Annotated in this window: 52 protein-coding genes and 1 other RNA gene; 37 read left to right on the top strand and 16 right to left on the bottom strand. The window is 61.6% G+C overall.

Annotation, left to right across the window (positions count from 1 at the left end; translation table 11 throughout):
- Positions 1-43: 43 nt before the first annotated feature.
- A complete protein-coding gene (rhlB, locus tag ACK1VC_RS23530) occupies positions 44-1,507 on the bottom strand; it encodes an ATP-dependent RNA helicase RhlB (RefSeq protein ID WP_016489001.1) in 1,464 nt (487 codons plus the stop codon).
- Positions 1,508-1,607: 100 nt separating this feature from the next.
- Positions 1,608-2,264 (bottom strand): alpha/beta hydrolase, encoded by a 657-nt coding sequence (locus ACK1VC_RS23525; RefSeq protein WP_016489000.1) that lies wholly within the window; start codon positions 2,262-2,264, stop codon positions 1,608-1,610.
- A 332-nt stretch (positions 2,265-2,596) separates the two neighbouring features.
- Here ACK1VC_RS23525 and ACK1VC_RS23520 point away from each other — a divergent pair, with 332 nt between their 5' ends.
- From ACK1VC_RS23520 to ACK1VC_RS23505, 4 genes are all read left to right on the top strand, one after another.
- Entirely contained in the window at positions 2,597-3,625 is a 1,029-nt protein-coding gene (locus tag ACK1VC_RS23520; protein ID WP_016488999.1) for an amino acid ABC transporter substrate-binding protein, read from the top strand.
- Positions 3,626-3,692: 67 nt separating this feature from the next.
- Positions 3,693-4,871 carry an amino acid ABC transporter permease gene (locus ACK1VC_RS23515; protein ID WP_016488998.1) on the top strand — a complete coding sequence of 393 codons (1,179 nt, stop codon included), beginning with the start codon at positions 3,693-3,695 and terminating at the stop codon, positions 4,869-4,871.
- A 10-nt stretch (positions 4,872-4,881) separates the two neighbouring features.
- Positions 4,882-5,979, top strand: coding sequence for an amino acid ABC transporter permease (locus ACK1VC_RS23510; protein ID WP_016488997.1), 1,098 nt, complete (start codon positions 4,882-4,884; stop codon positions 5,977-5,979).
- Between the two features lie 10 nt (positions 5,980-5,989).
- On the top strand, positions 5,990-6,754 hold the full coding sequence (locus ACK1VC_RS23505) for an amino acid ABC transporter ATP-binding protein (protein ID WP_016498022.1): 765 nt from the start codon (positions 5,990-5,992) through the stop codon (positions 6,752-6,754).
- Positions 6,755-6,883: 129 nt separating this feature from the next.
- Here ACK1VC_RS23505 and algW read toward each other — a convergent pair whose 3' ends face one another.
- Positions 6,884-8,044: a Do family serine endopeptidase AlgW gene (algW, locus tag ACK1VC_RS23500; protein WP_016488995.1), complete on the bottom strand. Its 1,161-nt coding sequence runs from the start codon at positions 8,042-8,044 to the stop codon at positions 6,884-6,886.
- A 168-nt stretch (positions 8,045-8,212) separates the two neighbouring features.
- Between algW and ACK1VC_RS23495 the strand changes: the two genes are divergently transcribed.
- The 3 genes from ACK1VC_RS23495 (at position 8,213) to cysN (ending at position 11,976) form a co-directional block, all read left to right on the top strand.
- Positions 8,213-8,971 (top strand): Nif3-like dinuclear metal center hexameric protein, encoded by a 759-nt coding sequence (locus ACK1VC_RS23495; RefSeq protein ID WP_016488994.1) that lies wholly within the window; start codon positions 8,213-8,215, stop codon positions 8,969-8,971.
- 169 nt (positions 8,972-9,140) lie between these two features.
- The gene (cysD, locus tag ACK1VC_RS23490) at positions 9,141-10,058 is read left to right on the top strand and encodes a sulfate adenylyltransferase subunit CysD (RefSeq protein ID WP_003251799.1); all 918 of its coding nucleotides are present in this window, start codon (positions 9,141-9,143) and stop codon (positions 10,056-10,058) included.
- Positions 10,059-10,074: 16 nt separating this feature from the next.
- Complete coding sequence (gene cysN, locus ACK1VC_RS23485; RefSeq protein ID WP_016488993.1) at positions 10,075-11,976, top strand: sulfate adenylyltransferase subunit CysN; 1,902 nt, start codon at positions 10,075-10,077, stop codon at positions 11,974-11,976.
- Positions 11,977-12,199: 223 nt separating this feature from the next.
- On the opposite strand, the gene ACK1VC_RS23480 is transcribed toward cysN, so the two are convergent.
- From ACK1VC_RS23480 to ACK1VC_RS23470, 3 genes are all read right to left on the bottom strand, one after another.
- Positions 12,200-12,469, bottom strand: a complete 270-nt coding sequence (locus tag ACK1VC_RS23480) for a bacteriocin immunity protein (protein WP_016488991.1) — start codon at positions 12,467-12,469, stop codon at positions 12,200-12,202.
- The gene (locus ACK1VC_RS23475) at positions 12,463-12,783 is read right to left on the bottom strand and encodes a hypothetical protein (protein WP_016488990.1); all 321 of its coding nucleotides are present in this window, start codon (positions 12,781-12,783) and stop codon (positions 12,463-12,465) included. Before ACK1VC_RS23475 ends, ACK1VC_RS23480 begins: the two co-directional genes overlap by 7 nt.
- Before the next feature lie 160 nt (positions 12,784-12,943).
- Positions 12,944-13,423, bottom strand: a complete 480-nt coding sequence (locus tag ACK1VC_RS23470) for an Lrp/AsnC family transcriptional regulator (RefSeq protein ID WP_016488989.1) — start codon at positions 13,421-13,423, stop codon at positions 12,944-12,946.
- Between the two features lie 127 nt (positions 13,424-13,550).
- Here ACK1VC_RS23470 and ACK1VC_RS23465 point away from each other — a divergent pair, with 127 nt between their 5' ends.
- Positions 13,551-14,744 (top strand): methionine gamma-lyase, encoded by a 1,194-nt coding sequence (locus tag ACK1VC_RS23465; protein WP_016488988.1) that lies wholly within the window; start codon positions 13,551-13,553, stop codon positions 14,742-14,744.
- Between the two features lie 93 nt (positions 14,745-14,837).
- Here ACK1VC_RS23465 and ACK1VC_RS23460 read toward each other — a convergent pair whose 3' ends face one another.
- Complete coding sequence (locus tag ACK1VC_RS23460) at positions 14,838-15,275, bottom strand: YhcB family protein (RefSeq protein ID WP_016488987.1); 438 nt, start codon at positions 15,273-15,275, stop codon at positions 14,838-14,840.
- A 135-nt stretch (positions 15,276-15,410) separates the two neighbouring features.
- Between ACK1VC_RS23460 and ACK1VC_RS23455 the strand changes: the two genes are divergently transcribed.
- From ACK1VC_RS23455 to zapE, 3 genes are all read left to right on the top strand, one after another.
- Positions 15,411-16,046: an alpha/beta hydrolase gene (locus tag ACK1VC_RS23455; protein ID WP_016488986.1), complete on the top strand. Its 636-nt coding sequence runs from the start codon at positions 15,411-15,413 to the stop codon at positions 16,044-16,046.
- Positions 16,047-16,071: 25 nt separating this feature from the next.
- Complete coding sequence (locus ACK1VC_RS23450) at positions 16,072-17,421, top strand: tryptophan--tRNA ligase (RefSeq protein ID WP_191086951.1); 1,350 nt, start codon at positions 16,072-16,074, stop codon at positions 17,419-17,421.
- 84 nt (positions 17,422-17,505) lie between these two features.
- A complete protein-coding gene (zapE, locus tag ACK1VC_RS23445) occupies positions 17,506-18,600 on the top strand; it encodes a cell division protein ZapE (RefSeq protein WP_016488984.1) in 1,095 nt (364 codons plus the stop codon).
- A 126-nt stretch (positions 18,601-18,726) separates the two neighbouring features.
- On the opposite strand, the gene ACK1VC_RS23440 is transcribed toward zapE, so the two are convergent.
- Positions 18,727-19,647 (bottom strand): GlxA family transcriptional regulator, encoded by a 921-nt coding sequence (locus tag ACK1VC_RS23440; RefSeq protein ID WP_172455912.1) that lies wholly within the window; start codon positions 19,645-19,647, stop codon positions 18,727-18,729.
- Positions 19,648-19,836: 189 nt separating this feature from the next.
- Complete coding sequence (locus ACK1VC_RS23435; protein ID WP_016488982.1) at positions 19,837-20,877, bottom strand: NADP(H)-dependent aldo-keto reductase; 1,041 nt, start codon at positions 20,875-20,877, stop codon at positions 19,837-19,839.
- A 258-nt stretch (positions 20,878-21,135) separates the two neighbouring features.
- Here ACK1VC_RS23435 and rplM point away from each other — a divergent pair, with 258 nt between their 5' ends.
- The 7 genes from rplM to ACK1VC_RS23400 all read left to right on the top strand — a co-directional run bounded on the left by rplM (position 21,136) and on the right by ACK1VC_RS23400 (position 25,997).
- Positions 21,136-21,564 carry a 50S ribosomal protein L13 gene (rplM, locus tag ACK1VC_RS23430; RefSeq protein WP_003260798.1) on the top strand — a complete coding sequence of 143 codons (429 nt, stop codon included), beginning with the start codon at positions 21,136-21,138 and terminating at the stop codon, positions 21,562-21,564.
- 14 nt (positions 21,565-21,578) lie between these two features.
- Complete coding sequence (rpsI, locus tag ACK1VC_RS23425; protein ID WP_003260797.1) at positions 21,579-21,971, top strand: 30S ribosomal protein S9; 393 nt, start codon at positions 21,579-21,581, stop codon at positions 21,969-21,971.
- Positions 21,972-22,233: 262 nt separating this feature from the next.
- Positions 22,234-22,827 (top strand): ubiquinol-cytochrome c reductase iron-sulfur subunit, encoded by a 594-nt coding sequence (gene petA, locus ACK1VC_RS23420; protein ID WP_016488981.1) that lies wholly within the window; start codon positions 22,234-22,236, stop codon positions 22,825-22,827.
- A complete protein-coding gene (locus ACK1VC_RS23415; protein ID WP_024717460.1) occupies positions 22,827-24,038 on the top strand; it encodes a cytochrome b in 1,212 nt (403 codons plus the stop codon). Before petA ends, ACK1VC_RS23415 begins: the two co-directional genes overlap by 1 nt.
- A complete protein-coding gene (locus ACK1VC_RS23410) occupies positions 24,038-24,817 on the top strand; it encodes a cytochrome c1 (protein WP_016488979.1) in 780 nt (259 codons plus the stop codon). Before ACK1VC_RS23415 ends, ACK1VC_RS23410 begins: the two co-directional genes overlap by 1 nt.
- Positions 24,818-24,934: 117 nt before the next feature.
- The gene (locus ACK1VC_RS23405) at positions 24,935-25,558 is read left to right on the top strand and encodes a glutathione S-transferase N-terminal domain-containing protein (protein WP_016488978.1); all 624 of its coding nucleotides are present in this window, start codon (positions 24,935-24,937) and stop codon (positions 25,556-25,558) included.
- Between the two features lie 10 nt (positions 25,559-25,568).
- On the top strand, positions 25,569-25,997 hold the full coding sequence (locus ACK1VC_RS23400; protein ID WP_016488977.1) for a ClpXP protease specificity-enhancing factor: 429 nt from the start codon (positions 25,569-25,571) through the stop codon (positions 25,995-25,997).
- A 51-nt stretch (positions 25,998-26,048) separates the two neighbouring features.
- Here the strand turns inward: ACK1VC_RS23400 and ACK1VC_RS23395 are convergent, their stop codons facing one another.
- The 5 genes from ACK1VC_RS23395 to ACK1VC_RS23375 form a co-directional block, all read right to left on the bottom strand.
- The gene (locus tag ACK1VC_RS23395; RefSeq protein ID WP_016488976.1) at positions 26,049-26,267 is read right to left on the bottom strand and encodes a YgdI/YgdR family lipoprotein; all 219 of its coding nucleotides are present in this window, start codon (positions 26,265-26,267) and stop codon (positions 26,049-26,051) included.
- 161 nt (positions 26,268-26,428) lie between these two features.
- On the bottom strand, positions 26,429-27,007 hold the full coding sequence (locus ACK1VC_RS23390) for a BON domain-containing protein (protein WP_016488975.1): 579 nt from the start codon (positions 27,005-27,007) through the stop codon (positions 26,429-26,431).
- Complete coding sequence (locus ACK1VC_RS23385; protein WP_012274070.1) at positions 27,004-27,597, bottom strand: phosphoheptose isomerase; 594 nt, start codon at positions 27,595-27,597, stop codon at positions 27,004-27,006. The genes ACK1VC_RS23390 and ACK1VC_RS23385 overlap by 4 nt, the downstream gene beginning before the upstream one ends.
- 86 nt (positions 27,598-27,683) lie before the next feature.
- Positions 27,684-28,055 carry a YraN family protein gene (locus ACK1VC_RS23380; RefSeq protein WP_016488974.1) on the bottom strand — a complete coding sequence of 124 codons (372 nt, stop codon included), beginning with the start codon at positions 28,053-28,055 and terminating at the stop codon, positions 27,684-27,686.
- On the bottom strand, positions 28,055-29,872 hold the full coding sequence (locus tag ACK1VC_RS23375) for a penicillin-binding protein activator (protein ID WP_016488973.1): 1,818 nt from the start codon (positions 29,870-29,872) through the stop codon (positions 28,055-28,057). Before ACK1VC_RS23375 ends, ACK1VC_RS23380 begins: the two co-directional genes overlap by 1 nt.
- 186 nt (positions 29,873-30,058) lie before the next feature.
- Between ACK1VC_RS23375 and rsmI the strand changes: the two genes are divergently transcribed.
- The 18 genes from rsmI to lpxC all read left to right on the top strand — a co-directional run bounded on the left by rsmI (position 30,059) and on the right by lpxC (position 49,499).
- On the top strand, positions 30,059-30,934 hold the full coding sequence (gene rsmI / locus ACK1VC_RS23370; protein ID WP_016488972.1) for a 16S rRNA (cytidine(1402)-2'-O)-methyltransferase: 876 nt from the start codon (positions 30,059-30,061) through the stop codon (positions 30,932-30,934).
- A 67-nt stretch (positions 30,935-31,001) separates the two neighbouring features.
- Positions 31,002-31,377, top strand: an RNA gene (gene rnpB, locus ACK1VC_RS23365) — RNase P RNA component class A.
- A 309-nt stretch (positions 31,378-31,686) separates the two neighbouring features.
- On the top strand, positions 31,687-32,142 hold the full coding sequence (mraZ, locus tag ACK1VC_RS23360) for a division/cell wall cluster transcriptional repressor MraZ (RefSeq protein ID WP_019439042.1): 456 nt from the start codon (positions 31,687-31,689) through the stop codon (positions 32,140-32,142).
- On the top strand, positions 32,139-33,086 hold the full coding sequence (gene rsmH, locus ACK1VC_RS23355) for a 16S rRNA (cytosine(1402)-N(4))-methyltransferase RsmH (RefSeq protein WP_016488970.1): 948 nt from the start codon (positions 32,139-32,141) through the stop codon (positions 33,084-33,086). Before mraZ ends, rsmH begins: the two co-directional genes overlap by 4 nt.
- Complete coding sequence (gene ftsL / locus ACK1VC_RS23350; RefSeq protein WP_016488969.1) at positions 33,083-33,376, top strand: cell division protein FtsL; 294 nt, start codon at positions 33,083-33,085, stop codon at positions 33,374-33,376. The genes rsmH and ftsL overlap by 4 nt, the downstream gene beginning before the upstream one ends.
- Entirely contained in the window at positions 33,376-35,115 is a 1,740-nt protein-coding gene (locus ACK1VC_RS23345; protein ID WP_161775544.1) for a peptidoglycan D,D-transpeptidase FtsI family protein, read from the top strand. Before ftsL ends, ACK1VC_RS23345 begins: the two co-directional genes overlap by 1 nt.
- A complete protein-coding gene (locus ACK1VC_RS23340; protein WP_411911048.1) occupies positions 35,112-36,602 on the top strand; it encodes a UDP-N-acetylmuramoyl-L-alanyl-D-glutamate--2,6-diaminopimelate ligase in 1,491 nt (496 codons plus the stop codon). The genes ACK1VC_RS23345 and ACK1VC_RS23340 overlap by 4 nt, the downstream gene beginning before the upstream one ends.
- Complete coding sequence (locus ACK1VC_RS23335) at positions 36,595-37,962, top strand: UDP-N-acetylmuramoyl-tripeptide--D-alanyl-D-alanine ligase (protein WP_191086949.1); 1,368 nt, start codon at positions 36,595-36,597, stop codon at positions 37,960-37,962. The genes ACK1VC_RS23340 and ACK1VC_RS23335 overlap by 8 nt, the downstream gene beginning before the upstream one ends.
- Positions 37,962-39,044 (top strand): phospho-N-acetylmuramoyl-pentapeptide-transferase, encoded by a 1,083-nt coding sequence (mraY, locus tag ACK1VC_RS23330; protein WP_016488965.1) that lies wholly within the window; start codon positions 37,962-37,964, stop codon positions 39,042-39,044. Before ACK1VC_RS23335 ends, mraY begins: the two co-directional genes overlap by 1 nt.
- Positions 39,045-39,050: 6 nt before the next feature.
- Entirely contained in the window at positions 39,051-40,397 is a 1,347-nt protein-coding gene (gene murD / locus ACK1VC_RS23325) for a UDP-N-acetylmuramoyl-L-alanine--D-glutamate ligase (protein WP_095116137.1), read from the top strand.
- Positions 40,394-41,608: a putative lipid II flippase FtsW gene (gene ftsW, locus ACK1VC_RS23320; RefSeq protein ID WP_016488963.1), complete on the top strand. Its 1,215-nt coding sequence runs from the start codon at positions 40,394-40,396 to the stop codon at positions 41,606-41,608. The genes murD and ftsW overlap by 4 nt, the downstream gene beginning before the upstream one ends.
- Complete coding sequence (murG, locus tag ACK1VC_RS23315) at positions 41,598-42,677, top strand: undecaprenyldiphospho-muramoylpentapeptide beta-N-acetylglucosaminyltransferase (RefSeq protein ID WP_016488962.1); 1,080 nt, start codon at positions 41,598-41,600, stop codon at positions 42,675-42,677. Before ftsW ends, murG begins: the two co-directional genes overlap by 11 nt.
- Positions 42,670-44,118: a UDP-N-acetylmuramate--L-alanine ligase gene (murC, locus tag ACK1VC_RS23310; protein ID WP_016488961.1), complete on the top strand. Its 1,449-nt coding sequence runs from the start codon at positions 42,670-42,672 to the stop codon at positions 44,116-44,118. The genes murG and murC overlap by 8 nt, the downstream gene beginning before the upstream one ends.
- On the top strand, positions 44,115-45,071 hold the full coding sequence (locus ACK1VC_RS23305; protein WP_016488960.1) for a D-alanine--D-alanine ligase: 957 nt from the start codon (positions 44,115-44,117) through the stop codon (positions 45,069-45,071). The genes murC and ACK1VC_RS23305 overlap by 4 nt, the downstream gene beginning before the upstream one ends.
- A gap of 5 nt (positions 45,072-45,076) precedes the next feature.
- Complete coding sequence (locus tag ACK1VC_RS23300; protein ID WP_012274056.1) at positions 45,077-45,946, top strand: cell division protein FtsQ/DivIB; 870 nt, start codon at positions 45,077-45,079, stop codon at positions 45,944-45,946.
- Positions 45,947-45,960: 14 nt separating this feature from the next.
- Positions 45,961-47,223 carry a cell division protein FtsA gene (ftsA, locus tag ACK1VC_RS23295; protein WP_016488959.1) on the top strand — a complete coding sequence of 421 codons (1,263 nt, stop codon included), beginning with the start codon at positions 45,961-45,963 and terminating at the stop codon, positions 47,221-47,223.
- Between the two features lie 55 nt (positions 47,224-47,278).
- On the top strand, positions 47,279-48,475 hold the full coding sequence (gene ftsZ, locus ACK1VC_RS23290; RefSeq protein ID WP_016488958.1) for a cell division protein FtsZ: 1,197 nt from the start codon (positions 47,279-47,281) through the stop codon (positions 48,473-48,475).
- 112 nt (positions 48,476-48,587) lie between these two features.
- The gene (gene lpxC / locus ACK1VC_RS23285) at positions 48,588-49,499 is read left to right on the top strand and encodes a UDP-3-O-acyl-N-acetylglucosamine deacetylase (RefSeq protein ID WP_016488957.1); all 912 of its coding nucleotides are present in this window, start codon (positions 48,588-48,590) and stop codon (positions 49,497-49,499) included.
- 80 nt (positions 49,500-49,579) lie between these two features.
- Here the strand turns inward: lpxC and ACK1VC_RS23280 are convergent, their stop codons facing one another.
- Both ACK1VC_RS23280 and ACK1VC_RS23275 read right to left on the bottom strand, forming a co-directional pair.
- Positions 49,580-50,536, bottom strand: coding sequence for a hypothetical protein (locus tag ACK1VC_RS23280; RefSeq protein WP_016488956.1), 957 nt, complete (start codon positions 50,534-50,536; stop codon positions 49,580-49,582).
- A 100-nt stretch (positions 50,537-50,636) separates the two neighbouring features.
- On the bottom strand, positions 50,637-51,104 hold the full coding sequence (locus ACK1VC_RS23275; protein ID WP_023048838.1) for a DUF721 domain-containing protein: 468 nt from the start codon (positions 51,102-51,104) through the stop codon (positions 50,637-50,639).
- Positions 51,105-51,435: 331 nt separating this feature from the next.
- On the opposite strand from ACK1VC_RS23275, the gene secA reads away from it, so the two are divergent.
- A partial coding sequence (gene secA, locus ACK1VC_RS23270) for a preprotein translocase subunit SecA (RefSeq protein ID WP_449118054.1) occupies positions 51,436-54,161 on the top strand: 2,726 nt, incomplete at its 3' end.

The following is a 54,161-nucleotide window of genomic DNA, read 5'->3' as shown; positions in this document are numbered from 1 at the left end:
AATCTGTGGGAGCGGGCTTGTCCCGCGAAGAGGCCGGCACAGGTCAGTGGTGTTTGCGCGGCACCGGCTTTAGCAGTTCATCGGGCGGCATTTCGCACTTGATCTTGCGCCCCAGCAGCTCTTCGATCGCCGGCAACTGGTACGAGTCATCCTCCCCGGCAAAACTGATCGACACGCCACTGGCCCCCGCGCGGCCGGTACGGCCAATGCGGTGCACGTAGTCGTCCGGGTCTTCTGGCAGGGTGAAGTTGATCACGTGGCTGATACCATCGATATGGATGCCACGCCCGGCCACGTCGGTGGCCACCAGCACCGTGATGCGCCCTTCGCGGAAGTTTTCCAGGGTGCGGATGCGCTTGTGCTGGGGCACATCGCCCGACAGCTGGGCGGCATTGATGCCGTCGCGCACCAGTTTTTCCTCGATGCGCCGCACTTCGTCCTTGCGGTTGGCAAACACCATCACCCGTTCCCAGTTGTTCTGGGTCACCAGGTTGTACAGCAGCTTGTATTTGTCGCTACCCGCCACTGCATACACGTGCTGCTCGACCGTTTCGCTGGCCACGTTTTCCGGCTCGATCTCGACGATGGCCGGGTTGGTGGTCCACTGCTTCGCCAGGTTCATCACGTCGTCGGTGAAGGTGGCGGAGAACAGCAGGGTCTGGCGCTCGCTTTTCGGTGGTGTCTGGCGAATGATCTGGCGCACTTGTGGGATGAAACCCATGTCGAGCATGCGGTCGGCTTCGTCCAGCACCATCACCTCGACCATGTCCAGGTGCACTTCGCCGCGCTGGTTGAAGTCCAGCAGGCGGCCCGGGGTGGCCACCAGGATGTCGCAGTGGCGTGCTTCAAGGGCTTTGAGCTGCTTGTCGAAGTCCATGCCGCCAACAAAGCTCATGACGTTCAGGCCGGTGTACTTGGTCAGCGCCACGGCGTCCTTGGCGATCTGCACCACCAGCTCGCGGGTAGGGGCGATGATCAGCGCGCGTGGCTCGCCCATGTAGCGTTCCTTGGGCGGTGGCGTCTGCTGCAGTTGGGAAATGATCGAGATCAGGAACGCCGCAGTCTTGCCGGTACCTGTCTGGGCCCGGCCAATGGCGTCCTGACCACGCAGGGTATACCCCAGCACCTGCGCCTGGATCGGCGTGCAGTACGGGAAGCCCAGGTCGTGGATGGCGTGCATCAGCTCGTTGGACAGCTTGAAGTCGTGGAAGCGGGTCTTGCCTTCCTGCGGCTCGACCACGAAGTCTTCCGGTTTCCACAGGCTGGCCTGTGGCTTGGGCTTGCGCTCGCGACGCGGTTTGTCCTTGGCCGCTTTGTTGGCAGGTGGCGTAGCAGCAGCGGGTTGTTCAGCCTTTGGGGCGGGGTTGGCATGCGCTACGGCCGGTTTTGCTGCGGGCCGGGCCTCGCTGGCGGGTGCGGGCGCAGGCGGTGCCACGCTGGCAGCAGGAGCAACGGCGTGTGGCGCGGCGTCTCCCTTGCCGAATATTTTCTTGAGTGCTTTGAGCACGATCGTCTCATCAACTGATTAAGGAATGTACGCCGGGCAGTGTAATGCAAGATCCGGGCGCGGCGTAGTGGAATACTCCCACAACTACAAGAGAGCCAGCCTATTGCAGCTGTTTGCTCAACCATTCGTAGATGTCGTTCAGTTCTTCGACCACCACTTCGTGTTCCATCGGGTATTCGTGCCAGCGGGCGGCGACGCCCCAGGTGTTCAGGTACTCGAAAGCGGTGCGGCCCATGGACGGGATCACCACCGGGTCATGCACGCCATGCAGGCACAGGGCCGGGGTGCGCTGCTGGCAGGCACTCAACTGGTGCTGGTCGTTGAAGGTGGGGGCATAGGTGGACAGGGCAATCACCCCACCCAGTGCTTCTTGCCACTTTATATAGGCAGTGTGCAGCACCACCGCGCCACCTTGGGAAAAACCGGCCAGGAAGATACGGGACAGGTTGATGCCTTTGGCCTGCTCGGCCTTGATCAGGGCAACCACTTGCTCGGCTGACGCTTCCAGCTGCGCTTCGTCAATGGCGCGGGCCGGGGTCATGGCCTTGATGTCATACCAGCTGGGCATGGCATAACCGCCATTTATGGTGACTGGCCGGGTCGGGGCCTGGGGCATGATGAACCGGGTGCTGAGCAGGCGCTCCTGCATGAATTCGGCTACCGGTAGGAAGTCGTAACGGTCGGCCCCCAAACCGTGCAACCAGATCACACAGGCATCAGCGGTTTTCTGTGGTTCGAGAATCAGCGGGTTGGTCATGACTGCTCCGAAAGTGTGCGGGTCTTGTTATGGCGTGCGTGAAAAGAAGGCGCTGGAAATGATTGTCGGAAAAAGAATGTCGCAACGATACAACTTTCCCCACTTGACGAGCGCTTAAACGCTACAGCCAGAGAATCTGGTACGCGCTTTGCAATTCAATCTGCGATGCAAAGGGCAGGCCGAAACGGTAACACCCTTTGCACGCGAAGGCTGTCACAGAACAGTCCATTGCGCCAAGTGACCCAATAACAAGCCAATACGGGTCGGATACGCCTCAAAAGGGTGCGGTGCAATTCCGGCTCGATACAACAAGAGCGATTTGGAGGTTGTGAATGAAGATGTTGAAAACCACCCTGGCAGTCCTGACCGCTGCCGCCGCACTGGGCGCCGTGAGCAATGCCCAGGCCGGCGCCACCCTCGATGCGGTCAAGAAGAAGGGCTTCGTCCAGTGTGGCGTGAGCGACGGTCTTCCGGGCTTCTCGGTACCTGATGCGCAAGGCAAGATCGTCGGTATCGACGCCGATGTCTGCCGCGCCGTGGCCGCTGCCGTGTTCGGCGACGCGACCAAGGTCAAGTTCAGCCAGCTCAACGCCAAGGAACGCTTCACCGCCCTGCAGTCGGGCGAGGTCGACGTGCTGTCGCGCAACACCACCTGGACCAGCTCGCGCGATGCCGGCATGGGCCTGGTGTTTGCCGGTGTCACCTACTACGACGGGGTTGGCTTCCTGGTCAACAAGAAGCTGGGTGTATCCAGCGCCAAAGAGCTCGATGGCGCAACCATCTGTATCCAGGCTGGTACCACCACCGAGTTGAACGTGTCGGACTTCTTCCGCGCCAATAACCTGAAGTACACCCCGATCACCTTCGACACCTCGGACGAAAGCGCCAAGTCGCTGGAGTCGGGCCGTTGCGACGTGCTGACCTCGGACAAGTCGCAGCTGTTTGCCCAGCGTTCCAAGCTGGCCGCGCCGACCGACTACGTGGTACTGCCGGAAACCATCTCCAAGGAGCCACTGGGCCCGGTGGTGCGTAAAGGCGACGAGGAGTGGTTCAGCATCGTCAAGTGGACCCTGTTCGCCATGCTCAACGCCGAAGAAGCAGGCATCACCTCGAAAAATGTCGAGGCCGAAGCCAAGGGCACCAAAAACCCTGACGTCGCCCGCCTGTTGGGTGCGGATGGTGAGTACGGCAAGGACCTCAAGCTGCCCAAAGACTGGGTAGTACAGATCGTCAAGCAAGTCGGCAACTACGGTGAAGTGTTCGAGAAGAACCTGGGCCAGAGCACCGACCTGAAGATCGACCGTGGCATGAACGCCCTGTGGAACAACGGCGGCATCCAGTACGCGCCACCCGTGCGCTGATGGTTGCACCCTGCGGCGGCATCCCGCCGCTGCAGGCTGTTCGAATCCCTACTGTCCGGGGCACTTCATGCAAAATCAAATCGGCGCACCCAAGGGCTTGTCCCTTAACGATCCGCGTGTGCGCGCGTGGCTGTTCCAGATCCTCACGATCGTCTTCGTGGTCGGCCTGGGCTGGTACCTGTTCCACAACACGCAAACCAACCTGCAACACCGGGGTATCACCTCGGGCTTCGACTTTCTTGACCGCAGTGCCGGCTTCGGCATCGCCCAGCACCTGATCCCCTATGTGGAATCCGACAGTTATGCGCGGGTGTTCGTCATCGGCCTGCTCAATACCCTGCTGGTCACCTTCATCGGCGTCATCCTGGCGACGGTTCTGGGCTTCATCATTGGGGTGGCTCGCCTGTCACCGAACTGGATGATCAACAAACTGGCGACCGTGTATGTGGAAACCTTCCGCAACATTCCGCCGCTGCTGCAGATCCTGTTCTGGTACTTCGCCGTGTTCCTGACCCTGCCGGGACCGCGCGGCAGCATCAACATCGACGATATGTTCTTTATCAGCAACCGTGGCCTGAACATGCCGGGCGCGTCCATGGCCGATGGCTTCTGGCCGTTCGTCGTTGCCTTGGGGGTGGCGATTGCCGCCACTGTCGTGATGGTGCGCCTGGCCAACAAGCGCTTCGACGAGACCGGCGTGCCGTTCCACAAGTTCTGGGTGGGGTTGGCGCTACTGCTCGTCATCCCGGGCCTGAGCGTGCTGTTGTTCGGCAGCCCGGTAAGCTGGGAGGTGCCGCAGCTCAAGGGCTTCAACTTCGTCGGTGGCTGGGTGCTGATCCCCGAACTGCTGGCGCTGACCTTGGCGCTGACTATCTACACGGCAGCTTTCATCGCTGAAATCGTGCGTTCTGGCATCCGTTCGGTCAGCCATGGCCAGACCGAGGCCGCGCGCTCGCTGGGCCTGCGCGAGGGCCCGACCCTGCGCAAGGTGATCATTCCCCAGGCACTGCGGGTGATCATTCCGCCGCTGACCAGCCAGTACCTGAACCTGGCGAAGAACTCGTCGCTGGCGGCCGGTATCGGCTACCCGGAGATGGTCTCGCTGTTCGCCGGCACCGTGCTCAATCAGACCGGCCAGGCTATCGAGGTGATCGCCATCACCATGAGTGTCTATCTCGCCATCAGCATCAGCATTTCGCTGCTGATGAACTGGTACAACAAGCGCATTGCGCTGATCGAGCGGTGAGGATACGCCCGTGAATGCCCATGTTTTCAAACCCGATATGCCGCCACCGGTGAAAACCGTCGGCGTGCTCGCATGGATGCGTGCCAATCTGTTCTCCAGCTGGCTCAACACGCTGTTGACCCTGTTCGCCATCTACCTGGTATGGCTGATCGTACCGCCGCTTGTTCAGTGGGCGTTGATCGACGCCAACTGGGTCGGCACCACACGCGCCGACTGCACCAAGGAGGGCGCCTGCTGGGTGTTCGTGCAGCAGCGCTTTGGCCAGTTCATGTACGGCTACTACCCGGCCGAGCTGCGCTGGCGGGTGGACCTGACGGTGTGGCTTGCCGTCATCGGCGCTGCGCCGCTGTTCATCAAGCGCTTCCCGCGCAAGGCCTTCTACGGCCTGGGCTTCCTGGTGCTGTACCCGGTACTGGCCTACACCCTGCTGCACGGTGGGTACCTGGGCCTGGAGAGCGTACCGACCAGCCAGTGGGGCGGGCTGATGCTGACCCTGGTGATCGCCACCGTGGGTATTGTCGGCGCCTTGCCACTGGGTATCCTGCTGGCCTTGGGCCGGCGTTCGAGGATGCCGGCCGTGAAGGTGGTGTGCGTGACCTTCATCGAGTTCTGGCGCGGCGTGCCATTGATCACCGTGCTGTTCATGTCGTCGGTGATGCTGCCGTTGTTCCTGCCCGAAGGCATGAGCTTCGACAAGCTGCTGCGGGCGATGATCGGCGTGATCCTGTTCCAGTCGGCGTATATCGCCGAGGTGGTGCGCGGTGGTTTGCAGGCCATCCCCAAGGGCCAGTACGAAGCTGCCGCCGCCATGGGCCTGGGCTATTGGCGTTCGATGGGCCTGGTGATTCTGCCGCAAGCGCTCAAGCTGGTGATTCCCGGCATCGTCAACACCTTCATTGCCCTGTTCAAGGACACCAGCCTGGTGATCATCATCGGCCTGTTCGACCTGCTGAACAGCGTCAAGCAAGCCGCCGCCGACCCGGCCTGGCTGGGCATGGCTACCGAGGGCTATGTGTTCGCCGCCCTGGTGTTCTGGATTTTCTGTTTCGGTATGTCCCGCTACTCCATGCACCTGGAGCGCAAGCTGGACACTGGCCACAAGCGTTAGGAGTTTCGAAATGAGTGAAGCGATCAAGCAGCCTGCCGGCCCCGAAGGGATCATCCAGATGCAGGGTGTGAACAAGTGGTACGGCCAGTTCCATGTGCTCAAGGACATCAACCTGAACGTGCGCCAGGGCGAGCGCATTGTGCTGTGCGGGCCATCCGGCTCGGGCAAGTCCACTACCATCCGTTGCCTCAACCGCCTGGAAGAGCACCAGCAGGGGCGCATCGTGGTCGATGGCGTCGAGCTGACCAACGACCTCAAGCAGATCGAGGCCATCCGCCGTGAAGTGGGCATGGTGTTCCAGCACTTCAACCTGTTCCCGCACCTGAGCATTCTGGAAAACTGCACCTTGGCGCCGATGTGGGTGCGCAAGATGCCGCGGCGCAAGGCCGAGGAAATTGCCATGCATTATTTGGAGCGCGTGCGTATTCCCGAGCAGGCGCACAAGTACCCGGGGCAGTTGTCGGGTGGCCAGCAGCAGCGTGTGGCGATTGCCCGTGCGCTGTGCATGAAGCCGAAGATCATGCTGTTCGACGAGCCGACCTCGGCGCTGGACCCTGAAATGGTCAAGGAAGTGCTCGATACCATGGTGGGCCTGGCCGAAGACGGCATGACCATGCTCTGCGTGACCCACGAGATGGGTTTTGCCCGCACCGTGGCGAACCGGGTGATCTTCATGGACAAGGGGGAGATTGTGGAGCAGGCGGCGCCGGATGACTTCTTCGACCGGCCGCGCAGTGACCGGACCCGGTTGTTCCTGAGCCAGATCCTGCATTGATGCTGTTTGGGCTGCGCGGCAGCCCTTCGCGGGCACGCGCGCTCCCACAGGCTTAGCGCTGGCTTTGGAGCCTGCGTAGTACCTGTGGGAGCGGGCGTGCCCGCGAAGGGCCGCAACGCGGCCCTGGGTTTATTTCTCTTCCTGGCTGGCAGCCGGCGCCGGCGGCGGCCGCAGCCCCACCTCGGCAACCAGCTTCAACTGCTGCCCATTGCGCATCACCTCGATGGTGATCTTCTCGTTGGGTTTGATCCGCGCCACTTGGTTCATCGACTTGCGGCCATCACCGGCCGGTTCGCCGTTGATGCTCAGGATCACGTCACCCAGTTGCAACCCGGCCTTGGCCGCTGGGCCTTCGCGGAAAATACCTGCAACCACGATACCCGGGCGGTCCTTCATGCCGAACGATTCGGCCAGCTCCTGGCTCAGCGGTTGCACCTCGATGCCCAGCCAGCCACGGATCACCTGGCCGTGCTCGACGATCGACTTCATTACCTCCAGTGCCAGTTTCACCGGGATGGCGAAGCCAATGCCTTGTGAACCGCCGGACTTGGAGAAAATCGCGGTGTTGATGCCAACCAGGTTGCCATTGGCATCGACCAGCGCGCCGCCCGAGTTGCCGGGGTTGATCGCTGCGTCGGTCTGGATGAAGTCTTCGTAGTTGTTCAGGCCCAGCTGGTTACGGCCGGTAGCGCTGATGATACCCATGGTCACGGTCTGGCCAACACCAAACGGGTTGCCGATGGCCAGCGACACGTCGCCGATGTGAATGGTGTCCGAACGGCCTATGGTGATCGCCGGCAGGTTCTTCAGGTCGATCTTCAGCACCGCCAGGTCGGTTTCCGGGTCGCTGCCGATCACGCGGGCCAGGGTTTCGCGGCCATCTTTCAGGGCCACGACGATCTGGTCGGCGCCGCTGGTGACATGGTTGTTGGTCAGCAGGTAGCCCTCGGGGCTCATGATCACCGCCGAGCCCAGGCTCGACTCCCAGCGGCGCTGCTTGGGCAGGTTATCGCCGAAGAAGCGGCGGAACTGCGGGTCCTCGAACAGCGGATGTGCGCTTTTGTTCACCACCTTGGTGGTGTACAGGTTGACCACTGCAGGGGCAGCCAGTGTCACGGCGTCGGCGTACGACACCGGGCCTTGCATGATCCGCGTGGTCTGCGGTGCCTGTTGCAGGTTGACGTCCTGACTGGGCAGGCCTACCCACTCCGGGAAGCGCTGGATGATCAGCATGGCGATCAGTACGCCGGTAAGCAGGGGCCAGCCAAAGTAACGCAAAGCCTTGAACATGAACGAATCCTGGAAAGAGCGAGGGCCAGTGGCCGCGCAGTGGGGCATGAGCGCGCGGGATCATACACCGGTTCCCCCAGTGCCGGCGACGGCCCATAATGGCCGGCATTATACGGGCGTTCCATTGGCGTTGCGCCCGAGAAAAGCGCAGTTTTCGAGGAGATTTTCATGGCCGTCGCTCTAAACACCCTGGTCGAGGAAGCCGAGCGTTACCTGGGCAGCGCGAAGATCCAGGATTATTGCCCCAATGGCCTGCAAGTAGAGGGCCGGCCGCAGGTCAGCCGTATCGTCAGTGGTGTTACCGCCAGCCAGGCGTTGCTGGATGCTGCGGTCGAGGCCCAGGCCGACCTGGTGCTGGTGCACCATGGTTACTTCTGGAAGGGTGAGAACCCGTGCATCACCGGTATCCGCCAGCGTCGTCTGAAAACCTTGCTGAACAACGACATCAGCCTGCTGGCGTTTCACCTGCCGCTGGATGTTCACCCGGAGGTGGGCAACAACGTGCAGCTGGCGCGGCAACTGGACATCACCGTCGAAGGGCCGCTGGACCCGGAGAACCCCAAGGTGGTCGGGTTGGTCGGCTCACTGGCCGAACCTGTGACTGCCCGCGATTTTGCCCGGCGGGTTCAGGAAGTGCTGGGGCGTGAGCCATTGCTGGTGGAGGGGGAGCAGATGATCCGCCGGGTCGGCTGGTGCACCGGTGGCGGGCAGGGTTACATCGACACGGCGATTGCCGCCGGGGTGGACCTGTACCTGACCGGCGAGGCGTCGGAGCAGACCTATCACAGTGCGCGCGAGAATGGCGTCAGTTTCATTGCTGCCGGGCACCATGCCACCGAGCGTTACGGGGTGCAGGCGCTGGGCGATTACCTGGCGCGGCGGTTTGCCGTGGAGCACCTGTTCATTGATTGCCCCAATCCCATTTGATATCAGCGTTGCCCGCGAAAGGGCCGGCCCTGGCAGCCCAAACCCGCAGTCATATCGTTAGACCTTTTCGATCTAGCCCGCCTCCTAAATAGAAGCAGCCGCTGTGATAAAGTGGCTCGCTCGAACACGGCCCGCAGGCCGTCCATAAGATCGTTTTTCGTGAGTAGCCATGGTCGACAAACTGACGCACTTGAAACAGCTGGAGGCGGAGAGCATCCACATTATCCGCGAGGTGGCCGCCGAGTTCGACAACCCGGTGATGCTGTACTCGATCGGCAAGGATTCCGCCGTGATGCTGCACCTGGCGCGCAAGGCCTTCTTCCCGGGCAAGCTGCCGTTCCCGGTGATGCACGTCGACACCCAGTGGAAATTCCAGGAGATGTACAGCTTCCGCGACAAGATGGTCGAGGAAATGGGCCTGGAACTGATCACCCACGTCAACCCTGAGGGTGTGGCGCAGGGCATCAACCCGTTCACCCATGGCAGCTCCAAGCACACCGACATCATGAAGACCCAGGGCCTGAAGCAGGCACTGGACAAGCATGGTTTCGACGCCGCCTTTGGTGGCGCGCGCCGCGACGAAGAGAAGTCGCGGGCCAAAGAGCGTGTGTATTCGTTCCGCGACAGCAAGCACCGCTGGGACCCGAAGAACCAGCGCCCCGAGCTGTGGAACGTGTACAACGGCAAGGTCAACAAGGGCGAGTCGATCCGCGTGTTCCCGCTGTCGAACTGGACCGAGCTGGACATCTGGCAGTACATCTACCTAGAAGGCATCCCGATCGTGCCGCTGTACTTCGCCGCCGAGCGTGAAGTCATCGAGAAGAACGGCACCCTGATCATGATCGACGACGAGCGTATCCTCGAGCACCTCTCCGAGGAAGAGAAAGCCCGTATCGTCAAGAAGAAGGTGCGTTTCCGTACCCTCGGTTGCTACCCGTTGACGGGGGCTGTCGAGTCGGAAGCCGAAACGCTGACCGACATCATTCAGGAAATGCTCCTGACGCGCACTTCCGAGCGCCAGGGCCGGGTCATCGACCACGATGGCGCCGGTTCCATGGAAGACAAGAAACGTCAGGGCTACTTCTAATTTTCAGGGTTACTCCATGTCGCACCAATCCGATTTGATCAGCGAAGACATCCTCGCTTATCTGGCTCAGCACGAGCGCAAAGAACTGCTGCGTTTCCTCACCTGTGGCAACGTGGATGACGGCAAGAGCACCCTGATAGGGCGCCTGCTGCACGACTCGAAGATGATCTACGAGGACCACCTCGAAGCCATCACCCGTGATTCGAAGAAAGTCGGCACTACCGGCGAAGAAGTCGACCTGGCACTGCTGGTCGACGGCCTGCAGGCCGAGCGCGAGCAGGGCATCACCATCGATGTCGCCTACCGCTACTTCTCCACCGCCAAACGCAAGTTCATCATCGCCGACACCCCTGGCCACGAGCAGTACACCCGCAACATGGCCACCGGTGCGTCCACCTGTGACCTGGCGATTATCCTGGTCGATGCCCGCTATGGCGTGCAGACCCAGACCCGCCGCCACAGCTACATTGCCTCGCTGCTGGGCATCAAGCACATCGTGGTCGCAGTCAACAAGATGGACCTGAAGGGCTTCGATGAAGGCGTCTTCGAGTCGATCAAGGCCGACTACCTGAAGTTTGCCGAAGCCATCAACCTGACCCCGAGCAGCCTGCACTTCGTACCAATGTCGGCGCTCAAGGGCGACAACGTGGTCAACCACAGCGAGCAATCGCCGTGGTACGCCGGCCCGACGCTGATGGAAATCCTCGAAACCGTCGAGGTTGCGGCCGACCGCAACTTCACCGACCTGCGCTTCCCGGTGCAGTACGTGAACCGCCCGAACCTGAACTTCCGCGGCTTCGCCGGCACCATCGCCAGTGGCGTGGTGCACAAGGGCGACGAAATCGTCGTGCTGCCGTCGGGCAAGAGCAGCCGCGTCAAGTCCATCGTCACCTACGAAGGTGAGCTGGAAAACGCCGGCCCAGGCCAAGCCGTGACCCTGACCATGGAAGACGAGATCGACATCTCCCGTGGCGACCTGCTGGTACATGCCGACAACGTGCCGCCAGTGACCGATCAGTTCGACGCCATGCTGGTGTGGATGGCCGAGGAGCCAATGCTCCCGGGCAAGAAGTACGACATCAAGCGCGCCACCAGCTATGTGCCGGGCTCGATTGCCAGCATCACCCACAAGGTCGATGTGAACACCCTGGAGCAGGGCGCTGCCAGCGCGCTGCAGCTGAACGAGATCGGCCGCGTGAAGGTAGCGCTGGACACCTCGATCGCCCTGGACGGCTACGACAGCAACCGCACCACCGGTGCGTTCATTGTCATCGACCGCCTGACCAACGGCACCGTCGGTGCCGGCATGATCATCGCGCCACCCGTTCTGCCACACGGCAGCACCGGCCAGCATGGCAAGCAGGCCCACGTGTCTACCGAAGAGCGCGCCCTGCGCTTCGGCCAGCAGCCAGCCACCGTGCTGTTCAGCGGCCTGTCCGGCGCTGGCAAGAGCACCCTGGCCTATGCCGTGGAGCGCAAGCTGTTCGACATGGGCCGTGCGGTGTACGTGCTGGACGGCCAGAACCTGCGCCACGACCTGAACAAGGGCCTGCCGCAAGACCGCGCCGGCCGCACCGAAAACTGGCGCCGCGCCGCCCATGTGGCGCGCCAGTTCAACGAAGCCGGCCTGCTGACCCTGGCTGCGTTCGTGGCCCCGGATGCCGAAGGCCGCGAACAGGCCAAGGCCCTGATCGGCAAAGACCGCCTGGTGACGGTGTACGTACAGGCTTCGCCGCTGGCTTGCCGCGAGCGTGACCCACAAGGCTTGTACGCGGCCGGTGGCGACAACATCCCGGGCGAAAGCTTCCCGTTCGATGTGCCGCTGGATGCCGACCTTGTGATCGACACCCAGGCCACCAGCGTGGATGAAGGTGTGAAACTGGTGCTGGACGTGCTGCGTCAGCGCGGCGCGATCTAAGCGCTGGCCTGCAAGAAAAAACCCGCTTCGGCGGGTTTTTTTATGCGCGTAATCCTTGGGTTGTGCGGAGCCTTTAAGGCCAACCGCTTTGTTGAGAATCTGAAAGTTTGCGCGATCACTGTAGGAGCGGCTTTAGCCGCGAACACCGGCAGAGCCGGTGCCATGTACCGCCGCTGGCAAAGGTTCTTCGCTAAGCCTCTGAGCTGCATCCAGACCTGGCAGGCTAGTTAATTTTAATTCTGAACACTGCAAGACCCTTTGACGCTCTCCATTCCAAGACGCGCGCCATGACCTGCTCGGCGCATCTTCCCCGATCTTCCTCGGGGTAATAGATAAGGTCAGCGCCATCAGGATGTTCAACCACTTCGATAAAGTGTTCCAGCAATCGATCCTGCCAAGCACGCGAGCCTGTCGCCTGAATCAACGCCTCAACAATCAGCCGGAACTCATCGTATGAATAGTCGGCCAGGCAGTGTTTCAGCCTGATCACCATGGCGTCTCCGATGACAGCGCGTATTGCATGGCGCTCATGATCCGCAGGTTTTCAGCGTCGTACATCAACCCACCCCACTCGGGCGGGTTCAGCTGGCCTATCTGATAAGAACGCAGACCCTTTACCGTCTCATGGAATGGCGCCCGAGGGGGCCAGCCTTTCTTGAGGCGGTTGAGTTGGGCGGGGATGAATTGCTGGCTGTAGACTGGGTCTTCTGCGATCGCCAGCCAGAAGGATTGGGAGAAATGGTCGAAGCTGTGGAATGTCCGACCTTCGAGTTTACGGATGATGAATTCTGGAAGAAGGCTGGCCATAGAGTCGTCCCTGAGTTGAAGGCAGGGAAAGTGTGCCCGGGGACGAGTTTTTTTTATGTCAGAGGTAGGGGGTATGGAAGTAGGCACGTTCCTGATGATTAGAAGGAGATTTCTTAGATGTGCTTTCCTACACCGGATTTTCCGTTTTCTCGGATTTGTCTTAAATATGTTTCTCTGACACTGGTATCACCCGTTTCTCCTTCACCGCCTTGTAGGAAAAACTCGAATAGATCTCCTTCACTCCCGGCAGCCGCTGCAGCACTTCCCGGGTGAATTCCCCGAACGACTCCAGGTCCCGCGCCAGGATCTCCAGCAAAAAGTCATAGCGCCCGGAGATGTTGTGGCAGGCGACGATTTCGGGAATCTCCATCAGCCGCTGCTCGAACGCCAGCGCCATGTCCTTGGTGTGCGAGTCCATCATGATGCTTACGAACGCGGTCACGCCAAACCCCAGCGACTTGGGCGAGAGGATGGCCTGGTAGCCGGTGATGTAGCCGTTGTCTTCCAGCAGTTTGACCCGACGCCAGCAGGGCGAGGTGGTCAACGCTACCTGGTCGGCGAGTTCGGCAACGGTCAGGCGGGCATTGTCCTGCAAAGCGGCGAGCAGGGCGCGGTCGGTGCGGTCGAGGCTTGAAGGCATGTTTTGCCCTCCTGGTCCGTTGATTGTTGTTTTTATTCCAGCAAGCACGCAAATGCGTGGGCTATTTTGGAAAAAATCGGGCAGCTCGGTGGCATAAGCTTATAACAAACCACAAGAGGCTGTTGCCATGCGCGACTCCCATAACAACACCGGTTTTTCCACGCGGGCCATTCACCATGGCTACGACCCGCTTTCCCACGGAGGCGCCCTGGTGCCGCCGGTGTACCAGACCGCTACCTATGCCTTCCCCACTGTTGAATACGGCGCTGCTTGCTTCGCCGGGGAAGAGGCAGGGCACTTCTACAGCCGCATCTCCAATCCCACCTTGGCCTTGCTTGAGCAACGCATGGCCTCGTTGGAGGGCGGTGAGGCGGGATTGGCGCTGGCGTCGGGTATGGGCGCCATTACCTCGACCATCTGGACCCTGTTGCGCCCCGGTGATGAACTGATCGTCGGGCGCACCCTGTATGGCTGTACCTTCGCGTTTCTGCACCATGGGATTGGCGAGTTCGGAGTCAAGATTCACCATGTCGACCTCAATGACGCCAAGGCCCTCAAAGCGGCGATCAACAGTAAAACGCGGATGATCTACTTCGAAACGCCGGCCAACCCCAATATGCAACTGGTCGACATCGCAGCGGTGGTCGAGGCTGTACATGGGAGAGACGTGCTTGTGGTAGTCGACAACACCTACTGCACGCCGTACCTGCAGCGGCCACTGGAGCTGGGGGCGGACCTGGTGGTGCATTCGGCGACCAAGTACCTCAGCGGCCATGGCGACATCACCGCCGGCCTGGTGGTGGGGCGCAAGGCGTTGGTCGACCGGATTCGCCTGGAAGGGCTCAAAGACATGACCGGGGCTGTGCTGTCACCGCATGACGCTGCGTTGTTGATGCGGGGTATAAAGACCTTGGCGCTGCGCATGGACCGGCATTGCGCCAATGCCCTGGAGGTGGCGAAGTTCCTGGCCCGGCAGCCCCAGGTGGAATTGATTCACTATCCGGGCTTGCCGTCGTTTGCCCAGTACGACCTGGCACGGCGGCAGATGCGTTTGCCGGGCGGGATGATTGCCTTTGAGCTCAAGGGCGGTATCGAGGCCGGGCGGCGCTTCATGAATGCCCTGCAGCTATTTGCGCGGGCGGTGAGCCTGGGGGATGCCGAGTCGCTGGCGCAACACCCGGCGAGCATGACGCACTCCAGTTACACGCCCCAGGAGCGCGCCCATCACGGGATATCGGAGGGGCTGGTGAGATTGTCGGTTGGGCTGGAGGATGTGGAGGATCTGCTGCTGGATATCGAGGAGGCGCTGGGGCATCTGTAGAAGCGGCCTTGTGCCGCGAAAAGGGCCCGCAGCGGCAAGAACACGGCATACACAAAAAAGGCCTCTTGCGAGGCCTTTTACAGGTTCAGTGGATCAACGCTTGAGCCCGTAGCTCTCGTCCAGCATGCCCGGCGAGTTCGGCGCTTTTGGCGCATAGTCGCGCGGCACTTCGGCGGTGTCTTTCGGTGGGGTCAGGCGGTCACGCGGGCCTTGCGGCGCTTCGGAATGCAGGGCAGCCAGCAGGCGCTGGCGAGTGACTTCATCAAGGGCCAGGCTGTTGGCGCCTTCAGCCAGGTGATCCTGTACGTCCTGGTAGCTCTGGGTCAGTTTCTTGACCAGCATGGCAGTGCTGTTGAAGTGGGTGACCACTTCGTTCTGGTAGCTGTCGAAGCGCTTCTGGATGTCATCCAGTTGGCGCTGGGTGTTGCTGGGTGCTGCGTTGGGCAGCAGGCGGGCAACAATGAAACCGACCGCCACGCCAATGACCAGGGCCAGGGTTGGCAACAACCAAACAAGGAGCGAGAGTTCCACGAGTCCTTCCTCTATAAACGGCTTTGCTTTACGTTAACGGCTCAGACCTGCGCTGTATACCGCGAGCGATCGCAAATCAGAACAGAATTTCACACCTAGACGAATCGACCCTTCCCGAGGTCACGGAGTAGTGCCTTGCTTGTCCGCGAAACCCCCTTGTTCATCGATGGCCCCGCCGGCCAGCTGGAAGCCTTGTACCTGGACGTGGCTGACGCCCGTGGCGCGGTGCTGATCTGCCACCCCAACCCGGTCCAGGGCGGCACCATGCTCAACAAGGTGGTCTCGACCCTGCAACGCACCGCCCGTGATGCCGGTTACGCGACCCTGCGTTTCAACTACCGTGGCGTCGGCCAGAGCGCCGGCAGCCATGACATGGGGGCCGGCGAAGTGGCCGATGCCGAGGCCGCGGCAGCCTGGCTGCGTAGCTCGCACCCAGAGTTGCCGCTGGTGTTGATGGGCTTTTCGTTCGGTGGTTTCGTTGCCACCAGCCTGGCCGGGCGACTTGAAACTGCAGGCGTCGAGTTGCAGCACCTGTTCATGATCGCCCCGGCGGTCATGCGCCTGACCGCCGAATTCCCGCTGCCGCAGCGCTGCCCGGTGACCGTGGTGCAGCCGGACGCCGACGAAGTCGTCGCACCGCAGCTGGTTTACGATTGGTCCGACAGCCTGACGCGCCCCCATGAGCTGCTGAAAGTGGCAGAATGCGGACACTTCTTCCATGGCAAGCTGACCGATCTGAAGGATCTGCTGCTGCCGCGCCTTTCGAACTGAGCCAAGCCTGAATAAGCGAACACCCATGACCACGCGCATTCTTACCGGTATCACTACCACCGGCACTCCGCACCTGGGCAACTACGCCGGCGCCATTCGCCCTGCGATCCGTGCCAGCCAGCAGCCCGGTGTCGACTCGTTCTACTTCCTGGCCGACTACCACGCCCTGATCAAATGCGATGACCCGCTGCGCATCCAGCGTTCACGCCTGGAAATCGCCGCCACCTGGCTGGCCGGTGGCCTTGACCCGGACAAAGTGACTTTCTATCGCCAGTCCGACATCCCGGAAATTCCCGAACTGACCTGGCTGCTGACCTGCGTTGCCGCCAAGGGCCTGCTCAACCGCGCGCATGCCTACAAGGCCTCGGTGGACAAGAACGTCGAAAATGGGGAGGACCCGGACGCCGGCGTGACCATGGGCCTGTTCAGCTACCCGGTGCTGATGGCCGCGGACATCCTCATGTTCAACGCCAACAAGGTGCCGGTCGGCCGTGACCAGATCCAGCACGTGGAAATGGCCCGCGACATCGGCCAACGCTTCAACCACCTGTTCGGCCAGGGCCAGGACTTCTTCGCCCTGCCAGAGGCGGTGATCGAGGAAACCGTGGCCACGCTGCCAGGCCTGGACGGGCGCAAGATGTCCAAGAGCTACGACAACACCATCCCGTTGTTCACCAGCGCCAAGGACATGAAAGACGCCATCTCGCGCATCGTGACTGACTCGCGCGCGCCGGGTGAAGCGAAAGACCCGGACAACTCGCACCTGTTCACCCTGTACCAGGCCTTCTCGACGCCGGAGCAATGCGCCGGGTTCCGCGAAGAGCTGTTGCAGGGCCTGGGCTGGGGTGATGCCAAGCAGCGCCTGTTCCAGTTGCTGGATGGCCAGCTGGCGGAAAAACGCGAGTACTACCACCAACTGATCGCACGCCCGGCGGACCTGGAAGACATCCTGCTGGCCGGTGCCGCCAAGGCCCGCAAGATTGCCACGCCGTTCCTCGAGCAACTGCGCGAAGCCGTTGGCCTGCGTTCGTTCCGCAGCAGCGTGCAGGCCACCACCGAGGTGAAGAAGAAGTCAGCCAAGAGCGCGCGCTTCGTCAGCTTCCGTGACGAAGACGGCAGCTTCCGTTTCCGCCTGTTGGCCGCTGACGGTGAGCAACTGCTGCTGTCGCGCAGCTTCGCTGACGGCAAGAGTGCTGGCGCCGTGAGCAAGCAGCTGCAGCAGGGTGGCGAGGCCGATGTACGGGTAGAAGGCTTGAGCTTCGGCCTGTGGCTCAATGGCGAGCAGGTCGCCGAAGGGCCGCAGTTCGACAGCGCCGAAGCCCGTGATGCGGCCATTCAAAGCCTGCGTGATGCCCTGGCACCACAGCAGGACTGAGGCATATTGACGCAAGTCTGATTGCCATTAAGCGGGCCTGTCGCTACAGTGACGGCCCGTTTTTTGTTGCCTCGCTAACGAATTATGACTCCCTTAGAACGCTATCAAGCAGATCTGAAACGTCCCGACTTCTTCCATGACGCGGCGCAGGAAACTGCGGTGCGTCACTTGCAGCGCCTGTACGACGACCTGGTACAAGCGCAGAACAACAAGCCGGGCATGTTCGGCAAACTGTTCGGCAAGAAGGAGCAGACCCCGGTCAAGGGCCTGTATTTCTGGGGTGGGGTAGGGCGAGGCAAGACCTACCTGGTCGATACCTTCTACGAAGCGCTGCCGTTCAAGCAGAAGATGCGTACGCACTTCCACCGCTTCATGAAGCGTGTGCACGAGGAAATGAAAACCCTCAAGGGCGAGAAGAACCCGCTGACCATCATCGCCAAGCGCTTCAGCGAAGAAGCCCGGGTGATCTGTTTCGACGAATTCTTCGTGTCGGACATTACCGATGCGATGATCCTCGGCACTCTGATGGAAGAGCTGTTCAAAAATGGTGTGTCGCTGGTGGCCACTTCCAACATCGTGCCAGACGGCCTTTACAAGGACGGCCTGCAGCGTGCGCGCTTCTTGCCGGCCATCGCCATGATCAAGCAGTACACCGACGTGGTGAACGTGGATAGCGGGGTCGACTACCGCCTGCGCCACCTGGAGCAGGCCGAACTGTTCCACTTCCCACTCAATGACGCGGCGCACCAGAGCATGCGCGCCAGCTTCAAGGCGCTCACCCCTGAGTGCACGCAGGCGATCGAGAACGACGTGCTGATGATCGAGAACCGTCCGATCAATGCCCTGCGCACCTGTGACGATGTCGCCTGGTTCGACTTCCGCGCCCTTTGCGATGGGCCGCGCAGCCAGAACGACTACATCGAACTGGGCAAGATCTTCCACGCCGTGCTGCTGAGCAATGTGGAGCAGATGGGTGTTGCCACCGACGACATCGCCCGCCGCTTCATCAACATGGTGGACGAATTCTACGACCGCAACGTCAAGCTGATCATCTCGGCCGAGGTGGAGCTGAAAGACCTGTACACCGGCGGGCGCCTGAGCTTCGAGTTCCAGCGTACCCTCAGCCGGTTGCTGGAGATGCAGTCGCACGAATTCCTGTCGCGCGCACACAAGCCGTAAGATTTTTGGGGCCGCTTTGCGGCCCATTCGCGACGCAAGGCCGCTGCCACATTGATCGGCGCACGCTGGGCATTTGTGGGAGCGGCCTTGTGCCGCGAATGGGCTGCAAAGCAGCCCCGCAAGGCCTCAAGCCTCTTGCATGAACTGCTGCCGATACTGGTTCGGCGACAGCTCGGTGTGCTGGCGGAACAGCCGCGCAAAGAAACTGGCATCGTCATAACCGACCTCGTAGCTGATGGTCTTGATGCTCTTGCGTGTGCTCGACAGTAACCCCTTGGCGGTCTCGATCCGCAGCCGTTGCAGGTAGTGCAGCGGCTTGTCACCCGTCGCGCCCTGGAAGCGGCGCATGAAATTGCGGATGCTCATGCCGTGGTTGCGGGCAACGTCCTCGAAGCGGAACTTGTCGGCGAAGTGCTCCTCCAGCCAATGCTGAATCTGCAGGATGATCAGGTCCTGGTGCAGCTTCTGCCCGCCAAAGCCCATGCGCCCCGGGGTGTAGTTGCGCTGCACTTCGTAAAGAATGTCGCGCGACACGGCGCGGGCCACGTTGGCACCGCAGAAGCGCTCGATCAGGTAGATGTACAGGTCGCAGGCCGACGTGGCCCCGCCGGCGCAATAGATATTGTCGGCGTCGGTCAGGTGCTTGTCCTGATTCAACCGGATCTTCGGGAAGCGCTCGGCAAAGCTGTTGAAGAAGCGCCAGTAGGTAGTCGCCTCCTTGCCATCGAGCAGGCCGGACTCGGCCAGCCAGAACACGCCACTGGCCTCGGCGCACAGCACCGCGCCGCGGGCATGCTGTTCACGCAGCCATGGGAGCACCTGTGGATAACGTTGCAGCAGGTTGTCGAAGTCGTCCCAGTAGGCCGGGAGAATGATGACGTCGGCGTCGTCCAGGCCACCGTCGACCGGAAGCTGCACATTGCTGAAGCTGTCCACCGGCTGGCCGTCGGGGCTCACCAGGCAGATCTCGAACATGGGCTGCAAGCCCAGGCCTAGCTGCTTGCTGTAACGCAGGCTGGCGAGGTGAAAGAAATCCTTGGCCTGCATCAAGGTCGAAGCAAACACCTTGTCAATGGCCAGGATGCTGACGCGCCGCAGCGACGCGGAGGGTTGGGTAAACATCATTGTCATTGTTCTTATAGGGTAGAGTGGTCAATCACCGGCTGGATCGTCTTATTTTTTGGCGATTGTGTCTACCCCGTGTAGCGGCGGGGCTGCAATGCAGCCCCTTTCAGCTCAAGGCGCCGGGTTCGGCTGCGCCTGGTGTATGGCTTCGATCGCTGCCAGCAACTCATCGCTCAGGCTCAGCTCAAGGCTCGCCAGGTTGCTGTCCAGCTGTTGCAGGCTGGTCGCGCCAATGATGTTGCTGGTCACGAACGGTTGCCGGGTGACGAACGCCAGGGCCATCTGCGCCGGGTCCAGGCCGTGCTCGCGGGCCAGCTGCACATAGCGGCTGCAGGCTGCGACGGTCTGCGGGTTGGAGTATCGGGCAAAGCGGCTGAACAGGGTCAGGCGCGCGTTGTCCGGCCGTGCGCCGTTCTCGTACTTGCCCGAGAGCATGCCGAAGGCCAGCGGCGAATAGGCCAGCAGGCCGCACTGCTCACGGATTGCCACCTCTGCCAGGCCCACCTCGAAGCTGCGGTTGAGCAGGTTGTACGGGTTCTGGATCGACACCGCCCGCGGCCAGCCCCGGCTATCGGCCAGTTGCAAGAATTTCATGGTGCCCCACGGCGTTTCGTTGGACAGGCCGATGTGACGGATCTTGCCCGCCCGTACCTGCTCGTCGAGTACCTCGAGGGTTTCTTCCAGCGGGGTGAAGTGGTCCTGTGGCAGGTGCTGGTAGCCCAGCTTGCCGAAGAAGTTGGTGCTGCGTTCCGGCCAGTGCAGCTGGTACAGGTCGATACGGTCGGTCTGCAGGCGCTTCAGGCTCTCCTCCAGCGCCGCCACGATGTGCTGGCGGTTGTGCTTGAGCTGGCCGTCGCGAATGTGGCTGATGCCGTTGCCGGGGCCTGCCACCTTGCTGGCCAGCACCCAGTCGTCGCGATCACCGTTGTCGCGGAACCAGTTGCCGATGATGCGCTCGGTAGCCGCGTAGGTTTCCGGGCGCGGCGGCACCGGATACATCTCGGCGGTGTCGATGAAGTTGATCCCGGCGGCCTTGGCCCGGGCAATCTGTTCGAAGGCTTCGGCCTGAACGTTCTGTTCGCCCCAGGTCATGGTGCCCAGGCACAGGGCGCTGACATTGAGGTCGGTACGGCCGAGCTGACGGTATTCCATCGGTTAGACACTCCTTGGCAATAGATGCCCATCAAAGCAGGTTGAAATTTTTCTCGCAATCTGGATAATTCAGCCCCTCTCCGCGTGGCGGAAGTGATGCACCATCACGCAGGAAGAACCCCGTCGAACATTGGCGTGCCCGACCCGAGCCCCAAAAAGCGTCTGTGTTCGGCTGCGCGCTTGCCCTTGGCAAGCTGTGCACTATCCAGTAAGATTCGCCGTCTATTTTTCGCTGGGCGGCCTCTGAGGCTTTAGAGAATGAAAACTTTTACTGCTAAACCGGAAACAGTAAAGCGCGAGTGGTTCGTAGTCGACGCCGCTGGCCAGACCCTGGGTCGTCTGGCTACCGAAATCGCTAGCCGTCTGCGTGGCAAACACAAACCAGAATACACCCCTCACGTTGACACCGGCGACTACATCGTCGTTATCAACGCCGAGCAGGTTCGTGTGACAGGTGCCAAGTCTTCCGACAAAATGTACTACTCCCACTCCGGCTTCCCGGGCGGTATCAAGGAAATCAACTTCGAGAAGTTGATTGCCAAGGCCCCTGAGCGTGTTATCGAAACCGCGGTCAAAGGCATGCTGCCTAAGAACCCGCTGGGTCGCGACATGTACCGCAAGCTGAAAGTGTACGCGGGTGCTGCTCACCCACACACTGCTCAGCAGCCTCAAGAACTGAAGATCTAACGGGATAGTTCATTATGTCGGCGACTCAAAATTACGGCACTGGCCGTCGCAAGACCGCAACCGCTCGCGTATTCCTGCGTCCGGGTACTGGTAACATTTCCATCAACAACCGTTCTCTGGACGTGTTCTTCGGTCGCGAAACCGCTCGCATGGTTGTTCGCCAGCCACTCGAGCTGACCGAAACCGTTGAGAAATTCGACATCTACGTCACCGTTTCCGGTGGTGGTGTCAGCGGTCAAGCCGGTGCGATCCGTCACGGTATCACCCGCGCTCTGATGGAATACGACGAAACCCTGCGTGGCGCTCTGCGTCGTGCTGGCTACGTCACCCGCGACGCTCGTGAAGTTGAGCGTAAGAAAGTGGGTCTGCGTAAAGCGCGTAAGCGTCCTCAGTACTCCAAGCGTTAATACCGCTTCGGCAGTCGAAAAAAGCCCGGTTCCTTGGAACCGGGCTTTTTTTTTGGCTTGAACTAACCTGTCAGCATGTCAGTGGCCGCTTGTCGCATAGACGCAGATCAAGCAAAGCGCGGGTTGTGGCCCTTGCTTGGGTAATCACCTTGTCAGTGTGTGGTTTTGTTTCTTACCATGGCTGCCAAATTTTAGTGCCATTGACACAACCTAAGTACGAGCCTGGTTCAACAGGCCAAGCAAGCTGATGGGAGAGGACTGAATGAGCAATGACGGCGTCAACGCAGGCCGGCGCCGCTTCCTCGTAGCCGCGACATCCGTGGTCGGGGCAGCGGGAGCAGTGGGGGCTGCGGTACCGTTCGTGGGGTCATGGTTTCCCAGTGCCAAGGCGAAAGCCGCGGGTGCACCGGTGAAGGTCAATATCGCCAAGGTCGAGGCCGGGCAGCAGATGGTGGCTGAGTGGCGTGGCCAGCCGGTGTTCATCGTGCGCCGAACGGAAGAAATCCTTGGCAACCTGAAAAAAATTACGGGTGACCTGTCTGATCCAGAGTCCAAGGCTTCGGTGCAGCCGACCTACGTCGACCCTGAGGTTCGCTCGATCAAGCCGGAAATCCTCATTCTCGTCGGCCTGTGCACGCACCTGGGCTGCTCGCCCACCTTCCGCCCGGAAGTTGCGCCTGCTGACCTTGGTCCGAAATGGGTGGGTGGCTATTTCTGCCCGTGCCACGGCTCCCACTACGACCTGGCCGGCCGTGTCTACAAGTCGCAGCCGGCACCTCTCAACCTGCCAGTGCCGCCGCACTCTTACGAGTCGGACGATATCATCGTCATCGGCGTCGACCAGGAGAACGCATGATGAGCAAGTTCATGGACTGGATTGATGCTCGCTTCCCCGCCACAAAAATGTGGGAAGACCACCTGAGCAAGTATTACGCGCCCAAGAACTTCAACTTCCTGTACTTCTTCGGCTCCCTGGCATTGCTGGTACTGGTCAACCAGATCGTCACCGGTGTGTGGCTGACCATGAGCTTCACGCCCTCGGCGGAAGAGGCGTTCGCTTCGGTCGAGTACATCATGCGTGACGTAGAATACGGCTGGATCCTGCGCTACCTGCACTCCACCGGTGCGTCGGCGTTCTTCATCGTGGTCTACCTGCACATGTTCCGCGGCCTGCTCTACGGCTCCTACCAGAAGCCACGCGAGCTGGTCTGGCTGTTTGGCATGCTGATCTACCTTGCGCTGATGGCGGAAGCCTTCATGGGTTACCTGCTGCCGTGGGGCCAGATGTCGTACTGGGGTGCCCAGGTAATCATCTCCCTGTTCGGCGCCATCCCGGTGATCGGTGACGACCTCACCCAGTGGATCCGCGGTGACTACCTGATTTCGGGCATCACCCTGAACCGCTTCTTCGCCCTGCATGTGGTCGCCCTGCCCATCGTGATTCTCGGCCTGGTGGTGCTGCACATTCTTGCTCTGCACGAAGTGGGTTCGAACAACCCCGATGGTGTCGACATCAAGAAGAAAAAGGACGAAAACGGCATTCCGCTGGACGGTATCCCGTTCCACCCTTACTACACCGTCAAGGATATCGTTGGCGTGGTGGTGTTCCTCTTCGTGTTCTGCGCTGTGGTGTTCTTCTTCCCGGAGATGGGTGGTTACTTCCTGGAAAAACCGAACTTCGAGCAGGCCAACGCCTTCAAGACGCCCGAGCACATCGCGCCGGTGTGGTACTTCACACCGTTCTACGCGATCTTGCGCGCGGTGCCTGACAAGCTGATGGGCGTGATCGCCATGGGTGCGGCCATCGCTGTGCTGTTCGTGCTGCCCTGGCTTGACCGCAGCCCGGTACGTTCCATGCGTTACAAGGGCTGGATCAGCAAGCTCTTCCTGCTGGTGTTCTGCGTGGCCTTCGTCATCCTCGGCGTGCTGGGCGTGCTGGCGCCGACACCTGGGCGTACCTTGCTGTCGCAGGTGTGCACGGTGTTGTACTTCGCCTACTTCCTGCTGATGCCGTTCTACACAAGGCTCGAGAAGACCAAACCGGTTCCGGAAAGGGTGACTGGCTGATGAAAAAGTTGATTGCAGTATTTTTGCTGGCAGTGATGCCTGCCTTTTCCTTCGCTGCCGAACATGGCCTGGAGCTGGACAAGGTCGATATCGACCTGACCGACAAGGCGGCCATGCAGGACGGTGCGCGCACCTTTGCCAACTATTGCATGGGTTGCCACAGTGCCAAGTTCCAGCGTTACGAGCGGGTGGCTGATGACCTGGGCATCCCTCACGAGCTGATGCTCGAGAAGCTGGTGTTCACCGGCGCCAAAATCGGTGACCACATGCAGATCGGCATGAAGCCCAGCGACGCAAAGACCTGGTTCGGCGCTGCGCCACCCGACCTGACCCTGGTCGCCCGTGTGCGGGGTACCGACTGGCTGTACAGCTACCTGCGCAGCTTCTACGAAGACCCGTCGCGCCCTTACGGGGTGAACAACAAGGTGTTCCCGAACGTGGGCATGCCTAACGTGCTGGTTGGCCTGCAGGGTAACCAGGTGGTTGGCTGCAAGCAGGTGCAGACCGTGGTCGATGGCAAGAAGCAATTTGACCCGTTGACCGGCAGCCCGATCACCCATGAAGCCTGTGACCAGCTGACCATTACGCCGAATTCCGGTACCCTGACGACCGAGCAGTTCGACGAGAAGGTCAAGAACCTGGTGACCTTCCTGGCCTATTCGGCCAACCCGGTCAAACTGGAAAGCCAGCGCATTGGTACCTACGTGTTGCTGTACCTGGCTTTCTTCTTCGTATTCGCCTACTTGCTCAAGCGTGAATACTGGAAGGACGTGCACTGATCACGCAGTAGTTTCTGGTTGTTGAACGCGCCCGGGGCGCCCTGGCAGTTTTGCCAGGGTACCCCGGGCGCGTTTTCATTTACAGTTGCACAAGCATCCCGTGCGAGGAGCCGCTACATGGGCGCAACCAACAGGTTAGCCTGCTATTCCGATCCCGCTGATCATTATTCTCATCGGGTACGCCTTGTGCTGGCCGAGAAGGGTGTCAGCGTCCAGGTCATCGATGTCGACCCCAGTCGCCTGCCGGCCAGGCTGGCCGAGGTGAACCCTTACGGCAGTGTGCCGACCCTGGTCGACCGTGACCTGGCGTTGTATGAGTCGACCGTGGTGATGGAATACCTCGAGGAGCGTTACCCGCACCCACCGCTGATGCCGGTGTACCCGGTTGCGCGGGGTAACAGCCGTTTGCTGATGCACCGCATCCAGCGCGACTGGTGTGCCTTGGCCGACACCGTGCTGGACGCGCGCAGCACCGAGGCCGCCCGTGCCGAGGCACGCAAGGCCCTGCGCGAAAGCCTGACCGGTGTTTCACCATTGTTCGGTGAGTACGCCTGTTTCATGAGTGAGGAGCAAAGCCTGGTCGATTGCTGTCTATTGCCCATACTCTGGCGTTTGCCGGTGTTGGGTATCGAATTGCCGCGGCAAGCCAAGCCGCTGCTGGATTACATGGAGCGGCAGTTCGCTCGCGAGCCTTTCCTGGCGAGCCTGTCCTCTGTAGAACGTGAAATGCGCAAGCTTTAAGGAGCTGTTGATGAACTCCAGTCGCCCCTATCTGGTTCGAGCACTGTATGAGTGGATCGTCGACAACGATTGCACGCCCCACATGCTGGTCAATGCCGAATACCCGAAAGTCCAGGTGCCGGATGGTTTCGCCAGTGATGGTCAGATCGTCTTGAATATCTCGCCAAGTGCCGTGCGCAGCCTGCACATGGATAACGACGCAGTCAGCTTCGAGGGCCGCTTCAGTGGCGTGGCCCATTCGCTGTTCGTGCCGGTTGGCGCCATCCTGGGCATCTATGCCCGTGAAAATGGCCAAGGGATGGTCTTCGAGCTGGAGTCGCCGATGGATGGCGACGAGCTGGAAGAGGATGATGTGCAGCCGGACGACGATGGCCCGCCGGAAGGGGGTGGCCAGCCGCCGCGCCCAAGTGGTCGGCCAAGCCTGAAAGTGGTCAAGTAACAAAAAAGGCGATCCAACTGGATCGCCTTTTTCTTTGCCGCCAACTTCGGGTTACAGGTCGCTGATAGTGCGTACCTGGTCCTTGTTGATGCGGGTGCGCTTGCCATCGAGTTGCTGGAACTCGTAGAAGCCTGCATCGCGGTCGTACTTCGGTGCGTCGACAGCCTGGATTTCACGGCCATCGTTGAGGGTGATCAGGCTTGGCGTGGAGCAGCCGGCCAGGGTGGCGAAGGTGCCGATCAGCAGGGCAGGCAGCAGAAGCTTTTTCATGCGGTGTTTCCTGGGTTTCTGAAAGGTGGGGCATTGTTGTTGCTTGTACTGGCCCTTTCGCGGGTAAAACCGCTCCCACAGGAATGCACAAGGCTTGAAAGCTGTGAGATCCCTGTGGGCGCGGGTTCACCCGCGAAGAGGCCGGTGCAGGCAGCAATGAATCAGTCGATGTACTCGAACAGCTTGACGATCTTCTGCACACCCGACACGCCCTGTACCACGGCGGTGGCCGAATTGGCCTCCTGTTGGGTCACCAGGCCGAGCAGATAGACGATACCGTTTTCGGTAATCACCTTGATGCGCGAGCTTGGCACGGCGCTGTCACCCAGCATCTGGGTCTTGATCTTGGTGGTCAGCCAGGCGTCGTTGTTGCGTGCCAGGATGGAGGAGGGTTGCATCACCTGCAGTTCATTGTGCACTTTCTTGACGCGCTGTACCTGGCTGGCGGTTTGCTCGGCGAGGCTCTTGAGGTCGGCGCGTGGAGTCTGGCCGGCCAGCAGGACGATGCCGTTGTAGCTGCTGACAACAATGTGCGAGCCCTTGTCCAGGTCAGGGCTGGCCTTGGAAATGTTCACCGAGGCCTTGGTTTCGATCAGCGAGTCGTCGATCTTGCTGCCAATGGTGCGCGTACCGCGATCGTCTTCGATCGGCGAATTGCGCGTAGAAGTAAGTACCGAGCTGCAACCGGTGACGCTCAGGCACAGAGTCAGGGCCATCAGGCCGAGGCGCATAGGGGTCATTCTTCACTCCCGAACAGTTGGCTGTCGATCAGATCGCACAGGCAGTGGATCGCCAGCAGGTGGACTTCCTGGATGCGTGCGGTAACCGTCGAAGGTACGCGGATTTCCACGTCTTCGGGCAGCAGCAGCGAAGCCATGCCGCCGCCGTCGCGGCCGGTCAATGCTACGACAATCATTTCGCGGTCATGTGCGGCCTGGATCGCCTGGATGACGTTGGCCGAATTGCCGCTGGTGGAGATTGCCAGCAGAACGTCGCCGGGCTGGCCCAGGGCGCGAATCTGCTTGGAAAAGACTTCGTTGTAGCTGTAGTCGTTGGCGATCGAGGTCAGGGTCGAGCTGTCGGTGGTCAGCGCGATGGCTGGCAGGCTCGGGCGCTCGCGCTCGAAACGGTTGAGCAGTTCCGACGAAAAGTGCTGGGCATCACCGGCCGAGCCGCCGTTGCCACAGGCGAGCATCTTGCCCTCGTTGAGCAGCGCATTGACCATGACCAGGCTAGCCTGCTCGATGTGCGGTGCCAGGATGTCCATTGCCTGTTGCTTGGTATCGATGCTGGCCTGGAACAGCCGGCGAATTCGGGATTGCATGTCCATCTGGTGACCTTAAGTGGGGCGGTGGCCTTTGCGACGCGCAACAACGACCAGCCCGCGAAACATAGAGCAAAAAAAACGAAGTGGGTTCAGCATTCGAAGGCGTTTTTCAGCCATTGAAGCGGCCTGCCTGCATGGTGGCTGCCCTGCAGGGCGACTACGTCGAAGCGGCAGGGGTGGTTGCCCCAGTGGGGCGCCTTCTGCAGGTACCGGCTGGCGGCGAGCACCAACCGTTTCTGCTTGCGCCCGTCGATGCTGGCGAGGGCGCCACCGAAGCACGCGTGCAACCGGTAGCGGACTTCGACGAATACTACTGTATCGGCGTCAAGCATGACCAGATCAAGCTCACCGCCTTTGCATCGCCAGTTACGCGCCAGCAGCTGCAGGCCCTGCCCTTGAAGGTACTCAAGGGCTTGGGTTTCTGCTGCTTGCCCGGCGCTTGTGGGCGACGCTGTTGGCATCAGCGCGCGGTGTCAGGCAGGCGCTTGACCTGGCCGCCGGCAAACTCGGCCCATGGCAGCTGGCGCTCGATACGCTGGTTGGCGTTGATGCTCAGGCTGCCCGAAAGGCCCTGGACACGGTTGTCCGGCAGCGCTTTCAGCTGGCCCAGGCGCGGCGCCAGGCTGTAGGCATCGACGCCCATGGCATACAGGCGGCCAAGGCTGCCAGCGGCCTGCGGCCACTGCTGTACCACTTGCTGGCGCAGGCTGTTGCTGGTGTCGAGCAGCCACGGCGTTTCGCAGAAGCGGATGCCGTTCATGTCATTGTACTGGTTGACGTCGCCGCTGGCGCTGTACAGGTTCGAGGTGGCATAGACCGGGACGTCACCGGCGTACTGGAAGTTCAGGGTCGGCTTGATCTGCTGGGCCTGTTGCGGGGTCGAGGCCAGGAAGATGAAATCGATATCCTGGCGGCGCGACGGTTGTGCGGCGATGCTGCCGCCTACCGTGCTTTGCAGGCTCTTGGCGCGGCCTTCGCTCTGGCGCAGCTGGAACAGGTCGGCGATCTGTTGGGCGAGGGCAACCGGCTGGGCAATGCGCTCGGCAGCGAGCAGGGTGCCGCCATTGCCTTCCCAGTCCTGGCGGAAGGCGGCCAGCACGCGGTCACCCCATTCGCCACTCGGCACCAGGGCCACGGCGCGGACCATGCCGTCGGCGCGAGCGCGGCGGGCGACTTCGCGTGCTTCATCTTCGGCAGCCAGGCCGAACTGGAACAGTTGCGGCGGGGCCTTCTGGCCGGCGTCGGCGTAGTTCAGGGCCAGTGTGGTGATCGGCAGTTGCGGTTTGGCGGCCAGTTGTTTGACCAGTGGCTTTTCAAGCGGGCCGATGACCAGTTGCACGCCGGCGGCCTGGGCCTGGCGATAGAAATCGTCTAGCGAGCCGATGCGCGAGCTGTCGAACACTTGCACCGCAGGCGCTGGCTGGCCAGCTTGCTGGGCCTGGAAGTGGGCGGCCATGAAACCGTCACGCAGGGCGCGGGCAACACCGGCAAGCGGGCCTTCCTGGGGCAGCAGCAGGGCGATCTTGGTCAGTGGCTGGCTGGCCAGCTCCTTGAGCTTGGTCAGCGCCAGCGGCAGTTGCTGGGCGGCAGGGTGGCCTGGGTGCTGTTTGACCCAGGTATCGATGGCCGCTTGCTGCTGCTCCAGGGTGCCGGCGCTCTTCACGGCGAAGGCGAGGCTGGTCCAGCCGGCCAGGGTCTGGTCGTTGGCTGGCTGCTGCAGTTGCTCTGCCGGCAACGAGGCGACCAGTGCCCAGATGGCGTCATTGTTGGCGCTGGCAGCCTGGCCGCTGAGCAGCGGGGCCAGCAGCACGCGCTGTTGCGCGGCAGCCAGGGTCTGGCCGTCGGCTTCAAGGGCGGCGGCGTGCACATTGTAAGTGCGCGCTTGCTGCTCCGCCGGCAGCTCGGCTACACGTTGCAGGCTGGGGTGAGCCAGGGCAGTCAGGGCCGCCTTGGGCTGGTTTCGGCTCATGGCCAGCTCGGCCGCGAGGGTGCTGGCGAACACTTGCTGGGCCGGCTTGAGTGTGTCCAGCGGGACTTGCTCAAGAATGCGTGCGGCGCGTGGGAAGTCCTTCTGCTTGTAGGCCAGGTCGGCCGCGCTCAGGCGCAGCAGGGCGGCATCTTCCGCTGACTTGCTGGAAGCGGCTTTTTCGAGCAGTTGCTCGATGCTGGCATCCGGGGTGCGTGGCAGTTCGCCCAGGCTGGATGAGGGCGAGCTGGCGCAGGCTGCCAGCAGGGCAGCGAGGCAGAGGGCTGTGAGCAGCCGCAGGCAAGCGATCATGTAAAGGTCCTGTTACTCGATCAAGTTGGCCGGCAATTGTACCCAAGCACTGGCCGGGGCGCGATGTTGCTGTGCTGATCCTTCACTATAGGTGGCCTGCCGCCGATCGCTGGCGAAGTTCTTTGCGCCCTGTTGCAGGCGCTCGGGCTACAATGGCGCCTTTGATCCGAATGACAGGTGTGCGCAGTGACTGATGTGGCAGGGGCTTCGAAATCCACGGTGGGGACGCTGTATGTGGTGGCAACCCCCATCGGCAACCTCGACGACATGAGCGCCCGGGCGCTGAAGGTGCTGGCGGATGTGGCGCTGATCGCCGCCGAAGACACCCGCCATTCGATCCGCCTGCTGCAACACTTTGGCATCGACACACCGCTGGCGGCCTGTCATGAACACAATGAGCGTGATGAGGGCGGGCGTTTTCTCACCAAGCTGCTGGCTGGCGAGAACGTGGCACTGGTTTCCGATGCCGGCACGCCGCTGATTTCCGACCCGGGCTACCACTTGGTACGCCAGGCGCGGGCTGCGGGGGTGAGCGTGGTGCCGGTGCCGGGCGCCTGCGCCTTGATCGCCGCACTGTCGGCGGCCGGCCTGCCGTCGGACCGCTTCATTTTCGAAGGCTTCCTGCCGGCCAAGCAGGCCGGGCGCCGGGCGCGCCTCGAGCAGGTGAAGGAAGAGCCGCGTACGCTGATTTTCTATGAGGCCCCGCACCGTATCCTCGAATGCCTCGAAGACATGGAGCTGGTTTTTGGTGGCGAACGCCCGGCACTGCTGGCGCGCGAGCTGACCAAGACCTTCGAGACCCTGAAGGGCCTGCCGCTGGCCGAGCTGCGCGCGTTCGTTGCCGGCGACAGCAACCAGCAGCGCGGTGAGTGCGTGGTACTGGTTGGCGGCTGGAGCGCGCCGGAGGGCGAGCAGGCCATCAGTACCGAGGCCCAGCGAGTACTCGACCTGCTGTTGGCCGAGCTGCCACTGAAGCGGGCTGCGGCGCTGGCGGCGGAAATTACCGGTGTGCGCAAGAACCTGTTGTATCAACTTGCGCTGGAAAAGCAGAAAACCGAATAGTGGCAGTTTGATATAATTGCCGGTATTGCTTGTTCTTGTGCGCGCGTGCCGGTAACCTTGGCGGCGGAGAGTCGATCGGACAGTCGCTGCCTGTTTTTGTTCCGCAACTTTTTGTTGTGTGAGCAGCAGGGGGAGGAAAGTCCGGGCTCCATAGGGCAGAGTGCCAGGTAACGCCTGGGAGGCGCGAGCCTACGGAAAGTGCCACAGAAAATAACCGCCTAAGCACTTCGGTGCCGGTAAGGGTGAAAAGGTGCGGTAAGAGCGCACCGCACGTCTGGCAACAGTTCGTGGCTAGGTAAACCCCACTCGGAGCAAGACCAAATAGGGTTCCATCAGGCGTGGCCCGCGTCGGAACCGGGTAGGTTGCTAGAGGCGTCCAGTGATGGCCGTCGTAGAGGAATGACTGTCCTCGACAAAACCCGGCTTACAGATCGACTCTCCACCTTTTCCTCCCCTGCTTGATTCGATAGCAGATCCTCTCTGGTAATACCGAAAAAATCTTACTCTTGATAAATCACTTTAAGTTCGAACTCCATTTGCTTGCGTGGGTTTGATTTTTCTCGTGTTTTCTCTTCCTCGGTAGTGCTTCCACATTCCCTTATCGCGCTAAATCTCGGTCCTGTAAGGCTTTTCCTTATGAACGTGCCTTGACGGTGCTGCGGGCGGATTCCTATAGTGTGCGCAAGTGGCAGAAAGTGGGATGAAGTGGGTTTTCTGGCACAAAAAAGCTAACATTGTGGGGAATCACAGCCGTGTTCCGCGGAGCCAACGCCGTCAGCCTCGATGCCAAGGGACGTCTCGCCATGCCGAGTCGGTACCGTGACGAGCTGGATTCGCGTTGCAATGGCCAGCTGATCGTGACCATTGACGCCGTTGACCCCTGCTTGTGCGTATACCCCCTCGATGAGTGGGAACAGATAGAAGCCAAGTTGCGAGCCTTGCCATCGTTGCGTGAGGAAAACCGCCGTCTGCAGCGTTTGCTGATCGGTAATGCGGTTGACCTGGAGCTCGATGGCAGTGGGCGTTTCCTGGTGCCGCCCCGCCTGCGTGAGTACGCCAAGCTCGACAAGAAGGCGATGCTGGTGGGGCAACTGAACAAATTCCAGCTGTGGGATGAAGATGCCTGGAACACGGTTTCGGCAGCCGACCTTGCAGCTATTCAACAACCGGGCGCCATGCCCGACGAATTGCGTGACCTGATCCTGTGACCATAGATAGCGGCTTCAACCACATTACCGTCCTGCTCGACGAAGCTGTCGAGGCATTGGCCCTGCGCGCCGACGGTTGCTATCTGGACGGCACCTTCGGCCGTGGCGGACACAGCCGGCTGATTCTCAGCAAGCTCGGGCCGCAAGGGCGGCTGCTGGGCTTCGACAAAGATCCACAGGCGATTGCCACGGGGCAAGCGCTGGCGGCCGAAGACGGCCGCTTTGTCATTGTGCAGCGCAGCTTTGCCGAGCTGGGTGCAGAAGTGGCCGAGCGCGGCCTGCACGGAAAGGTCAGCGGTGTACTGCTGGACCTGGGCGTGTCCTCGCCGCAACTGGATGACCCAGAGCGTGGCTTCAGTTTCCTCAATGATGGCCCGCTGGACATGCGCATGAACCCGGATCAGGGCATCAGTGCCGCCGAGTTCATCGCCACTGCGCCTGTGGAAGAAATTGCCCGTGTCTTCAAAGAGTACGGTGAAGAGCGTTTCTCCGGCCGCATGGCGCGTGCCGTGGTCGAGCGCCGCGAAAAGGAGCCGTTCACCCGCACTGCCGACCTGGCGGAAGTGCTGAAGGTTGCCAACCCGGCCTGGGAAAAAGGCAAGAACCCGGCTACCCGTGCCTTCCAGGGGCTGCGGATCCATGTCAACAACGAGCTGGGTGACCTGGAGGCTGGCCTGGAGGCCGCGCTGGATGCACTCGAGGTCGGTGGCCGCCTGGCAGTGATCAGTTTCCACTCCCTTGAGGACCGTATCGTCAAGCTGTTCATGCGCAAGCTGGTCAAGGGCGAGGCCGACAACCTGCCACGCAACCTGCCGGTACAGCACAAAGTCTTCGAGCCGAAAATCAAGCTCATCGGCAAGGCCCAGTTCGCCTCCGAAGCCGAGCTCAAGGCCAACCCACGCTCGCGTAGCGCCGTGATGCGTGTGGCGGAGAAACTGCGGTGAGCAGGCTCTTTGCCAAGCCTTTGCCAGGCGGAAGCTTCCTGATGCTTCTGCTGTTTATCGGCGTGCTGGTTTCGGCCGTCGCCGTGTCCTACAGCGCGCACTGGAACCGTCAGTTGCTCAATACCCTTTACGGCGAGTTGAATGAGCGTGACAAGGCCCAGGCCGAGTGGGGCCGGCTGATTCTGGAACAGAGCACCTGGACCGCCGCCAGCCGTATCGAAAACCTGGCTTCCGAGCAGTTGAAAATGCGCGTGCCTGCGGCTGACGAAGTGCGGATGGTGGCGCCATGATGAAGCTCGAAGGCGCACTCTACCCGTGGCGCTTCCGCGTGGTGATCGGCTTGCTGGCAATCATGGTCGGCGCTATCTGCTGGCGCATCATCGACCTGCAAGTGGTCGACCGTGACTTCCTCAAGGGGCAGGGCGATGCGCGCAGTTTGCGTCACATCCCTATCCCTGCGCACCGTGGCCTGATCACCGACCGCAACGGTGAGCCATTGGCTGTGAGTACCCCGGTCACCACCCTGTGGGCCAACCCCAAGGAAATGCAGGCGTCCAAAGACCGCTGGCCACAGCTGGCCGCAGCGCTGGGGCAAAACCCGCAGCAACTGGTCGAGCGCCTGACCCAGCAGGCCAGCAAAGAGTTCATCTACCTGGTCCGCGGCCTGACCCCGGAGCAGGGCCAGCACGTGCTCGACCTGAAAGTGCCTGGTGTGTACGGCCTGGAAGAATTCCGCCGCTTCTATCCGGCCGGCGATGTCACCGCGCACATGGTCGGCTTCACCGACCTCGACGACCACGGTCGCGAAGGGGTGGAACTGGCCTATGACGAGTGGCTGGCCGGCGTGCCCGGCAAGCGGCAGGTGATCAAGGACCGGCGTGGCCGGCTGATCAAGGACATCCAGGTAACCAAGAACGCCAAGGCCGGCAAGACCTTGGCGTTGTCGATAGACCTGCGCCTGCAGTACCTGGCTACCCGCGAGCTGCGCAACGCCATTGCCGAGCAGGACGCCAAGGCCGGCAGCCTGGTGATCATGGACGTCAAGACTGGTGAAGTCCTGGCCATGGTCAACCAGCCAACCTACAACCCGAACAACCGCCGCAGCATGTTCCCGGCAGCGATGCGCAACCGGGCAATCATCGACGTGTTCGAGCCCGGTTCCACGGTCAAGCCGATTTCCATGAGTGCGGCACTGCAAAGCGGCCGCTGGAAGCCGACCGACAAGGTCGAGGTTTACCCGGGCAGCTTGCAGATCGGCCGCTACACCATCAAGGACGTGTCGCGCAGCGAGGGCCCGATCCTCGACCTGACCGGCATCCTGATCAACTCCAGTAACGTCGGCATGAGCAAGATCGCCTTCGACATTGGTGGCGAGGCCATCTACCGCGTCATGTCCCAGGTCGGCCTGGGCCAGTACACCGGCCTTGGCTTCCCGGGTGAGCGTGTCGGCAACCTGCCCAACCACCGCGAGTGGCGCAAGGCTGAAACCGCGACCCTTTCCTATGGCTATGGCCTGTCGGTGACCGCCCTGCAGCTGGTGCATGCCTACGCGGCGCTGGCCAACGACGGCAAGATGGTGCCGCTGTCGATCATCAAGGTCGACAAGGCTCCGGAAGCTGTGCAAGCCATTCCGAAGGAAACCGCCGAAACCGTTCAGGGCATGCTGCAGCAGGTGATTGAAGCACCGCGTGGTGTGTTCCGTGCCCAGGTGCCGTTCTATCACGTGGCCGGCAAGTCCGGCACAGCGCGTAAAGCCACGGTGGGGTCCAAGGGGTACACCGAAAACGCCTACCGTTCGCTGTTCGCCGGCTTCGGGCCAATGAGCGACCCGCGCTACGCCATCGTCGTGGTCATCGACGAGCCGGGCAAGGGTGGTTACTTCGGTGGCCTGGTTTCGGCGCCGGTATTCAGCAAGGTCATGTCCGGCACCCTGCGTTTGATGAACGTACCGCCAGACAACCTGCCGCCACCGGCACCCGCCGAACAGTCGCAAGTCAATGCAGCAGCCGCCAAGGGAGGGCGTGGATGATGACAATGCCATTGAGCAAGCTTTTCGCTCACGCCAGCCGTGACCCGCTGATTCGTGAACTGACCCTGGACAGCCGCAATGTACGCCCCGGCGATCTGTTCCTGGCCGTGCCGGGCGCCAAGGTTGATGGCCGCGAACATATCGCCGATGCCTTGGCCCGTGGCGCTGCCGCCGTGGCCTATGAAGAGCAGGGCGCCAACGTGCTGCCGCTGACCGATGCGCCGCTGATTCCGGTCAAGGGCCTGATCGCCCAACTCTCGGACATCGCCGGGCGCTTCTATGGTGAGCCCAGCCGCCAGCTGAACCTGGTGGGTGTGACCGGTACCAACGGCAAGACCAGCGTTACTCAATTGGTGGCCCAGGCGCTTGATGTGCTCGGCCAGCGCTGCGGCCTTATTGGCACTTTGGGGACCGGCTTTTACGGTGAACTGCAAAGTGGTCGCCTGACCACGCCAGACCCGATTGCCGTACAGTCCACCCTTTACGACCTGAAAAAGCAGGGCGCCAAGGCCGTGGCCATGGAGGTTTCCTCTCACGCCCTGGAGCAAGGGCGTGTCGCTGCGTTGGCGTTCGACATCGCGGTCATGACCAACCTGTCCCGTGATCACCTGGATTACCACGGCAGCATGCAGGCGTATGAGGCGGCCAAGGCCAAGCTGTTCGCCTGGCCAAACCTGCGTTGCCAGGTGGTCAACCTGGATGACGACTTTGGTCGTCGCCTGGCCGAAGACTTTGCTCGCCGCCCGAGTGTCGACCTGGTCGAGACCCGGCTGCTCAGCTATAGCCTGGAAAACCCCGACGCCTCGCTGTTCTGCCGCGAGGCCGTGTTCAGTGACGATGGCGTGCGAGCCACGCTGGTGACTGCTCAGGGTGAGCGCACCCTGCGCAGCCAGCTGCTGGGCCGCTTCAACCTGAGCAACATGCTGGCCGCCGTGGCAACCCTGCTGGCGCTGGATTACGCGCTGGACGAAATCCTTGAGGTCACCCCGCGCCTGCAAGGGCCAGTAGGCCGCATGCAGCGCCTGGGTGGCGGTCAAAAACCACTGGTGGTGGTCGACTACGCGCACACCCCGGATGCCCTGGAAAAAGTGCTTGAAGCCCTGCGCCCGCATGCCCACGGCCAACTGTTGTGCCTGTTTGGCTGCGGCGGCGACCGTGATCGCGGCAAGCGCCCATTGATGGCTGAAGTGGCCGAGCGCCTGGCCGACCGTGTGCTGGTCACCGACGACAACCCGCGCACGGAAGACCCGCTGCGCATCTTCGACGACATCCGTCCCGGCTTCACCAAGCCTGAAGACGTCGAGTTCGTCGCCGGCCGTGGCGAAGCCATTGCGCACCTGATCGCCTCAGCCGCTGCCAACGACGTGATCGTGCTGGCGGGCAAGGGGCATGAGGATTATCAGGAGATCAATGGCGAGCGCCATGGCTTCTCCGACCTGACCGAAGCCGAGAAGGCCCTTGCAGCCTGGGAGGCTCCACATGCTTAAGCCGATGACACTCAGCCAGCTGACCACAGCACTGAGTGGTCAACAAGTCGGTACCGACGCCACTTTCACCGGTGTCAGCATCGACAGCCGCAGTGTCAGCGCCGGGCAGCTGTTCGTCGCCTTGGCCGGCCCGCGTTTCGATGGCCATGACTACCTGGCTGATGTCAAAGCCAAAGGCGCAGTCGCCGCCCTGGTCGAGCGTGAGGTGGCCGGTGTCGACCTGCCGCAGTTGCGGGTCAATGATTGCCGGGTAGCGCTTGGTCAGCTCGGCGCCCTGAACCGCGCCGCGTTCGATAAGCCCGTGGTGGCGATTACCGGTTCCAGTGGCAAGACCACGGTCAAGGAGATGCTTGCCAGCATCCTGCGCACCCGCGGCCTGGTGCATGCCACCCGCGGCAACCTGAACAACGACCTTGGCGCGCCGCTGACCCTGCTGGAAATCGCTCCGGAGCACAGCGCTGCAGTGATCGAGCTGGGTGCGTCGCGCATCGGTGAAATCCGCTACACCGTCGGCCTGACCAACCCTCAGGTGGTCATCATCAATAACGCAGGTACCGCCCACGTTGGCGAATTCGGTGGGCCTGAGAAGATCGTCGAAGCCAAGGGCGAAATTCTCGAAGGCCTGGGTGAGGACGGTGTCGCCATCCTCAACCTGGCCGACAAGGCGTTCGAAATCTGGCGCAAACGTGCCGGCAACCACCGCATCTTCACGTTTGCACTGGATAACCCGCAGGCCGATTTCCACGCCAGCGACATTGGTCGCGACGCGCGTGGCTGCCCGTCGTTCACCCTGCACGGGCCTGATGGCAGCGTGCAGGTACAGCTGAACCTTCTGGGTACCCATAACGTCAGCAACGCCCTGGCTGCCGCCGCTGCCGCCCATGCCGTTGGTCTGAGCCTGAACGGCATTGCCGCCGGCCTGGCTGCCGTGCAGCCGGTCAAGGGCCGCACCGTGGCGCAGGTCGCGCCGAACGGTGTGCGGGTGATCGACGACAGTTACAACGCAAATCCCACCTCCATGTGCGCGGCCATTGATATACTCGCCGGCTTTTCCGGACGCACCGTCCTGGTGCTTGGGGATATCGGCGAATTGGGGCAATGGGCGCAAGAAGGCCACCGTCAGGTGGGTGACTACGCGCGTGGCAAGGTCGACGCCCTGTACGCAGTGGGTTCCAACATGATGCATGCGGTCACGGCGTTCGGCGCCAATGGCCATCATTTCGCTACTCAAGCTGAGCTGATCGACGCTGTTCGCGCTGAAAATGCCAGCGACACCACTATCTTGATCAAGGGCTCGCGCAGCGCTGCGATGGAAAACGTCGTGGCGGCATTGTGCGGTGCCAGCGGGGAGAAACATTAATGCTGCTGCTGTTGGCCGAGTATCTGCAACAGTTCCACAAAGGCTTCGCGGTCTTCCAGTACCTGTCCCTGCGCGGGATTCTTGGTGTACTGACCGCGTTGTCCCTGGCGCTGTGGCTGGGGCCGTGGATGATCCGTACCCTGCAAATTCGCCAGATCGGCCAGGCCGTGCGTAACGACGGCCCGCAATCGCACCTGTCCAAGTCCGGCACCCCGACCATGGGTGGCGCACTGATCCTGTCGGCCATCGCCATCAGCACCCTGCTGTGGGCTGATCTGTCCAACCGCTACGTGTGGGTGGTGCTGATCGTGACCTTGGCATTCGGTGCGATCGGCTGGGTTGACGACTACCGCAAGGTGATCGAAAAGAACTCCCGTGGCCTGCCAAGCCGCTGGAAGTACTTCTGGCAGTCGGTGTTCGGGCTGGCTGCGGCCGTGTTCCTGTACAAGACGGCGCCGACCAGCGTCGAGACCACGCTGATCCTGCCGTTCATCAAGGATGTCACTATCCCGCTGGGCATTGGCTTCGTCGTGCTGACCTACTTCGTCATCGTCGGCTCCAGCAACGCGGTCAACCTTACCGATGGCCTCGACGGCCTGGCAATCATGCCGACGGTGATGGTGGGCGGCGCCCTGGGCATCTTCTGCTACCTGTCGGGTAACGTGAAGTTCGCCGAATACCTGCTGATCCCCTACGTGCCGGGCTCGGGTGAGCTGATCGTGTTCTGCGGCGCGCTGATCGGCGCCGGCCTGGGCTTCCTGTGGTTCAACACCTACCCGGCACAAGTCTTCATGGGTGACGTCGGCGCGCTGGCGCTGGGCGCCGCGCTGGGCACCATCGCCGTGATCGTCCGCCAGGAAATCGTGCTGTTCATCATGGGCGGCATCTTCGTGGTGGAAACCCTGTCGGTGGTGATCCAGGTCGCCTCCTTCAAGCTGACCGGCAAGCGCGTGTTCCGCATGGCGCCAATCCACCACCACTTTGAACTCAAGGGCTGGCCAGAGCCACGGGTGATCGTCCGCTTCTGGATCATCACCGTGATTCTGGTGCTGATCGGCCTTGCAACCCTGAAACTGAGGTAGATGAGCGTGTCTTTGATCGCTTCCGACCAATTCCGCATCGTTGTCGGCCTCGGCAAGAGCGGCATGTCCCTGGTTCGCTTCCTGGCGAGCCGGGGCATTGCCTTTGCGGTCGCCGATACCCGCGAGCAACCGCCGGAACTGGACACCCTGCGCCGTGATTACCCGCAGGTGGAAGTGCGCTGTGGTGAACTGGACGTGGACTTCCTGTGCCGCGCCAACGAGCTGTACGTGAGCCCCGGTCTGGCCTTGGCCACCCCGGCCCTGCAGCAGGCCGCCGCGCGTGGCGTGAAGCTGTCCGGTGATATCGAGCTGTTCGCCCACCACGCCAAGGCGCCGATCATTGCCATCAGCGGCTCCAACGCCAAGAGCACCGTTACCACCCTGGTCGGCGAAATGGCCGCCAAGGCAGGCAAACGTGTGGCTGTGGGCGGCAACCTCGGTACCCCGGCGCTGGACTTGCTGGCTGATGACGTCGAGCTGTACGTGCTGGAGCTGTCCAGTTTCCAACTGGAAACCACTGACCAGCTCAATGCTGAAGTGGCCACTGTGCTGAACATCAGCGAAGACCACATGGACCGCTACAGTGGCCTGCCGGCCTACCACCTGGCCAAACACCGGATTTTCCGCGGTGCCCGCCAGGTGGTGGTCAACCGCCAGGATGCCCTGAGCCGACCGTTGCCTGTGGAAGGCCGCCCATGCTGGACATTCGGCCTTAACCAGCCCGATTTCAAAGCCTTCGGCTTGCGTGAAGCAGACGGTGAAAAATACCTGGCGTTCGAGTTCCAGGCGCTGATGCCAGCACGCGAGCTGAAGGTGCGTGGCGCCCATAACCAAAGCAATGCCCTGGCAGCCTTGGCCCTGGGGCATGCGGCCGGCCTGCCGTTCGAGCCCATGCTCGAAGCCCTGCGTGAATTCGGTGGCCTGGCCCACCGTTGCCAGTGGGTACGTGAGCGTAACGGCGTGAACTGGTATGACGATTCCAAGGCCACCAACGTCGGTGCGGCCCTGGCAGCCATCGAGGGCCTGGGTGCCGATATCGAAGGCAAGTTGGTGCTGATCGCCGGTGGCGATGGCAAAGGTGCCGATTTCACTGCGCTACGCGAGCCAGTCAAGCGTTTCTGCCGCGCCGTGGTATTGCTTGGCCGTGATGCCGAGCGCCTGGCCGAGGCCTTGGGTGATGACGTGCCGCTGGTGCGGGTCAAGACCCTGGACGACGCCGTGCAGCAGTGTGCCGAGCTGGCCCAGGCGGGCGATGCGGTGTTGCTGTCGCCGGCGTGCGCCAGCCTCGACATGTTCAAGAACTTTGAAGAGCGCGGGCGCCTGTTTGCCCAGGCAGCGGGAGGTCTTGCATGATCTTCGGCATCTTCAAGCCCTACCCGTCGCCGCTGATCAGCGGCCGTGGCATCGACCTGGACTTCCCGATGCTCGCAGGCTGCCTGGCCTTGCTGGGCCTTGGCCTGGTGATGATCACCTCGGCCTCCTCGGAAGTGGCTGCGGTGCAGTCGGGCAACCCGCTTTACCACATGTTCCGCCACTTGGTGTATGTGTTCCTGGGCCTGGTTGCCTGTGGCGCGACCATGCTGGTGCCGATCGCCACCTGGCAGCGCATGGGCTTCATGATGCTGCTAGGCGCTTTCGGGCTGCTGGTACTGGTGCTGGTGCCGGGTATCGGCCGTGAAGTGAACGGTTCCATGCGCTGGATCGGCTTCAGCTTCTTCAACGTCCAGCCTTCGGAAATCGCCAAGGTGTTCGTGGTCGTCTACCTGGCGGGTTACCTGGTGCGCCGGCAGACCGAGGTGCGCGAAACCTGGATGGGCTTCTTCAAGCCGTTCATCGTGCTGCTGCCCATGGCGGCCCTGTTGCTGATGGAGCCGGACTTCGGTGCCACCGTGGTGATGATGGGCGCGGCGGCGGCCATGCTGTTCCTCGGCGGGGTTGGGTTGTTCCGCTTCAGCCTCATGGTGGTGTTGGCGGTACTGGCGGTGTTCGTGCTGGTACAGGCGCAGCCCTACCGGATGGCGCGGCTTATCACCTTTACCGACCCGTGGTCCGACCAGTTCGGTTCGGGCTACCAGCTGACCCAGGCACTGATCGCCTTCGGCCGCGGCGAGTGGCTGGGTGTTGGCCTGGGCAATAGCGTGCAGAAGCAGTTCTACCTGCCCGAAGCACACACCGACTTTGTGTTCTCGGTACTGGCCGAAGAACTGGGCGTGGTCGGCTCGCTGCTGACCATTGCACTGTTCGTGTTCGTGACCGTGCGTGCCCTGTACATCGGTCTGTGGGCCGAGAAGGCCAAGCAGTTCTTCGCCGCCTATGTGGCCTTCGGCCTGGCGTTCCTGTGGATCGGCCAGTTCCTGATCAACATCGGGGTGAACGTCGGCCTGCTGCCAACCAAGGGCCTGACGCTGCCGTTCCTCAGCTACGGGGGCAGCTCGCTGGTGATCTGTTGCGCCTGCGTGGGCCTGTTGCTGCGTATCGAGTGGGAGAGCCGCACGCACCTGGGTAGCGAAGAACACGAGTTCAGCGAAAGCGATTTTGCCGAGGAGACCAGTCATGGCCGCTGACGGCAAAAACATATTGATCATGGCGGGCGGCACCGGGGGGCATGTATTCCCGGCCCTGGCCTGCGCCCGGGAGTTCCAGGCGCGTGGTTTTACCGTGCACTGGCTGGGCACCCCGCGTGGCATCGAAAACGAACTGGTGCCCCAGGCTGGCCTGCCGCTGCACCTGATCCAGGTCAGCGGCCTGCGCGGCAAAGGCAAGCTGTCGTTGCTCAAGGCGCCGTTCACCCTGATCAAGGCGGTACTGCAGGCGCGACGCATCATTCGCCAGCTCAAGCCGGTATGCGTACTGGGCTTTGGCGGTTATGTGACTGGCCCCGGCGGTGTGGCCGCGCGGCTGTGCGGCGTGCCATTGGTGATCCACGAGCAGAACGCCCGTGCCGGTACCGCCAATCGGTTGCTGGTGCCACTGTCTGCGCGGGTCTGCGAAGCTTTCCCGAACACCTTCGAGGCGAGCGACAAGCGTCGTACCACCGGCAACCCGGTGCGCCCGGAGCTGTTCATGGATGCACAACGCGCGCCCCTGGCCCAGCGCCGAGCGCGCCTGCTGGTGCTCGGTGGCAGCCTGGGTGCGGAACCCTTGAACAAATTGTTGCCTAAGGCCCTGTCCGAAGTCCCTGCTGCGCTGCGGCCAGAGGTGTTCCACCAGGCCGGCAAGCAACACGCGCCAATCACCGCCGAGCGTTATCACGAGGCGGGCGTCGAGGCTCAGGTAGAGCCCTTCATCAAGGACATGGCCCAAGCCTATGGCTGGGCCGACATGGTGGTGTGCCGGGCCGGTGCCCTGACCGTTAGCGAGCTGGCGGCAGCGGGCCTGCCTTCGCTGCTGGTGCCATTGCCCCACGCCATCGACGATCACCAGACCCACAACGCCCAATATCTGGCCCGTGAAGGCGCTGCCTTCCTGATGCCACAAGCGACAACTGGCGCAGCGCAGCTCGCTGAACGCCTGAACGAGGTGCTGATGCAACCCGAGAAACTCACCGTAATGGCAGGCACCGCACGGCGCCTGGCCAAACCTGCTGCAACCAGCACCGTGGTCGATATCTGCCTGGAGGTGGCCCATGGTTGAGAGCCAGAAAGCCATGCCCCAGCCCAAGATGGGCCGTATCCGCCGTATTCACTTTGTCGGTATCGGCGGCGTGGGCATGTGCGGTATTGCCGAAGTGCTGCTGAACCTGGGCTATGAAGTGTCCGGTTCGGACCTGAAAGCGTCGCCGGTGACCGAGCGCCTGGAATCGTTCGGTGCCGAGATCTTCGTCGGCCACCGCGCCGAGAACGCCGCCACCGCTGATGTGCTGGTCGTGTCCAGTGCCATCAACCCGGCCAACCCGGAAGTGGCTACCGCCCTTGAGCGACGCATTCCGGTGGTGCCGCGTGCCGAGATGCTCGCCGAGCTGATGCGCTACCGTCACGGCGTGGCGGTTGCCGGTACCCACGGCAAGACCACTACCACCAGCCTGCTGGCCTCGGTGTTCGCTGCCGGTGGCCTGGACCCGACCTTTGTCATCGGTGGCCGCCTGACCGCTGCCGGTACCAATGCCCAGCTGGGCACCAGCCGCTACCTGATCGCCGAAGCAGACGAAAGCGATGCCAGCTTCCTGCACCTGCAGCCGATGGTGGCCGTGGTCACCAACATCGACGCCGATCACATGGCGACCTACGAAGGTGACTTCAACAAACTGAAGAAAACCTTCGTCGAGTTCCTGCACAACCTGCCGTTCTACGGCCTGGCGGTGATGTGCCTGGACGACCCGGTGGTGCGCGAAATCCTGCCGCAGGTGAAGCGCCCGACCGTGACTTATGGCTTCAGCGAAGAGGCAGACATCCGCGCCATCAACGTGCGCCAGCAGGGCATGCAGACCCACTTCACCGTGCTGCGCCGTGACTGCGAGCCGTTGGACGTGTCAGTGAACATGCCTGGCAACCACAACGTGCTCAACGCCCTGGCCACCATTGCCATTGCCACTGACGAAGGCATCACTGACGAGGCCATCATCCAGGGCCTGTCAGGCTTCCAGGGGGTCGGCCGACGCTTCCAGGTATACGGCGAACTGCCGGTCGAAGGCGGTAGCGTGATGCTGGTGGACGACTACGGCCATCACCCGACCGAAGTAGCTGCAGTGATCAAAGCCGTGCGTGGTGGCTGGCCTAGCCGCCGCCTGGTGATCGTTTACCAGCCGCACCGCTACAGCCGCACCCGCGACCTGTACGACGATTTCGTGCAGGTGCTGGGCGATGCCAACGTGCTGCTGCTGATGGAAGTCTACCCGGCCGGCGAAGAGCCAATCCCTGGAGCCGACAGCCGTCAGCTGTGCCACAGCATCCGTCAGCGCGGCAAACTGGACCCGATCTACATCGAGCGTGGCGCAGAACTCGCGCCGCTGGTCAAACCACTGCTGCGCGCTGGCGACATCCTCATCTGCCAGGGTGCCGGTGATGTCGGAGGCCTGGCCCCACAGTTGATGAAAAGCCCGCTGTTCGCAGGCGCCAAGCAGGAGAAGTCGAAATGACCAGCGCCTACGAAAAGCTGCACTCGACCCTGGACGTCAAGGCGTTCGGCCGTGTTGCCGTGCTGTATGGTGGCAAGAGCGCCGAGCGTGAAGTGTCGCTGAAGTCCGGCGCAGCGGTGATCCACGCGCTGACCACGGCCGGTGTCGACGTCGTTGCCATCGACGTGGGAGATGACCTGCTCGAGCGCCTGCAACGCGAGAAGATCGACCGTGCGTTCATCATCCTGCACGGCCGTGGCGGTGAAGACGGCAGCATGCAAGGCCTGCTGGAGTGCCTGGGCATCCCCTACACCGGCAGCGGCATCCTTGCCTCGGCGCTGGCCATGGACAAGCTGCGCACCAAGCAGGTGTGGCAGAGCCTGGGCATTCCGACCCCGCGTCACGCGGTGTTGGCGAGCGAAAGCGATTGTTTGTTGGCCAGTACGGAACTGGGCTTCCCGCTTATCGTCAAACCCGCCCATGAAGGCTCTAGTATCGGCATGGCCAAGGTGAACAGCGCCCAGGAACTGGTCGCCGCCTGGCAGGACGCCGCCAAATACGATTCCCAGGTACTGGTGGAGCAGTGGATCCACGGCCCGGAGTTCACCATCGCGGTCTTGCGCGGCCAGGTGCTGCCGCCGATCGCCCTGGGTACGCCGCACGTGTTCTACGACTACGACGCCAAGTACATCGCCAACGATACCCAGTACCGCATCCCGTGCGGCCTGGATAGCGTCAAGGAACAGGAACTGATCGACCTGACTGCACGTGCCTGTGATGCCATCGGCATCGAAGGCTGGGGGCGGCTGGACGTGATGCAGGACGAGCAGGGCCGGTTCTGGCTGCTCGAAGTCAACACCGCACCGGGCATGACTGATCATAGCCTGGTGCCAATGGCGGCCCGCGCGGCCGGCCTGGACTTCCAGCAACTGGTGCTGGCAATCCTGGCTGAAAGCGTGACGACGCGAGGTTAACAACCATGCAAGGCGCGATGATACGTCAGCAGCAACCCGTTACCGGCCGTAGCAAGCCGGTGCCGCGTGGTGCCAGCCGGCTGGTGGCCGACGAGCCCGTATCGGCGCGCCTGCCGCGGCCAAGCCTGGGAGGCCTCAAGCGCCTGCTGTGGCCGGTGCTGCTGGTGGCGGCCGGCTTTGGTGCCTATGAGGGCGCCATTCGCCTGATGCCGTATGCCGATCGGCCGATCACCAAGATCGACGTGCAGGGCGACCTCAGCTACATCAGCCAGCAGTCGGTGCAGCAGCGCATCGCACCGTACGTGGCGGCGAGCTTCTTCAGCGTCGACCTGCCGGCGATGCGTGCGGAGCTCGAGCAGATGCCATGGATCGCTCACGCCGAAGTGCGCCGGGTGTGGCCTGACGAGGTGGTGATCCGCCTGGAAGAACAGCTGCCGGTGGCGCGCTGGGGCGACGAAGCCTTGCTCAACAACCAGGGCCAGGCCTTCACCCCGCGCGAACTGGCCAACTACGAGCACCTGCCGCAGCTGGCTGGGCCGCAGCGTGCTCAGCAACAAGTCATGCAGCAGTATCAGGTATTGAGCCAGATGCTGCGCCCCCTGGGCTTTTCCATCGCTCGCCTGGAGCTGCGCGAGCGGGGCAGCTGGTTCCTGACTACCGGTGCGAGCAGCGCCGGGCCCGGTATCGAGCTGCTGTTGGGGCGCGACCATCTGGTGGAGAAGATGCGCCGTTTCATTGCCATTTACGACAAGACACTCAAAGACCAGATCACCACTATCGCCCGCATTGATCTGCGTTATTCCAACGGACTTGCCGTTGGTTGGCGGGAACCGATTGCACCGACGACGGCCCAACCCGCCGTTGCGAAGAATTAGAGAGAGGCAGGACCATGGCAAACGCGCATAGCGGCAAAATGATCGTCGGGCTGGACATTGGCACCTCCAAGGTGGTGGCGCTGGTGGGCGAAGTGGGCGAAGACGGCACCCTGGAAATCGTCGGGATCGGCACCCATCCGTCCCGCGGCCTGAAGAAAGGCGTGGTGGTGAACATCGAGTCCACCGTGCAGTCGATCCAGCGCGCCGTCGAAGAAGCGCAGCTGATGGCCGGCTGCCGCATCCACTCGGCTTTCGTCGGGGTGGCCGGCAACCACATCCGCAGCCTGAACTCCCACGGCATCGTCGCCATCCGCGACCGCGAGGTCAGCCTGGCCGACCTGGAGCGTGTACTCGACGCTGCCCAGGCTGTGGCGATTCCGGCCGACCAGCGCGTGTTGCACACCCTGCCGCAGGACTACGTGATCGACAACCAGGAAGGCGTGCGCGAACCGCTGGGCATGTCTGGCGTGCGTCTGGAAGCCAAGGTCCACGTGGTCACTTGCGCAGTCAACGCGGCGCAGAACATCGAGAAGTGCGTACGCCGCTGCGGCCTGGAAATTGACGACATCATCCTTGAGCAGCTGGCCTCGGCCTACTCGGTGCTGACCGACGATGAAAAAGAGCTGGGTGTTTGCCTGGTGGACATCGGTGGCGGTACCACCGACATCGCCATCTTCACCGAAGGCGCCATCCGTCACACCGCGGTCATCCCGATTGCCGGCGACCAGGTGACCAACGACATCGCCATGGCCCTGCGTACCCCTACCCAGTACGCCGAAGAAATCAAGATCCGCTACGCCTGTGCCCTGGCCAAACTGGCTGGCGCCGGCGAAACCATCAAGGTGCCGAGCGTGGGCGACCGCCCACCGCGCGAGCTGTCGCGTCAGGCGTTGGCTGAAGTGGTAGAGCCACGTTACGACGAGCTCTTCACCCTGATTCAGGCCGAACTGCGCCGCAGCGGCTACGAAGACCTGGTGCCAGCCGGCATCGTACTCACCGGTGGCACCGCGAAGATGGAAGGTGCCGTGGAACTGGCCGAGGAAATCTTCCACATGCCGGTACGCCTGGGTGTACCGCACAGCGTTCGGGGGCTGAGCGACGTGGTTCGCAACCCGATCTATTCCACCGGCGTGGGCTTGCTCACTTACGGTCTGCTGAAGCAGTCCGAGGACCTGATCCTGACCGGTAACACAAACAGCAGCAACAACAGCTATGGCGATGAACCGAAGGCCCCAGTGCTTGAGCGCTTCAAGAAGTGGGTCCAGGGCAACTTCTAAGTTTCAAAGCAGTAGTGGTAGGCGCAACAACTAGAGAACTGTAAGGAGAGGGAAAATGTTCGAGCTCGTAGACAACGTCCCGCAAAGCCCGGTCATCAAGGTGATCGGCGTTGGTGGTGGTGGCGGCAACGCCGTCAACCACATGGTCAAGAGCAGCATCGAGGGCGTGGAATTCATCTGCGCCAACACCGATGCCCAGGCGCTGAAAAGCATTGGCGCGCGCACCATCCTGCAATTGGGCACTGGCGTGACCAAGGGCCTGGGTGCCGGTGCCAATCCGGAAGTGGGCCGTCAGGCTGCGCTGGAAGACCGTGAGCGCATCGCTGAGGTACTGCAGGGCACCAACATGGTGTTCATCACCACTGGCATGGGTGGCGGTACCGGTACCGGTGCAGCGCCGATCATTGCCGAAGTGGCCAAGGAAATGGGCATTCTCACCGTAGCCGTGGTGACCCGTCCGTTCCCGTTCGAAGGCCGCAAACGTATGCAGATCGCCGATGAAGGCATCCGCATGCTGGCTGAAAGCGTCGACTCGTTGATCACCATTCCCAACGAGAAACTGCTGACCATCCTGGGCAAGGATGCCAGCTTGCTGTCTGCCTTTGCCAAGGCCGACGATGTGCTGGCCGGTGCCGTTCGCGGCATCTCCGACATCATCAAACGCCCAGGCATGATCAACGTCGACTTCGCCGACGTGCGTACGGTGATGGGCGAAATGGGCATGGCAATGATGGGTACTGGCTGTGCCAGCGGCCCGAACCGCGCCCGTGAAGCCACCGAAGCGGCGATCCGCAACCCATTGCTGGAAGACGTCAACCTGCAGGGCGCCCGTGGCATCCTGGTGAACATCACCGCAGGTCCGGACCTGTCGCTGGGTGAGTACTCCGATGTGGGTAGCATCATCGAAGCCTTCGCCTCTGACCACGCCATGGTCAAGGTCGGCACCGTGATCGACCCGGACATGCGCGACGAGCTGCACGTTACCGTTGTGGCCACTGGCCTGGGCGCGCGCATCGAGAAGCCGGTCAAAGTGGTCGACAACACCCTGCAGACCGCCCAGCAGGCATACGAGGCGTCCAATCCTGCGCCGGTACGCCAGGAGCAGCCAGCGGTCAACTACCGTGACCTGGAGCGCCCGACCGTGATGCGCAATCAGGCCCATGCAGGTGCTGCTGCAGCCGCTAAACTGAACCCTCAGGATGACCTGGACTACCTTGATATCCCGGCTTTCCTGCGTCGTCAGGCTGATTAATGGAATTTATCAGGGGTATAAAGGTGATTGGTATTCATCAAAGGTTGGGTCTGTTATCATCCCCAGCCTTTGTTGATACCTGTTCGCAATTTGCGCTGAAGCGGCCAATGCCATGATTAAACAACGCACCCTGAAGAATACCATCCGTGCCACAGGTATCGGTCTGCACTCTGGGGAGAAGGTTTACCTGACCCTCAAGCCCGCACCTGTTGACACCGGCATCGTCTTCCGCCGCGCCGACCTTGACCCTGTGGTCGAGATCCCTGCGCGTGCGGCCAACGTCGGCGAGACAACCATGTCGACGACGCTGGTCAACGGTGACGTCAAGGTCGATACGGTCGAGCACCTGCTCTCCGCCATGGCGGGCCTGGGCATCGATAACGCCTACGTCGAGCTCTCCGCCTCGGAAGTGCCGATCATGGATGGCAGCGCCGGACCCTTTGTATTCCTGATTCAGTCTGCCGGCCTGGAAGAGCAGGACGCAGCCAAGAAGTTCATCCGCATCCTGCGTGAGGTAACCGTGGAAGAGGGCGACAAGCGCGCCACGTTCCTGCCTTTCGAAGGGTTCAAGGTGAGCTTCGAGATCGACTTCGATCACCCGGTGCTTCGCAACCGGACCCAGAGCGCCAGCGTCGACTTCTCCAGCACCTCGTTTGTGAAAGAAGTCAGCCGCGCGCGTACTTTCGGCTTCATGCGTGACATCGAGTACCTGCGCAAGCACAACCTTGCATTGGGTGGCAGTGTCGAGAACGCCATCGTGGTCGATGAGGACGGCGTGCTCAACGAGGACGGCCTTCGTTACGAAGACGAATTCGTAAAGCACAAGATCCTCGACGCCATTGGCGACCTTTACCTGCTGGGCAACAGCCTGATTGGCGAGTTCAAGGGCTTCAAGTCCGGCCACGCGCTGAACAACCAGCTGTTGCGCAAGCTGATTGCTGAAACCGATGCCTGGGAAGTGGTCACGTTCGAAGATGCCAGCACGGCACCGATCTCTTATATGCGCCCTGTTGCGGCCGTGTAAGTTCGAGCACTCTCTCTAGTGATTAAGGCCACCCTCGGGTGGCCTTTTTTATTCGCTGAGTTCCCCAAGCGTGCTTGGGGTTATGCGTCGTGGCTATCTCTGTCGTAGGCACTCAGGACAGCATGGGTTTTCAGCAGGATGAAATCGATGTAACTGTGGTCTGTCGAGGTGCACTCCACGCGTGTGATTGGCTTGCCGTACGGCGACCGGAAACTCACCAGAAAGTGCTTAGGTGTGCCGTCGCTCGCCAAGTTGATCGTTTTCAGCGGGTCTGGCTCAGTCGAGGTGAAGAAACTCACGGACCCCTCGTAATGAATCAGGCTCCAGGCGAACTGCATGTACCCGTACTCACCGTTCAGATCCAGTGCGATTTTATTGCTGTCGGAACTTTGGCCTTTGGAAAGTACAATTGCCTTTCCCTCAGCCATGTTTTCGACGGTTTCATTGACTTTCTCAATGCCTGTTTTAGAGCCATAATTGCTACTAAGATGGTGCAGCGTAAAATGCGGAAGTACGAGTGATTGCCCGGGTAGAATGAGCTGCTCGCCAGGTTGCTCCTCGAAATTGATATGCAGTACGTGCGGGTAAATGCGGATATCGTCGAAAGCGAAATGCACATGCGTATTGTCAGGCTCGAAACTGCCAAGTGTCAGGGTATGAGTCGGGGATGTCGCGCGGAAGTCGACAACGAAACGTTGCCAGTCCTGGTGGTTTTCAAGCTTTGAGCGATGCTGGACAGTATCGTCTATGTACCAGGTGAGGTGTGGGACGGGGTCCTTGGGGAATCGCTTGACACGCAAGCTGATAGAGTAGAGGTGTCCCTGGACCAGACCGCTTATCGTCTTCTGGATCAGCAGCACGCCATCGTGTCGGGGAAGCGGTGGGAGGTTTGGCGGCGAGTCATATTCAACATAAATGTTGCTTTGATTTGCGGTGTTGAATGTTAATGAGTGTCCGCTGCGTATTGCGTTCCAGCCGTTGTATGCCTTGTCAGTGAAAGTTGTATGTTCGCTATAGTCAGTCGTGGGCAGGGTCATGATGCAGTTCCTGGGTTAAGAACGCTCAATAAACCATCTCCAAAACCTACCGGCTACTGGTAAAATTGTCAGTCTTAAAGTGCAGGTTTTTTAGCTTGTTTTATTCTGAAGGCTTTTTTTTGCGCGAAGCATTGTTAGCCAAACGCTCCAATGCGGCGCGCAGCTTCTCGTCGGTAATGCCTTCAGCGGAACCGCGAATACTCTGCGCGGCATTGGCCGACAGCTCGGTGGTGTTTAGGCCACGCTTGGCCGGCACCAGCGGTGGCTGCACCTTGAACAGGATGCGCCTGAGGTTGCCGAACGCCTCCATGGCCTGCAATGCCGCCAGCAGGCGCTTCTGCTGGTAGCGCAGGCGGGTTGCCCAATGGCCGTCGGTCACAACCAGCAGCAAGGTGCCATCGCGCCATGACGCGACATGGCAGTGCTCGCGGGCAGCGGGTTGCAGCTGGCTTTCCAGCAGGCGTTGCAGGTGCTCCAGGCGCTCGGCCTGGTTCAGCAGCAGGCGCAGCGGGCGGACCTGGCGCAGCAGTGCGGAGGGCGGCTGGGCAGGGGAGGGTTTGTAGGCCATGGGACTGTGCATGAGGTTCAAGGTCAGCAGTTTAACACCTCTGTAGCCGGTGCCGGCCTCTTCACGGGCTTGCCCGCTATTACAGGCATTCCCCAGTGCAGGCCAGATAAGACCAATTCTCGATAGCTTTCATGTTGCCAAGCCTTGAACTCACGGAGAATGCCCCTATCTAAGACAAGCCCCTGCCAAAACGCTGTAATAGCATCGTGGAAATCCACCACTTTCCTCACCATCGTTTCCGGGTAGAATGCTCGTTCGCATGCGGCCTCAGGGCTGCACGGGCGACTCATGGGGCCGCCCTCCATCCCTACGTGTGGAAGATCCTGCCGATATGTTTGCGCCTTTGTTAAAAAAACTTTTTGGAAGCAAGAACGAGCGTGAAGTGAAACGCATGCTCAAGACGGTGAGTATCGTCAATGCCTTCGAAGAGAAGATGGTGGCCCTCTCCGACGAGCAACTGCGGGGCAAGACCGCAGAGTTCAAGGAGCGCCTGGCCAAAGGCGAGACACTGGACCAATTGCTGCCTGAAGCTTTCGCCGTGGCCCGAGAGGCCGGCAAGCGTGTGATGGGCATGCGCCACTTCGATGTGCAGCTCATCGGTGGCATGACCCTGCACGAGGGCATGATCGCAGAAATGCGCACCGGTGAAGGCAAGACCTTGGTCGGTACCCTGGCCGTGTACCTGAACGCACTGTCCGGCAAGGGCGTGCACGTGGTCACCGTCAACGACTACCTGGCCCGCCGTGACGCCAACTGGATGCGTCCGCTGTACGAGTTCCTCGGCCTGTCGGTCGGTATCGTCTCGGCCTTCCAGCCGCCAGAAGAAAAGCGTGCCGCCTATGCGTCCGACATTACCTACGGCACCAACAACGAATTCGGGTTTGACTACCTGCGCGACAACATGGCGTTCAGCCAGGAAGAGAAGTTCCAGCGTGAGCTGAACTTCGCCGTGATCGACGAAGTCGACTCCATCCTCATCGACGAAGCACGCACCCCGCTGATCATCTCCGGCCAGGCTGAGGACAGCTCCAAGCTGTACATCGAGATCAACCGCCTGATCCCGCGCCTGACCCAGCATATCGAAGAAGTGGAAGGCCAGGTCACCCAGGAAGGCCACTTCACCATCGACGAGAAGAGCCGCCAGGTCGAGCTCAACGAAGCCGGTCACCAGTTCATCGAAGAAATGCTCACCCAGGCCGGCCTGCTGGCCGAGGGCGAGAGCCTGTACTCCGCGCACAACCTGGGCCTGCTGACCCACGTTTACGCTGGCCTGCGCGCGCACAAGCTGTTCCACCGCAACGTCGAGTACATCGTCCAGGACGGCCAGGTCCTGCTGATTGACGAGCACACCGGCCGCACCATGCCGGGCCGTCGCCTGTCCGAGGGCCTGCACCAGGCCATCGAGGCAAAAGAAAACCTGAATATCCAGGCCGAGAGCCAGACCCTGGCTTCGACCACCTTCCAGAACTACTTCCGCCTGTACACCAAGCTGTCCGGCATGACCGGTACCGCCGACACCGAAGCGTTCGAGTTCCAGTCCATCTACGGCCTCAACGTGATGGTGATCCCGCCGAACAAGCCGCTGGCACGTAAAGACTTCAACGACCTGGTGTACCTGACCGCCGACGAGAAATACGCCGCGATCATTGCCGACATCAAAGAAAGCATGACCCAGGGCCGCCCGGTGTTGGTGGGTACTGCGACCATCGAAACCTCCGAGCACATGTCGAACCTGTTGCTCAAGGAAGGTATCGAGCACAAGGTCCTGAACGCCAAGTACCACGAGAAGGAAGCCGAGATCATCGCGCAGGCTGGTGCTCCAGGCGCACTGACCATCGCCACCAACATGGCCGGCCGTGGTACCGACATCCTGTTGGGTGGTAACTGGGAAGCCGAAGTGGCCACCCTTGAAAACCCGACCGCCGAACAGATCGCCCAGATCAAGTCCGACTGGCAGAAGCGTCACCAGCAAGTGATCGAGTCGGGCGGCTTGCACGTGATCGCCTCCGAGCGCCATGAGTCGCGCCGTATCGACAACCAGCTGCGTGGCCGTTCGGGCCGTCAGGGTGACCCGGGCTCCAGCCGCTTCTACCTGTCGCTGGAAGACAGCCTGATGCGCATCTTCGCCTCTGACCGGGTGAAGAACTTCATGAAGGCACTGGGCATGCAGTCGGGCGAGGCCATCGAACACCGCATGGTCACCAACGCGATCGAGAAAGCCCAGCGCAAGGTTGAAGGCCGCAACTTCGACATCCGTAAGCAATTGCTCGAATACGACGACGTGGCCAACGAACAGCGCAAGGTGATCTACCACATGCGCAACAGCCTGCTGGCCGCCGAGAACATCGGCGACACCATCGTCGAATTCCGCAAGGAAGTGCTGGACGCTACCATCAGCCAGCACATCCCGCCGCAGTCGCTGCCAGAGCAGTGGGATGTGGCCGGTCTGGAAGCCTCGCTGGCCAGCGATTTCGCCATGAAACTGCCGATCCAGCAGTGGCTCGACGAGGACGATCACCTCTACGAGGAAACCCTGCGCGAGAAGCTGCTGAACGAGATCACCACTGCCTACACCGAGAAGGAAGACCAGGCCGGTATCGAAGCCCTGCGTACCTTCGAGAAGCAGATCCTGCTGCGCGTGCTGGACGACCTGTGGAAAGACCACCTGTCGACCATGGACCACCTGCGCCACGGTATTCACCTGCGTGGCTATGCGCAGAAGAACCCGAAGCAGGAGTACAAGCGCGAGTCGTTCAGCCTGTTCCAGGAGCTGCTCGAGTCGATCAAGCGCGACACCATCCGCGTGCTGTCGCACGTTCAGGTTCGCCGCGAAGATCCGATCGAGGAGGAAGCACGCCTTCGCCGCGAGGCCGAGGAACTGGCCAGCCGCATGCAGTTCCAGCATGCCCCTGCCCCAGGGTTGGAAAGCGAGCAACTGAGCGAGGAGGGCGCCGAAGTGGCGGTGGCCGCAGCGCCAGTGCGTAACGACCAGAAACTGGGCCGCAACGAGCCGTGCTGGTGTGGTTCGGGCAAGAAGTTCAAGCATTGCCACGGGCA

It is taken from the genome of Pseudomonas sp. XP2, assembly GCF_053557975.1.
This window is presented reverse-complemented; position numbering and strand designations above follow the sequence as displayed.

Bases quoted from the DNA above. Each gene is read 5' to 3' on its own strand.
- ACK1VC_RS23305 (WP_016488960.1), top strand. From the start codon at position 44,115: ATGACCAGCGCCTACGAAAAGCTGCACTCGACCCTGGACGTCAAGGCG.
- ACK1VC_RS23520 (WP_016488999.1), top strand. From the start codon at position 2,597: ATGAAGATGTTGAAAACCACCCTGGCAGTCCTGACCGCTGCCGCCGCA.
- ACK1VC_RS23480 (WP_016488991.1), bottom strand. From the start codon at position 12,469: ATGGTGATCAGGCTGAAACACTGCCTGGCCGACTATTCATACGATGAG.
- zapE (WP_016488984.1), top strand. From the start codon at position 17,506: ATGACTCCCTTAGAACGCTATCAAGCAGATCTGAAACGTCCCGACTTC.
- ftsA (WP_016488959.1), top strand. From the start codon at position 45,961: ATGGCAAACGCGCATAGCGGCAAAATGATCGTCGGGCTGGACATTGGC.
- cysD (WP_003251799.1), top strand. From the start codon at position 9,141: ATGGTCGACAAACTGACGCACTTGAAACAGCTGGAGGCGGAGAGCATC.
- ACK1VC_RS23515 (WP_016488998.1), top strand. From the start codon at position 3,693: ATGCAAAATCAAATCGGCGCACCCAAGGGCTTGTCCCTTAACGATCCG.
- ACK1VC_RS23390 (WP_016488975.1), bottom strand. From the start codon at position 27,007: ATGACCCCTATGCGCCTCGGCCTGATGGCCCTGACTCTGTGCCTGAGC.
- ACK1VC_RS23465 (WP_016488988.1), top strand. From the start codon at position 13,551: ATGCGCGACTCCCATAACAACACCGGTTTTTCCACGCGGGCCATTCAC.
- ACK1VC_RS23495 (WP_016488994.1), top strand. From the start codon at position 8,213: ATGGCCGTCGCTCTAAACACCCTGGTCGAGGAAGCCGAGCGTTACCTG.
- algW (WP_016488995.1), bottom strand. From the start codon at position 8,044: ATGTTCAAGGCTTTGCGTTACTTTGGCTGGCCCCTGCTTACCGGCGTA.
- ACK1VC_RS23385 (WP_012274070.1), bottom strand. From the start codon at position 27,597: ATGGACATGCAATCCCGAATTCGCCGGCTGTTCCAGGCCAGCATCGAT.
- ACK1VC_RS23395 (WP_016488976.1), bottom strand. From the start codon at position 26,267: ATGAAAAAGCTTCTGCTGCCTGCCCTGCTGATCGGCACCTTCGCCACC.
- ftsW (WP_016488963.1), top strand. From the start codon at position 40,394: ATGATCTTCGGCATCTTCAAGCCCTACCCGTCGCCGCTGATCAGCGGC.
- cysN (WP_016488993.1), top strand. From the start codon at position 10,075: ATGTCGCACCAATCCGATTTGATCAGCGAAGACATCCTCGCTTATCTG.
- lpxC (WP_016488957.1), top strand. From the start codon at position 48,588: ATGATTAAACAACGCACCCTGAAGAATACCATCCGTGCCACAGGTATC.
- ACK1VC_RS23525 (WP_016489000.1), bottom strand. From the start codon at position 2,264: ATGACCAACCCGCTGATTCTCGAACCACAGAAAACCGCTGATGCCTGT.
- murG (WP_016488962.1), top strand. From the start codon at position 41,598: ATGGCCGCTGACGGCAAAAACATATTGATCATGGCGGGCGGCACCGGG.
- ACK1VC_RS23415 (WP_024717460.1), top strand. From the start codon at position 22,827: ATGAGCAAGTTCATGGACTGGATTGATGCTCGCTTCCCCGCCACAAAA.
- ACK1VC_RS23440 (WP_172455912.1), bottom strand. From the start codon at position 19,647: ATGCAGGCCAAGGATTTCTTTCACCTCGCCAGCCTGCGTTACAGCAAG.
- ACK1VC_RS23335 (WP_191086949.1), top strand. From the start codon at position 36,595: ATGCTTAAGCCGATGACACTCAGCCAGCTGACCACAGCACTGAGTGGT.
- ACK1VC_RS23405 (WP_016488978.1), top strand. From the start codon at position 24,935: ATGGGCGCAACCAACAGGTTAGCCTGCTATTCCGATCCCGCTGATCAT.
- ACK1VC_RS23410 (WP_016488979.1), top strand. From the start codon at position 24,038: ATGAAAAAGTTGATTGCAGTATTTTTGCTGGCAGTGATGCCTGCCTTT.
- ACK1VC_RS23450 (WP_191086951.1), top strand. From the start codon at position 16,072: ATGACCACGCGCATTCTTACCGGTATCACTACCACCGGCACTCCGCAC.
- ACK1VC_RS23400 (WP_016488977.1), top strand. From the start codon at position 25,569: ATGAACTCCAGTCGCCCCTATCTGGTTCGAGCACTGTATGAGTGGATC.
- ACK1VC_RS23435 (WP_016488982.1), bottom strand. From the start codon at position 20,877: ATGGAATACCGTCAGCTCGGCCGTACCGACCTCAATGTCAGCGCCCTG.
- mraY (WP_016488965.1), top strand. From the start codon at position 37,962: ATGCTGCTGCTGTTGGCCGAGTATCTGCAACAGTTCCACAAAGGCTTC.
- ACK1VC_RS23345 (WP_161775544.1), top strand. From the start codon at position 33,376: ATGAAGCTCGAAGGCGCACTCTACCCGTGGCGCTTCCGCGTGGTGATC.
- ACK1VC_RS23505 (WP_016498022.1), top strand. From the start codon at position 5,990: ATGAGTGAAGCGATCAAGCAGCCTGCCGGCCCCGAAGGGATCATCCAG.
- ACK1VC_RS23375 (WP_016488973.1), bottom strand. From the start codon at position 29,872: ATGATCGCTTGCCTGCGGCTGCTCACAGCCCTCTGCCTCGCTGCCCTG.
- ACK1VC_RS23300 (WP_012274056.1), top strand. From the start codon at position 45,077: ATGCAAGGCGCGATGATACGTCAGCAGCAACCCGTTACCGGCCGTAGC.
- ACK1VC_RS23475 (WP_016488990.1), bottom strand. From the start codon at position 12,783: ATGGCCAGCCTTCTTCCAGAATTCATCATCCGTAAACTCGAAGGTCGG.
- ACK1VC_RS23340 (WP_411911048.1), top strand. From the start codon at position 35,112: ATGATGACAATGCCATTGAGCAAGCTTTTCGCTCACGCCAGCCGTGAC.
- ACK1VC_RS23280 (WP_016488956.1), bottom strand. From the start codon at position 50,536: ATGACCCTGCCCACGACTGACTATAGCGAACATACAACTTTCACTGAC.
- rpsI (WP_003260797.1), top strand. From the start codon at position 21,579: ATGTCGGCGACTCAAAATTACGGCACTGGCCGTCGCAAGACCGCAACC.
- ACK1VC_RS23470 (WP_016488989.1), bottom strand. From the start codon at position 13,423: ATGCCTTCAAGCCTCGACCGCACCGACCGCGCCCTGCTCGCCGCTTTG.
- ftsZ (WP_016488958.1), top strand. From the start codon at position 47,279: ATGTTCGAGCTCGTAGACAACGTCCCGCAAAGCCCGGTCATCAAGGTG.
- murC (WP_016488961.1), top strand. From the start codon at position 42,670: ATGGTTGAGAGCCAGAAAGCCATGCCCCAGCCCAAGATGGGCCGTATC.
- ACK1VC_RS23275 (WP_023048838.1), bottom strand. From the start codon at position 51,104: ATGGCCTACAAACCCTCCCCTGCCCAGCCGCCCTCCGCACTGCTGCGC.
- ACK1VC_RS23380 (WP_016488974.1), bottom strand. From the start codon at position 28,055: ATGCCAACAGCGTCGCCCACAAGCGCCGGGCAAGCAGCAGAAACCCAA.
- rplM (WP_003260798.1), top strand. From the start codon at position 21,136: ATGAAAACTTTTACTGCTAAACCGGAAACAGTAAAGCGCGAGTGGTTC.
- petA (WP_016488981.1), top strand. From the start codon at position 22,234: ATGAGCAATGACGGCGTCAACGCAGGCCGGCGCCGCTTCCTCGTAGCC.